The sequence below is a fragment of the Streptomyces sp. NBC_00009 genome (genome assembly GCF_045040855.1).
In the GTDB taxonomy this organism is placed as follows: Bacteria; Actinomycetota; Actinomycetes; order Streptomycetales; family Streptomycetaceae; genus Streptomyces; species Streptomyces aureus.
This window is the reverse complement of record NZ_CP108312.1, coordinates 7696000-7751823: the sequence shown is the minus strand read 5'-3', so window position 1 is coordinate 7751823 and position 55824 is coordinate 7696000. Positions and strand designations below refer to the sequence as shown.

The following is a 55824-nucleotide window of genomic DNA, read 5'->3' as shown; positions in this document are numbered from 1 at the left end:
GATGAGTTCCTCGAGTTCGGCGGTCTCGATGTGCGCCGAGGCGAGATCGGCGCCCTTCGGAGGGAAGAAGTAGAGCTTGCCGGCCGCTTTGTCGTAGAACCACTCGCCGGGGGCGTCGAGTTCCTCGAAGACGTTCTCCACCATGCGGTACGTGGTGTGCAGGCCGCTGCCGCGGTTGTTGTCGCCCACCCAGTCGAGTTGCGGGGTGCCGTCGGCCTTCAGCCCGGTGACCCGGTAGGAGTTGCCGCCCCACTCCCCCTGGTGCAGGCCTCGTACGAGCGCGGTGGTGGGGTTCTTCCAGCGGGCGGCTCGCTGCGCCGAGATGGCGTCGGCCGCGTAGCCGCCCAGGATCGCGGTCTTGGGGTCGTAGTTGGGGTAGCGGGCGAGGACCTGGCGTTCCCCGTCCAGGAAGAGACCGTCGAAGTCGAGGCCCGCGCCTATGTCGGCGACCTTGACGGTGTCGTTGTACGAGTTCCACCCGGGCCGCAGCGATCGGCCGCCGCTGATGACGACGCGTTCACCGGGTGCCGCGAAGTAGCGGACCGGGGCGCGGTCCGTGCCGGAGTCCTTCGGGCCGAACGTCAGGGTGTGGTCCAGGCGGTAGGTGCCCGCGTGCACCACGACGTCGACGGGTCGCGCCCGGTGCTCGCGCACCTCCTTGCGGGCGGCTTCCTGGGCGCGCTCCACTGTGCGGAAGGGCCTGGCCGCCGTTCCGTTGGCGTGATCGTTGCCGGTGGGCGCCACGTGGAGGGTGACGGTCTTGCCGCCACCCGCGGCCGCCGACGCGGTGGGCGCGGTGGTGGCACCCAAGCCCAGCGTGACACCCACCGCCGCGGCGAGCAGACCGGGGAGCGGGGATCTTCGGCTCTTGCGGAAACCTGGGACGGTACTCACGGGGACTCCTGAGGCCGGGCAGGTCGGGATTGACCATCGATCTACGGACCGAACATCCAACGTTTGATGGACAGTTGGCTCAATTGAGGAGCGTCTGGTCACGGAAGCTATAAATTCATCGGATGACTGTCAAGGGATGCTGCACGCATCGGCTGCCCGATGCCCCGCCGAAGGCATCCGGGCGGGAGAGGTGATCAACTACCCTGCCTGCGACCGCAGCAGCAGACCGGTCACCGCGGTACCCCCGGCTCCCCCATGCTTCCCGGCCCCACGTGGCATACCTCAAGAGATGCGGTCCGTCATGCGCGAAGGCACCCTCGTTCACGCCGCCACCGGCGTTCATCTGGTCCACGGCAGCAACACGAACTGGGTCATCCTGAGCGAGGGCGACGCCGTCACGCTCATCGACTGCGGCTACCCCGGCGACCGGCAGCAGGTCCTGGACTCACTGGCCGCGGCGGGCCACTCCCCCGAAGCGGTTACGGCGATCCTGCTCACCCACGCACACAACGACCACCTCGGGTCGGCCGAGTACCTCAGCCGCACCTTCGACGCCCCGGTGTACGCACACGAGGCCGAAGTCCCCCACGCCCGGCGCGAGTTCCTGCACCAGGTCTCACTCGGCCGGGTCCTGCGCAACAGCTGGCGCCCGGGCGTCCTGCCCTGGGCCGTGCACGCCCTGCGCTCCGGCGGGACGACGGACGCCCGCGTCGACCGGCCCCAGCCGTTTCCCGCTGAGGGTGCCCTCGACCTGCCGGGCCGCCCGGTCCCGGTCCACACCCCCGGACACACCGCGGGCCACTGCGCCTACCACCTCCCCGGCGCGGGCATCGTCATCTCCGGTGACGGCCTGGTCACCGGACACCCGGTCTCGCGCACGCGCGGGCCGCAGCTCCTGCCCACCATGTTCGACAGGGACCGCGACCGCACCCGCGACTCCCTGGACGTGTTCGAGAAGCTCTCGGGCGACATGCTGCTGCCCGGGCACGGCCCGTTGCACCACGGTTCGGTGGGCGAGGCCGCCAGGACGGCACGCGAACGTGCGACTCCGGCTCGGCAGAGGTCGTAAGCGGCGCAGCAGTGGCCGTAAGCGGCCCGCCTGGTCGTAACTGGCCTGCCTCAGTCCTGCGAGCCGGAGCGGCGCCTCGCGGCGTACACACCACCCGCGCCCACGGCGCCCGCCACCAGTGCGGTGCCCGCCAGGAGCTGCGTGACGTCGAGCTTGGAGAGGCTGCCGCCGTCTCCGGCCTCCACGCCCCTCGGCACGGTCGGCACGGTCGGCACGTTCGGCACGTTCGGCACGGTCGGCACGGTCGGCACGGTCGGCGTGGTGGGACGGGCGCCACCTGCGGAGATCTTCAGTTTGGCGGTGCCCCGCTGCCCCTTGCAGTCGAACGTCACGTCGTACTGGGCACCCGGCTTCGCGTCGGGGAAGACCTTGGCCTTCCCCGAACGGCCCGCATTGAGCGTGACGGCGTCGAAGACCGGCCCCGTGACGCGCACGGTCGGCGTCTCGCACCCGGTGGCCTTGAGGGTGACCGTCCCGCCGGGGGACACGGTCGTCGGGGACACCGTGAATCCGAACGGGGTGACATTGTGGCCGCCGCTGTCCGTGCGGCCGTCACCACCGGGGTCGGTACTACCGGAGTCGGTTCCGCTGGAGTTGGTACCACCAGATTCGGTACCGCTGGAGTCGGTACCACCAGAGTCGGTACCGCTGGAGTTGGTAACACCGGAGTCGGTAACACCAGAGTCAGTACCACCAGAGTCGGTACCACCAGAGTCAGTACCGCTGGAGTTGGTAACACCGGAGTCGGTAACACCAGAGTCAGTACCACCAGAGTCGGTACCGCTGGAGTTGGTAACACCAGAGTCGGTAACACCAGAGTCAGTACCGCCGTCGGAGCCGCCGCCACTGTCGGATTCGTTAGCAGTGGTGTTGTCGCCACCGTCGTCCGCCACGGACGCCGGTGCGGTCACGGCCAGAAGCGCGGCGGCGCCGAACAGTGCTGCGGAAGCGAAACCTATGGAACGCACAGTGGACCCTCCAGACAGAAAAACCCCCTGACTGTCGGAACGCTAGGTTCGGCGCTGGACCGCAGCGACCCGGGCGCCGCCGAACGGACCAGCCCCGCGGCGCTCGGCCTGGGTTCACATTCAGTGACCGGCGAAGAGTTCCGTCACGAAGGCGTTGCCGAACTTCCCTGCCGGGTCCAGCTCTTGCCGTAGCCGCCGGAAGTCGGGGGCTCGTTCGTAGAGCGCGGCGACGGTACTGGGAGCCGCCGCCGTCAGCTTCCCCCAGTGGGGGCGCGCCCCGAGCGGCAGCAGCCGCTCCTCGATGGCGCCGATGACCGGGAGTACGTCGTCGGGGCGGCGCACCCACGTGAAGTGAAGGGCGAGGGATGCGCGGCCGTGGCTCGGGCTGAGCCACAGGTCGTCCGCGGCGACCGTCCGGATCTCGGAGACAAGGAGCACCGGGGCGATCCGGTCTCCGAGGGCGCGCAGGGCCGCCATCGCGTCGGCCGCTGCCTCGCGCGGCAGGAGCAGCTCGGACTGGAGCTCCTCGCCGTTGCTCGGGGTGAAGTCGGGCCGGAAGTGGGGAAGCCGCTCGTGCCACGGTCCGGGGACGCCCAGCTGCTCAGTGCAGAAGGCCGGAGGCATGCCGGGGACGGGGTGGCGCGGGCCGTCCGCGAGGACCCCGCCCATCCAGCGGTCTCCCGGCGTGCCGGTCGGCAGCCGGTCGGTGCGGCGTTTCAGCCACACCGTGGCGGTGTCCGCGCGCCAGTCGGTGAACGCGCTGACGCTGTACGCGGCGCCGAACACGGCGTCGAAGTCCTCGGCGATCCGGTCGAGCGGCACGTCGTCGTACACCCACTGGGCGACGTCGAACGCGGGCTCGACGGCGAGGGTCATGGCGACGACGACACCGAGTGCGCCGAGGTTGACGACGGCGCCGGGGAAGCGGTCCGGGTCGGAGGCGCGGTTCAGCGTCGTCCGCGTGCCGTCGGGGCCGATCAGCTCGATCCCGGTCACGGCGGAGGCCAGACCGCGCAGTGCGTCTCCTGAACCGTGCGTGCCGGTGGCGCACGATCCCGCGACCGAGATGTGCGGCAGCGAGGCCAGGTTGGCGAGAGCGAGACCCTGTGCCTGGAGCGCCGAGGCCACCTCCGCGTACCGCATGCCCGCCGAGACGCTCACGGTGGCGCGGTCCTCGGACACCCGCACCCGGCGCGCGAGCCCGTCCAGGAGGACCAGGTCGCCGTCCGTGTCCGCGATGCGGTTGAACGAGTGTCCGCTGCCGAGGACCCGTACCTTCTCGGCGGAGGCGACGGTCCGGCGCAGGTCGTCCTCCGACGCCGGACGGTGGACCCGCGCCGGGCCGAAGGTGACGTTTCCCGCCCAGTTCCGCAGCGGTGTACCGGTCGCCGGCATACGCATGTCCGTTCTCAAGAGGTTCGCGTCTCAGGTCCCGAGAGGTTCGCGTCTCAGGTCCCGAGGGGTTCAGGTCCCCAGTCTCAAGGAGTTCGCGTCTCAAGGAGTTCGCGTTCAACTATTTCGACATCGATGACGCATGTTGCGAAAACTAGAAGGATCTTGCCGGTGCGTCAAGGCGCGGAGGTCCGCTGATCCCCTTGCCCCGTCTCACCCCCTAGAAGTTACGATCCGTACCGTGAACTCCTCAGCGGTGCAGAAGAAGCAGAGGCCGGCGTCCCAGGAGGCCCCCGAGGCCGGCACGGCGACGCTTGCCGAGATCGCCCGCGAAGCGGGAGTCTCCGCTCCGACTGTTTCGAAGGTCCTCAACGGCCGGGCCGATGTCGCTCCGGCCACCCGCGAGCGGGTCGAGGGACTGCTCCGCCGCCACGGCTACCAGCGCCGCAGGGCCAACACCACGGCCATCCCCCTCCTCGAACTGGTCTTCCATGAGCTGGACAGCTCCTGGTCGATGGAGGTGATCCGCGGCGTCGAGAACGTCGCCCGCGAGGAGGGGCTCAGCCTGGTCCTGTCCGAACACGCCGGGCAGCTCAGCATCGGCCAGTCCTGGGTCGACGGCGTCCTCGCCCGCCGTCCCACCGGCGTGATCCTCGTCCTGTCCGGGCTCGACGCCGCCCAGCGGGCGCAGCTCACCAGCCGCGACATCCCGTTCGTGGTGATGGACCCGGCGGGCGACCCCGGGGAAGACGTGCCCGCGATCGGTGCCACGAACTGGCAGGGCGGCCTGGCCGCCACCCGGCACCTGCTGGAACTGGGCCATCGCCGTATCGGTGTGATCGCCGGCCCGGCGGGGATGATGTGCAGCCGCGCCCGGATCGACGGCTACCGGGCGGCCCTGGAGACGGCCGGGGTGGCGTTCGATCCCGCGCTGATCCGCGAGGGAACCTTCCATCACGAGTCCGGCCACGCGGCCGGTCTCGAACTGCTCGGCCTGCCGGACCGGCCGACCGCCGTGTTCGCCGGCAACGACCTCCAGGCGCTCGGTCTCTACGAGGCGGCCCGCGAGCTGGGCCTGCGGATCCCGGACGACCTCAGCGTCGTGGGCTTCGACGATCTGCCCCTCGCCCGCTGGGTGGGTCCGCCGCTGACCACCGTCCGCCAGCCCCTGGTCGAGATGGCCGAGGCCGCCGCGCGGCTGACCCTCGACCTGGCACGGGGCAAGAAGCCCCCGACGCTGCGCATGGACCTGGCGACCCGTCTCGTCGTGCGGAGCAGCACGGCGGCGCCCGCCGAGCGCTAACCCTCGCCCCCTCGCCACGACGCTCATCACCCCTCACGTCCGGCGGCGATCTTCGAAACTGTCGGCGCGCATCGTCTGCGCCCCCTTCGGCGGCCAGAACCGGGCCGCCCCGTCGTCATGCCCTTTCGCCACAAGGACATGACCTGCGCCAGACGCTCCACCGATAACGCTTCGGAAACCCGCACTCCGAGGGTTGACCGCCCCCTCGGCGCGCCTTAGCGTCACACCGCCCAGCATATTTCGCTCCTTCGACCGACACTTTCGAGAGGCTTCAAAGATGAAGACACCCGCACGGATCTCCCGCGCCGTCGCCGCAGGTGTGGCGCTCGCCCTCGGTCTGACCCTGTCGGCCTGTGGCGGCGGCTCCTCCGACTCGGCAGGCGGCGGGGGCTCCGACAAGATCCACGTGCTGGTGTACGGGGACGCGGCCAACAAGGTCGAGAAGCAGCTCGTAGCCACCTTCAACAAGACGTCGAAGGTCAAGGCGGTCCTCGACACCATCCCGGGCGCCGACTACCAGCAGAAGCTGCAGACCATCATCAGCACCCCGCAGGCCCCCGACATCTTCTTCAACTGGGGCGGCGGCAGCATCAAGCCCTTCGTCGACGCCGACCTGCTGCTGCCGCTCGACGACTTCATCAAGAAGGACCCGGCCCTCAAGTCCAGCTTCCTGCCGTCGGTCTTCGACAGCGCGTCGGTGAACGGGAAGCCGTACGGCGTCCCGATGCGCGGCACGCAGCCGGTGCTGCTCTTCAACAACAAGAAGGTCCTGGCCGACGCCGGTGTCACGCCGCCCAAGACCTGGGAGGACCTGCTCGGCGCGGTGAAGGCGCTCAAGGCCAAGGGCGTCACCCCGATCGCGCTCGGCGGCGGCGACCAGTGGCCGACGCTGATGTGGTTCGAGTACCTCTACGACCGTGTCGCCGGCCCTGAGGTCTTCCAGAAGGCGCTCGGCGGCGACAAGAGCGCCTGGGAGAGCGCGGGCAGCAAGAAGGCCCTCGGCATGATCAGGCAGCTCGTCGACGCGGGCGCCTTCGGCACCAACTACGACTCGGTCAAGTTCACCGACCAGGGCTCGCCCACGCTGCTCGCCACCGGCAAGGCCGGCTTCGAGCTCATGGGTTCGTGGGAGTACTCGACCCAGCAGGACTCCCACCCCGCGTTCGCCAAGAAGGACCTCGGCTACTCCTCGTTCCCGACGGTCGCGGGCGGCACGGGCGACGTCGGCAACCTCGTCGGCAACACCAACAACTTCTACTCCGTGATGAAGAAGACGAAGCATCCCGAGGCCGTCGCCGCGTTCCTGAAGCTCCAGTACTCCGACGAGTTCGTGAAGGCGCAGCTGGGCATCGGCAACCTGCCGACCACGACCAACACGGAGAAGTTCCTCGGCGCCTCCGCGAGCCCGGCGTACTCGAAGTACCAGTTCGACCTCGTGAAGAAGGCCCCGTCGTTCCAGCTCTCGTGGGACCAGGCCTACCCCCAGTCCGCCTCGACGCCCATGCACCAGGCGGTCCAGCAGTTCTTCAACGGCGGGCTCGACACCGACGGCTTCATCAAGGCCATGCAGGCCTTGCCCACCGCGTGAGACTTGGTACCGAGATGACCACCACCGTCACCAAAGCCGCGGTCGTCGCCGAGCGGCGGCCCGTCAAGCGGCGCACGGGCGGCGTGGGGCGCCCGGGCTTCGCCTGGGCGCTGCCCGCCACCGCGTTCTTCGTCCTCTTCGCCGTCGTCCCGCTCGTCCTCGTCGCCGTGCTGTCGTTCACGAGCTGGAACGGTCTGGGCTCGCCCCGGTTCGCCGGGCTCGACAACTGGACCAAGCTCTTCGACGACCCGGTGATGCTCAACAGCCTCTGGCTGAGCGTGCTGATCACCGTCCTGGGTGTGCTCGTCCAGACGCCGCTGAGCATCCTGCTCGGCGTCTGGGCGGCGGGCCGCCAGCGCAACCGCGCGATCCTGTCCGCGATCTACTTCGTCCCGCTGCTGCTGTCCGCCACCGCGGTCTCCGTCCTGTGGCGCACCCTGCTCGACCCCAACTTCGGTGTGCCGTCGCAGGCCAAGTGGCTGTTCGGCGACGGCAATCTGCTCGGTATGCAGAGCGGGGCCATCGGGGTGCTCGTCTTCGTGGGCGCCTGGCAGTTCACCCCGTTCCACACCCTGATCTACCAGGGCGCGGCACGGGCCATCCCCCAGGTCCTCTACCAGGCGGCGCAGATCGACGGGGCGGGCACGGTGCGCCAGTTCTTCCACATCACGCTGCCGCAACTGCGCAACACCATGATCACGTCGATGATCCTGATGGTCGTTGGCGGCCTCACCACGTTCGACACCGTCCTGATCCTGACCCAGGGCGGCCCCGGCACGGACACCACCATCAGCGCCTACTACATGTACCAAAAGGCCTTCAAGAGCTTCGACTTCGGCGCGGGATCGGCCATCGCGCTGCTCCTGGTGGTGGTCGCGACGGTCATCTCACTCGTCGTCGTACGGGTCTCGGGCTATGACAAGATGCGCAGCTCGGTGGAGGGCCTGTGAGCAAGCAACGCCCCAACTACCTGGCCGGCCTGGGCTCCGTGGTCTGGCTGCTCGTCGTCGGCGCACCGCTCTACGTCCTGGTCTCGGCGTCCGTGCAATCGCGCGCGGGCTACGGCGAGAGCGGTCCGCTGGGCCTTCCGCGGCACCTCACGCTGCGGAACTACGTCGACGACTTCTCCACCGGCTTCGGCCGGTACTTCCTCAACACGGTGATCGTGACCGTGTGCGTGGTCGCCATCGTCCTCGTGGTGGTGCCGCCGCTGTCGTACACCATCGTCCGCAGCCGCGGCCGCGTCACGACCGCCGTCTTCCGCCTCTTCCTGCTCGGTCTCGCCATCCCCGCGCAGGCGGTGATCGTGCCGATGTTCTACGTCATCAGCAAGGCGGGACTCTACGACAACCTCATCGGCGTCATTCTGCCGACCGCCGCCTTCTCGCTCCCCATGTGCGCCCTGGTCCTGACCGGGGTGATGCGCGACATCACCCCGGATCTGTACGAGGCGATGGCCATCGACGGCGCCTCGTCCTGGCGGGTGTTCCGTCAGCTCGTGCTCCCCCTGTCGCGGGGCGGGCTCTCGACGATCGCGGTCTTCTCCGCCCTTCAGGCGTGGAACGGCTTCCTGTTCCCCCTGGTGCTCACCCAGTCCGATTCCACCAAGGTGATCACCTTGGGGCTCTACAACTTCCGCACCCAGTACGGCATCAACATCCCGGGGCTGCTGGCCGCCGTGGTCCTGTCCATGGTGCCCGTCCTGCTCGTCTACCTGTTCGCCCGGCGCACCCTGGTCCAGGGGCTCATGGGCGTGGGAGGAAAGTGACCCACAACGTGGCCGTAACGACAGACTCCACCACGCCCCTGTGGCGCGACACGAGCCTCGACCACGAGACGCGCGCCGACGCCCTCGTCGCCGAGATGACCCTCCATGAGAAGGTCGCCCAGCTGTTCGGCGTGTGGGTCGGGGCGTCCGACGAGGGCGGTGAAGTCGCCCCGTACCAGCACGAGATGGAGGAGGTGGTCGACCTCGAGGCGCTGCTGGCGCACGGGCTCGGGCAGCTCACCAGGCCCTTCGGCACCGCCCCCGTCGACCCCGCCCTCGGCGCGTTGTCGCTGCTGCGCACCCAGCGCCGCATCGCCGCGGGCAACCGCTTCGGCATCCCGGCCGTGGCCCACGAGGAGTGCCTCGCGGGCTTCGCCGCCTGGGGCGCGACCGCCTACCCCGTCCCGCTCTCGTGGGGCGCGACATTCGATCCGGCGCTGGTACGGCGCATGGCCGGGGCCATCGGGCAGGACATGCGTTCGGTGGGTGTGCACCAGGGCCTCGCCCCCGTGCTCGACGTCGTGCGCGACGCCCGGTGGGGCCGCGTCGAGGAAACCATCGGCGAGGATCCGTACCTCGTCGGGACGCTCGGCACCGCCTACGTACAGGGCCTGGAGTCCGCGGGGATCGTCGCCACCTTGAAGCACTTCGTGGGCTACTCCGCCTCCCGCGCGGGACGGAACCTCGCGCCCGTCGGCATGGGCCCCAGGGAGCGCGCCGATGTGATGTTGCTGCCGTTCGAGATGGCACTGCGGGAGGGCGGCGCCCGCTCGGTGATGCATGCCTACACCGACACGGACGGCGTCCCGTCAGCAGCCGACGAACAGCTGCTCACCGGGCTGTTGCGGGACACCTGGGGCTTCACGGGGACGGTGGTGGCGGACTACTTCGGCGTCGGGTTCCTCAAGACCCTGCACGGTGTCGCCGCCACGTGGGGCGAGGCGGCCGGCGCCGCACTGGCCGCTGGGGTGGACGTGGAACTGCCCACCGTCAAGGCGTTCGGGCAGCCGCTCCTCGACGCGGTCGCGGACGGTCGGGTGTCCGAGGCCGTCGTGGACCGCGCGCTGCGCCGCGTGCTCGTGCAGAAGGCGCAGCTGGGCCTCCTCGACACGGGATGGGACGCGGTGCCGCCGGCGCTGGCCGGTGCCGACCTCGGGGACCCGCAGTCACTGCGCGGAACCGTGGCCCTCGACACCGCGGACCGCCGCGCCCTCGCCCGGGAGGTCGCCGAACAGGCCGTCGTACTGCTCCGCAACGACGGCACACTCCCCCTGGCCCGGCCCGCCCGAATCGCGGTGGTCGGCCCGACTGCCGACACCGCGACGGCCGTCCTCGGCTGCTACGCGTTCCCGGTGCACGTGGGCGCCCGGCACCCCGAGGTACCGGCCGGGATCGAACTGCCCACCCTGGTCGAGTCGTTGAGGGCCGAGTTCTCGGACAGTGAGGTCGTCACCGCGCCCGGGTGCGGCATCGACGACACCGGCACCGACGGTTTCGCCGAGGCCGTGGAGCTGGCCCGTGGCGCCGACGTCGTCGTCCTCGCGCTCGGCGACCGCGCCGGGCTGTTCGGCCGGGGCACCAGCGGCGAGGGCTGCGACGCGGACTCGCTCGCGCTGCCGGGCGTGCAGGAGCAACTCCTCGACTCGCTCCTGGACGCCGGCACACCGGTCGTGGTGACGCTCCTGGCGGGTCGCCCGTACGCGCTCGGCCGTGCGGTACGGGAGTCGGCCGCCGTCGTCCAGTCGTTCTTCCCCGGCGAGGAGGGCACGCCCGCGATCGCCGGTGTGCTCAGCGGGCGGGTCGCCCCGTCGGGACGGCTGCCCGTCAGCATCCCGAACGGCCCGGGCGCCCAGCCGTCCACGTATCTGGCGGCGCGGCTCGGGCAGGTCAGCGGGGTGTCGAACATCGACCCGACACCGGCGTTCGGCTTCGGGCACGGACTGACGTACACGTCGTTCGACTGGTCCGGTCTCACCGTGGAGCGCGCAACGGTCGGGACGGACGGCGAGGCCGAACTCGCCTTCACCGTACGGAACTCGGGCGACCGGGACGGCACCGAGGTCGTGCAGCTCTATCTGCACGACCCGGTCGCCTCGGTCGTGCAGCCCGTCCAGCGGCTGGTCGGATTCGTGCGCCTGACACTCGCGCCGGGGCAGGCCGCGCGGGTCGGGGTGACGGTGCCCGCGGACCTCGCGTCGTTCACCGGGCGGGACGGTCGGCGGATCGTCGAACCGGGCGAACTGGAGCTGCGACTCGGCGCGTCCAGCACCGACCTCCGGCTGACCGCGAAGGTGACGCTCACCGGTCCCGTGCGGGCCGTGGACCACACCCGCAGGCTGCACGCCGGCTTCGACGTCACCGCGCCCTGAACCAGCCGTGGCCCGTACTTTCCAGGAAGGGACCTTCCTGGAAAGTACGGGCCACGCGTCACGGGCGCGCTACCAGATACGCACGCGGTCCGCCGGGTCGAGCCACAGGCCGTCGCTGTCCGACGTGCCGAACGCGTCGTGGAACTCGTCGAGGTTGCGCACGATGTTCGCGCGGAACTCCGGCGGCGAGTGCGGGTCGATCGTCAGGTACTGCTGCTCCTGCTCCTTGCGCCGCTTGGTGCGCCAGCAGTAGGCCCAGTTGAGGAACAGGCGCTGGGAACCGCTGGTGGCCCCGTGCTCCGGCGACGGGGTGTCGCCGAGCGAGATGACGTACGCCTTGTGGCCGATGGTCAGGCCGCCGAGGTCGCCGATGTTCTCGCCGACGGTGAGCGCGCCGTTGACGGACTCGCCGGGCAGGTTGCGCGGCGAGAAGCCGTCGTACTGCTCGATGAGGGCCTTCGACTTGGCCTCGAAGGACGTTTTGTCGGAGGCGGTCCACCAGTCGTTGAGGTTGCCCGCGCCGTCGTACTGGGCGCCCTGGTCGTCGAAGCCGTGGCCGATCTCGTGGCCGATCACGGAGCCGATGCCGCCGTAGTTCTCGGCCGGGTCGGCGTCGGGCGCGAAGAACGGCTTCTGCAGGATGCCCGCGGGGAAGCAGATCTCGTTGGTGCCCGGGTTGTAGTACGCGTTCACCGTCTGCGGCAGCATGAACCACTCGTCGCGGTCGACCGGCGAGCCGATCTTGGCGAGCTCGCGGTCCGTCTCGAACGCCGCGGCCGCCTGCGCGTTGGCGACCAGGTCGTCCACGGTGACCTGGAGCTTGGAGTAGTCGCGGAACTTGTCCGGGTAGCCGATCTTGGGGCGGAACGTGGCGAGCTTCTCGTATGCCCGCTCCTTCGTCTCGTCGGTCATCCAGTCGAGCTGGGCGATCGACTGGCGGTAGGCCTCCAGGAGGTTGGCGACGAGCTCGTCCATCATCGCCTTGGACGCCGGCGGGAAGTGCCGGGCCACGTACTCCTTGCCGACGGCCTCGCCCATCGCGCCCTCGACGAGCGCGACGGCGCGCTTCCAGCGGGCACGCAGCTCCGGGGTGCCGTTGAGCGTGCGCCCGTAGAAGTCGAAGTTGTTCTGGACGAAGGCGTCCGAGAGGTACGGCGCCGAGGCGCGCAGCACGCGCACCAGCACCCAGTCGCGCCACTGCTCGATCGGGAACTCGGTCAGGACCTGGGAGAGGTGGGCGAAGTACGAGGGCTGCCGGACGCAGGTCTCGGCGATGGTTGCGTCGGTGCCACCGAGCCCGGCGGCGTAGCCGTGCCAGTCGAACTCCGGTGCCAGGGCCTTGAGTTCGTCCAGGGCGGTGAGGTTGTACGTCTTCTGCACGTCACGGGTCTCGGCCCGCTCCCAGTGGCCCGCGGCCAGCTTGGTCTCGATGGCGAGGACCGTCCGCGCGGCGGCCGCGGGATCGGCGTGCTCGGCGAGCGTCAGAAGATCGGTGAGGTAGGTGACGTACTTGTCGCGGATCTCGGCGAACTTGTCGTCCCGGTAGTACGACTCGTCGGGCAGGCCGAGGCCGCCCTGCACGACGTTGACGAGATAGCGGTCGGAGTTGCGGTCGTCGGTGTCGACGTACGACCCGAAGAGGCCGGAGCCGCCGACGCGCTCGAAGCGGCCGAGGAACGTCGCGAGGCCGCGGAGGTCGGCGATGGCCGCGACCTCGTCGATCAGCGGGCGCGCCGGCGCGAGACCGAGCGCCTCGATGGCCTGCTCGTCCATGAAGGAGGCGTAGAGCGCGGCGATCTTGCGTGCCTCGCCGGTGTCGGCCGAGGTCGACTCGGCCCCCGCCGCGAGTTCCTCGATGATCGCCTTGACCTGCTCCTCGGCGGTGTCGGCGAGCTGCACGAAGGGGCCCCAGCTCGAGCGGTCCTCGGGGATCGGCTCGGTGTCCAGCCAGTGGCCGTTGACGTGGCCGAACAGGTCGTCCTGCGGCCGGATCTCGGGGTTCATACCCGGGCGGGCGTCATCAAGAATGCTCATCGAGGCAGCTTATGCGAGGCGCGGCCGGGACGTTTCGCAATCCCCCGGGCCGGGTCCACCATGGCGCAGAACGAACATGTTCGTTACAAACTTGTTCGTAACGAACATGTTCGTTACCTTCGTGAGGAGGCTCCCGGAACGGCGGGCGCCACCCCCATCCGAAGGAGCACCCCATGACCACCACGACCCACCACCCCATCGCGATCGTCGGCGCAGGCCTCGGCGGCCTCGTCCTCGCGCGCGTCCTGCACCTCGGCGGCGTCGAAGCGGCCGTCTACGACCTGGAGGCCTCCGCCGCCGCCCGCCCCCAGGGCGGCATGCTCGACATGCACGTCGAGTCCGGCCAGGCCGCACTGCGCGCCGCGGGTCTCCACGAGGAGTTCCTCGCCGCCATCCACCCGGGCGGCGAGGCCATGCGGATCCTGGACCAGCACGGCACCGTACGCATGGAGGAGAGCGACGGCGGCGGCACCGACGGCCGGCCGGAGGTCAGCCGGCACGATCTGCGCGACATGCTGCTCGCCTCGCTGCCGGAGGACACCATCCGCTGGGGCGCCAAGGTCACCGGCGCCCGCCCGCTGACCGGGGGCCGCCACGAGGTGACCCTCGCGTCCGGCGATACCTTCACGACCGACCTGCTCGTCGGCGCCGACGGCGCCTGGTCCAAGGTCCGCCCGCTGCTCTCCGGCGCCCGCCCCGCCTACTCCGGCATCTCGTTCGTCGAGGCGCACCTCGACGACGCGGACACCCTTCACCCGGAGAGTGCCGAAGTCGTCGGCGGCGGATCGCTGTTCGCGCTCGGGGACGAGAAGGGCTTCCTCGCCCACCGCGAGAGCGACGGCCGGCTGCACGTCTACTGCGCGCTGAGGGTGCCCGCCGACTGGTTCACCACCAGCGGCATCGACTTCACCGACACCGAGGCGGCCAAGGCCCGTATCCTCACGTCCTTCGACGGCTGGGACGAGGCATTGCGCGGACTCATCGGCGACGCCGACGGCGCGCTCATCCCGCGGCCCATCCACGCCCTGCCCGTCGGACACCGGTGGGACCGGGTCCCGGGTGTGACGCTGCTCGGCGACGCCGCGCACCTGATGTCGCCGTTCGCCGGGGAGGGCGCCAACCTGGCGATGCTCGACGGCGCCGAGCTGGCCGCCGCGGTCCTGGCGCACCCCGGTGAGACCGAGAAGGCCCTCACCGTCTACGAGGAGGCACTCTTCCCCCGCGGCGAGCACGCCGCGGCGGGGTCCGCCGACAACCTCGACGTCATCTTCCACCCCGACGCCCCGCAGGGCCTGCTCGACATGTTCGCGTCCTTCCGCGAGGAGGCGGAAGCCCCGGGAACGGGTTCGTGACGAACTTGTTCGTCACGAACCCGGCTCGTTACGGTGAGCACGTGTCCCCCCAGCCCGCAGCACCCCGCAGCCGCCGAGAGCGTCCGGCCAAGCCCGCCCTGACCCGGGACGGCATCGTCGCGACCGCGGTCGCGATCATGCGCGACGAAGGCCTCAAGCGCGTCACCATGCGCCGCCTGGCGCAAGAGCTCGACACGGGTCCGGCCTCGCTCTACGTGTACGTGCGCAACACCGCCGAGCTGCACGCGGCCATCCTGGACGAGCTGCTCGGCGCGGTCGACCTCTCCCCCGCCACCGCTCCGGGTGACTGGCAGGACCGCCTGGTGCGGATCCTGTCCTCGTACACCGCGGTGTTGTTCGAGCATCCGAGCCTCGCCCGGTCGGCGCTGGTGGCGATGCCCTCCGGCGAGCACTACCTCGACCTGCTCGAAGCCCTCCTCGCGCTGCTCGCCGAGGGCGGCATCCCGGACGCGCAGGCCGCATGGGGCGTGGACGCCCTTCTGCAGTACGCCACTTCGACCGCGGCCGAGCAGTCCACCCGCGACCGGGACGAGGACGCCCAGGGCGACTGGGACGCGCTGACCACCGCGCTGCGCGACGTGTCCGCGACGACCCACCCGCGCCTCGCGGCGCTCGGTGACGAGCTGCTGTCCGGGCCGGGCGAGGCCCGCCTCGGCTGGGGCCTGCGGGTACTGATCAACGGGATGCCGCACACGCCCAGGCCGTCCACCACCGACGCTCCGTGACCCCCCACCAGCTGTCGAGGCAGGTCAACGCGTCGCCCTGACATCCAGGCGCACGGTCAGCCGGCGGCCGGTCATGCCCTTCGCGGCGGTCACACCGAACGCGTAACGGTCCACGACAGCCGACGCCACGACCGTCAGACGGCGACCCTCGACAGTCACGCTCTCGACGGTGACATCGATCGGCCGGCTGACACCGAGGACGGTCAACTCCCCCGTCAGGACTGTCCCGTCGGACCCGGCCTCGATGCCGTCACCACGGAACGCGAACTCGGGATGGGTCGCCACATCGAGGTAGTCGGCCGACCGTACGTGTTCGTCGCGGCGCGCCACACCCGACTCGAACGTGTCCGCTCCGATCCTCACGTCCACCGTGGACTTCTCGACAGGTCCGGCCACGTCGATCCGTCCCCGCGTGATCCGGAAGCTCCCCCGCACCGGGAACAGCCCGAAGACCGTGCGCATACGGAAGTTCACGCTCGACGCCGCCGGATCGATCTCGTACGTGCCGCTCTCCGGCACAGGATGTTCTCCCACTCGCGATGCCACCATGACCTCCGTCGGTCTCGACGCCGCCGGCGCGGCGGCTGACCTCAGCATGTCGGGTGGCGGATGGCATGCGGCAGAGCGAGATGTCGTCGCCCGGCCGGTACAAATGTCACTGCCGACGGCCACCGAACAGGCGCCACGTCCACCCGATGCGACCAACTGCCATCCCACGCAGAGGTGTTCCCATCCGGGTTCGACACCGTCCGAAGCGGCCCGCACGGCCGTACATGGTGTCACCCCACCAACACCGGGCAGGAGCAATGCAGCGAAGAACCGTGCACAAGTGTGTGTGGTGTGAGTACCCTTCGGCACCAACACACACAGCCCCACAGCAACAGGAAGCGGGCAGTCATGTCGGACAGCAACACGCTCAAGTCCCAGTACTCCGCCCAAGTGGAGGCCGACCTCGAGCGCAACGCGAAGGAACAGGAACGCGTCGCCGCCGAGTTGGCCGCACTTCAGGAGCAGCTCCAGACGCTGGACCACGACCGCACCCTGCTGGCGGGAATGCGCGAGGCACTCTCCGGTCAAGGCACGGCGGCGGTGGCCGAGGAGGCGCCGGTAGCACCGAAGGCGGAGTCTCCCGTCGAACTCCCCAAGGCACGCAAGCCGAAGGGCGAGAGCGCGGCACCCAAGCAGCGCGCGAAGAAGGAGGCCGGCAAGAAGCCCGCCGCGAAGAAGGCACCCACCGCCGCGCAGCCCCGCACCCCCGGCTCTCCCACCCTGCGGGAACTGGTCCTGAACCTCATCACCACGAGCACCGAGCCGCGTTCGGCAGCCGAGGTCACGACGACGCTCGCCGAGTCCCACCCGGAGCGCAAGGCCGGCGGCACGGTCGTACGCAACACCCTCGAGTCCCTCGTCGCCCGCGGTCAGGCCGAGCGCACCAAGCAGAACAAGTCCGTGTTCTACACCGCCCTTCCGGCCGCGGCGGCCACCACTGAGGACGCCGACAAGAAGGACGCTCCGGCGAACGCCTGAGATATTCGGTCCCGGCACCGCACAACCACCGCTATCGTGCGCCCTCATGGAACCCGCCCCTGAGACGTACACCGCACTGGCGTCCCGCATCCGGGCGGCGGCGCCGCGGTGCGGACCGGTCAGGCTCGTCGCCGTGGACGGCCCGTCGGGGGCGGGCAAGAGCACGTTCGCCGAGCGCCTGGCCGGGGCACTCGGCAGCGCGCGGATCGTGCACACGGACGACTTCGCCTCATGGGACGACCCGTTGGGCTGGTGGCCCCGCCTCGAGGAGCAGGTGCTCCGGCCGCTGGGGAGCGGGGTGGCCGGCCGGTTCCAGCGCTACGACTGGGTACGGCGCGAACTCGCCGAGTGGCACGACGTTCCCGTCGGCCACACCCTCGTCCTCGAAGGTGTGTCGACGGCACGCCGGGCCGTCGCCGACCGTCTCACCTGCGCCGTGTGGGTCGAGACGGGACGCGCGGTGCGTCTGCGCAGAGGCCTGGTCCGCGACGGCGAGGACGCGCTGCCGCTGTGGCGTACGTGGATGGCCGCGGAGGACGAGCACTTCGCCCAGGACGGGACACGCGAGCGGGCCGACGTGGTGGTCGACGGCAACCCGCACACCGTGCCCGCCGATCCGGCGCACACCTACATGCGCCTGCGGTAGACAGCTACGTCCGTAAGGGAGTTCAGGACCGGCCGGCACGTGAGGTGCGTCGCGCCAGGATGTCCAGGACGCGCTCGCCCCACCGGAGGTTCTCCTCCTCGAAGGAGCGGCCGCGCATCAACGTCAGGTACGGGCCGATGCGTTCGGCGTCGCGCAGGTACGTGTCCTCGTCGCGCCCGTCGAGGAGCCGCTCCCGAAGGCGTTCGTAGCGGGCCAGTTTGCCGCGCGCCCACCCCATGCGCTCCTCGACGAGCGCGCGCACGGCGTCCGGGTCCGCGCTGTCCGAGGCCTGGATCTTGACCATGAGTTCGTCGCGGATGGCGGTGGGCCTCGGCGGGGCGACGGCGAAGTCGTCCAGGGCGGCGCGTCCCGCGTCGGTGAGCGTGAACATCCGCTTGTTCGGCCTGCGTTCCTGCGGCACGACCCGAGCCTCGACCAGGCCGTCCCCGGCGAGGCGCTCCAGTTCGCGGTAGAGCTGCTGGGGGGTCGCGGACCAGAAGTTGGCCACCGCCACGTCGAACACCTTGGCCAGGTCGTACCCCGACGCCTCGCCCTCCAGGAGAGCCGCGAGGACCGCGTGCTTCAGAGACATCTGGACACGCTAACACCGGCACGATTAATCTCGGCCGCACCTATTCAACAAATTGACTATGGAGCGCGCGCATGCAGGCATTCCGCAAGGCCGTGGAAGCGAACGACCCCGACGCCGTCGAGGCGCTCCTCGCCGAGAACGTCGTGTTCACCAGCCCGGTCGCCTTCCACCCGTACCCGGGCAAGGCGATCACCGCCGCGATCCTGCGGGGCGTCACACGGGTCTTCGAGGACTTCCGCTACGTACGGGAGATCAACAGCGCCGACGGCCGCGACCACGCCCTGGTCTTCGTGGCCCGCGTCGGCGACCGCGAGGTCAACGGCTGTGACTTCATCCACCTCGACGAGGACGGGCTCATCGACGACCTCACCGTCATGGTGCGCCCCCTGTCCGGCGCCGAGGCGCTCTCCGAGGCCATGGGGGCGCAGTTCGAGCGGATCCGGCAGGAGGCCGCGGGCGCGTAGCCGCCGCCACGGCATGGAGGCCGGCCGGGGTCACCAGCCCCGGCCGGCCTCCAGGAGCTGGTCACGGACGAGGGCGATGTGCGGGTTGTCCGGCGTGCCGGGGCGCTGGACGACGTAACCGGTGTTGAACGGCGGGTCCTCCGGGTCGTGGAGGAGAACGAGCGCCCCCGCGGCGAGCAGCTCGCGGCACAGATAGCGGGGCAGCACGCTGAATCCGGCCCCGGCCGCCACTGCGGACACGACACCGCGCAGATCGGGCACGGTGACGGCGGCCTTGCAGGTCAGGCGCCTGCCGAAGACGTGCTGCCAGTACCGGCGGACGATCGGGAGTTCCTCCGCGTACGTGATGAGCGGGACGGTGTGCAGCATCCCGGGCCCGTCGGCGGCGATCCGGTGCGGGCCGCCGATACGGTCCGCCCAGGCCGGGGCGGCGACCAGGACGAACTCCTCGTCTGCGAGAGGCACCGACGTCAGGTTGCGGCCGCGGGGCCGGGCGGTGGCGATGACGAGGTCGTGCCGGCCGGTGCGCAGCTCCTCCAGGAGCGGGTCGGTCAGCCCGGTGGCGACGCGCAGCCGCACCCCCTTCTCGACCAGGGGCGCCAGCGCCGGCAGGACGCAGTGGCACAGCATCTCGGCCGGTCCCGCCAGATGGACGGGCTCGGCCGCGGCGTCCGTGCCGGGACCGCCCTGTCCGGCGACGGCCGAGAGGGCGTCGAGCGGGTCGACCACGCGGGACGCGAGCTCGTCCGCAAAGGGGGCGGGAGCGACACCGCGCGGCAGCCGCTCGAACAGTTCACGGTCCAGCTGCCGCTCCAGCGCGCGGATCTGCGTGGTGACGGTCGGCTGCGACAGGCCGAGCAGTCGCGCGGCCGCGGTGAAGGAACCCGACCGGTACACCGCGAGGAAGGTACGCAGCAGATTCAGGTCCAGCGGGCCCGTGTGCGCCGTCCGGCCTATTCCCGGAGACCCATTCGAATCCCTATTTCTCATATTGGCCACCCTATTGGATTCCTATGGGAGACCCGCCCTACGGTCGGTGCCATCGCCACACACTGACGATCTGAGCACAAAGCGTCAGAGGTTCCGCGATCCGAACCCGTCCTCCGGGCCCGCGGGCCCGCACCCTCGGAGCACTCACCATGTCGAAGATCCTTTTCGTAGTCACCGGCGCCACCCACTGGACGCTGGCCGACGGCACCCTGCACCCCACCGGCTTCTGGGCCGAGGAGGCCGTCGCCCCGTACGAAGCCTTCAAGGCCGCGGGCCACGACATCGTCGTGGCCACGCCCGGCGGCGTCGTCCCGACCGTGGACAAGGGCTCCCTCGCACCCGAGTTCAACGGCGGGCAGGCGGGCGCGGACCAGGTGGCGGCGGCCCTCGCCTCCTTCGGCGAACTACAGCACCCGGTCAAGCTGGAAGAGGTGAACCTCGACGACTACGCGGCGGTGTTCTACCCCGGCGGCCACGGCCCCATGGAGGACCTCTCCGCCGACGCCGACTCGGGCAGGCTCCTCACCCTCGCCCTGGAGACGGGCAAGCCGCTCGGCATCGTCTGCCACGCCCCGGCCGCCATGCTCGCCGCGATCAAGAGTGACGGCACCAACGCCTTCGCCGGGTACAGGGTGACCGGCTTCACCAACACCGAGGAGACCCAGGCCGGCTTCGCCGACAAGGCGAAGTGGCTGCTCCAGGACCGCCTCCTCAACGCGGGCGTGGACTTCCAGGAGGGCGAGCCGTGGGCCCCGAAGACCGTCGTCGACCGCAACCTGGTCACCGGCCAGAACCCGTCCTCCGCCGCCCCGCTCGCGGCCGAGCTGCTCAAGAAGCTGGCCTGACGATGGGCGCCGACCGGCTCGACGAGGTCCTCGACGCCGCCTACGACTGCCTGACCAGGTACGGCGTTCGGCGCACCACGATGGACGACATCGCTTCCACGATGGGCGTGTCCCGGTCCGCGGTCTACCAGTACGTACGCAACAAGGACGACGCCTTCCGCCGGCTCGCGGAGCGTCTGCACACGCAGGCGCTGGAGCGGGCGCGGCGGGCGGCGGCCGTCGAGGACACCCCCGTAGCCGAGCGCGTCCGGGGTGTCCTGGCCGCCAAGCTCGAGCTGGTGCTTCGCCTCGCCGGGGACTCGCCGCACTCCGCCCAGCTGCTCGACGCCAAGGCCCGGCTGTTCGGCGACATCTGCCACACGTTCACCGCCGATCTGCGCCGGCTGCTGACCGGCCTGTTCACGGAGGCGGGCACCCCCGCCGCCGTGGCACCCGCCGAGGCCGCGGACATCTGCATCGCCCTGGTGGTCGGCCTGGAGTCGGTGTCCGACGCGCGGCAGTTGTTCACCCCGGCCACGGACGCGCTGCTCGCAGGGCTCCTCACCAGCCCCATATCCGAGTGCACCTCGCGGGTGACAACGCCCGGCGGGGCGCCGCCCGGATCCGCGACGCCCCCCACCTGACCGGCCACACTGTGCCGACCGCAGGCCACCGCCGCGCTCTCCCCACCCCTGACCTCCCGCTCGACACCCGCCGGGCACCCCCTCGCAGGAGACCCCTCGTGACCGACATCGAAGACCTTGTCGCCCGCCTCCGCACCACCTTCGCCGGTGGCCGCACCAAGCCGCTCGCCCGGCGCAAGGAGCAGCTCACCCGGCTGCGCGCCCTGTTCACCGAGCACCGCGGTGACATCGCGGACGCCCTGTACGCCGATCTGCACAAGCCGCGCGCCGACGCCTTCGCCACCGAAATCGACTTCCCCGTACGGGAGATCGACCACACCCTGAACCATCTCGACGAGTGGCTTCGCCCCCGGCCCGTGGCGTCCGGCGCCCTCGCGGGCCTGCCCGACGGTTCGGCGGCCGGAACGCAGTACGACCCGCTCGGCACCGTCCTGATCATCGCGCCCTGGAACTACCCGGTGCAGCTGCTGCTCGTGCCGCTCGTGGGCGCGCTCGCGGCCGGCAACACCGTCGTCCTCAAGCCGAGCGAGGTCACCCCGGCGACGTCCGCGCTGATCGCCCGTCTGGTGCCCGAGTACCTCGACAAGGAGGCCGTCGCCGTCGTCGAGGGCGGCATCCCGGAGACGACCGAGCTGCTCGCCCAGCGCTGGGACCACATCTTCTACACCGGCAACGGCATGGTCGGCCGCATCGTCATGCGGGCAGCCGCCGAGCACCTCACCCCGGTCACCCTCGAACTGGGCGGAAAGTCCCCGGTGTTCGTGGACCGCGACGTCAATCTGAACCGCGTCGCCGAGCGTCTCGCGGGCGCCAAGTTCCGCAACGCCGGGCAGACGTGTGTCGCCCCCGACTATGTGCTCACCGACCCCGAGACCGCCCCCGCGCTCGCCGCCGCGCTCGCCAAGGCGGTCGAGGTGATGTTCGGCACCGACCCGCAGGCCTCGGACGCGTACGGCCGCATCGTCAACGAGCGGCACTTCGACCGGGTGTCCGCGCTGCTCGACTCCGGGACGACGGCCTTCGGCGGGCAGACCGACCGCGACGACACCTACATCGCGCCGACCGTCCTCACCGGCGTGAAGCCCGACGAGCCGGTCATGCGCGAGGAGATCTTCGGCCCCGTCCTGCCCATCGTCGAGGTCGCCGGGCTCGACGAGGCCATCGAGTTCATCAACGACCGCGACAAGCCGCTCGCCCTCTACGGCTTCACCGAGAGCGAGGACACCCGGCGCCGCCTCGCCGACGAGACGTCCTCCGGCGGCATTGGATTCGGGCTGCCGATGGCCCATCTCCGCGTCCCCGAGCTGCCGTTCGGCGGAGTCGGCGAGAGCGGTCTCGGCAGCTACCACGGCCCGCACTCCATCGCGACGTTCAGCCACCGCAAGGCCCGGCTCGACGTACCGCTGGGCTGAGTCCGGCAGGGTGGGGCGGGTCCCGGCGGCCCGCCCCTCCCGCAGCCGCGAGCCGTGGGTCTCAACTGCCTCGCATACGCGAGTGTGTGGCAGTCATGTGGAGCTTGCCCGCACCGTGTGCCCCGCCCGCCTCCCGCGCCCTAGGCTCCCCGGTTGATCAACTCAATCCGTGCGCCGGGAGGCACCCCATGGCAGAACAGGGCCGTTCGCCACGCGACCCCGTGGAAGAAGCCGCACAAGCCGCACAACCCGCACAATCTGAACGTCCCGATGGTCCCGGCGGTCCCGGACGGCGCAGGGTCCTCGCGTATCTGCTCGCCGCTCCGACGCTCGCCGTCGGCGCGCGCCTCGGCCTGGACGCCGTGGGCGGCGAGTCCGCCGAGGCCGCGGTGCCTTCGCTGCCGCAGCCGGAGGAGCTCTTCGACCTCGGTGACATGCAGACCCTGGCGGCGGCGCCCACGTCCGGTCTCATCTCCGTCCAGGTGCACTCGGACGGGACGGCGTCGTTCGCGGTCCCGCGCGCCGAGGTGGGACAGGGCATGACCACGGCGGTCGCCATGATGATCGCCGAGGAGATGGACCTGCCCCTGGCGAAGGTACGGGTGTCCCTGGCCGACGCCCGCCCGGAACTCCTGATGAACCAGCTGACCGGCGGCTCCAACTCGATGCGCAGCATCTACCTCCCGGTCCGCTCCGCCGCGGCCGTGGCCAGACAGCGGCTCGTCGCCACGGCCGCGCAGCAGTGGGGTGTGCCGGAGTCCGAACTGACCACGCGGGAAGGCGTGATCACGGACGGCGCCGCGAAGAGCGCGACGTACGGCTCGCTCGCCGAGGCCGCCGCCAGCGCGCGGACCGTCACCGCCTCCGCGCACCTCAAGTCCACGTCGGACTTCACGATCCTGGGCACGCCGCAGAACCGTGTCGACGCACGCGACATCGTGACCGGCGCCAAGAAGTTCGGCATGGACCTTCACGTGCCCGACGCGAAGCCGACGATGGTGCGCAGGCCGCCCACGGTCAACGGCACCGTGGTCTCCGTCGCGAACGCCGACGCCGTCAGGAACATGCCGGGCATCACCGATGTCGCCACCGTCAAGCACGGTGTCGCGGTACGCGGCGAGACGTTCGGCCAGTGCATCGACGCACTGCGCGCGCTCGAAGTGACCTGGGGCCCCGGCACCGTGGACAAGGAGTCGGACGACACCGTCCTCGCCAGGCTCAGGGCCGCGGCGCTGCCCATGGTCGTTCCGCCGCTCCTCACGAAGAAGATCGACGCCGAGTTCACCTTCGCGTTCGCCAGCAACAGCCCGCTGGAGCCGGACAACGCGATAGCCGACGTGCGCTCCGACCGCGCCGAGATCTGGGCGAGCCTCAAGGTTCCGATCGTGGCGCAGCGCGACATCGCCGACCGGCTCGGGCTGCCGCAGACGGCCGTCACGGTGCATGTGGTGGAGGGCGGCGGTTCGTTCGGGCGGCATCTGTTCCACGACGTGGCTGCCGAGGCCGCGGAGATCTCGCAGAAGATGGGCAAGCCGGTCAAGCTGTCGTGGTCGCGGACCGACAACTTCCGGCAGGGCAGGACCCATCCGATGTGCATCTCGCGGGTGCGCGCCACCTACGCGCTCGGCAACGTCGTCAGCTACGAGCAGCGCCACACCAGTTCGCAGACCGACTTCGGGCACGGGCTCGGCGAGATGATCACGTCGACGGCGGCGAAGCTGCCCGTGGCCGGCAACCTCACGTTCGCCGAGACCATCTTCCAGCTGACCCAGTCCACGCCGTACAACTTCGGTGTCACCACGCAGCTCCTCAACGAGGTGCCGCTGAAGTTCAACACCGGCAGCATGCGCAACATCTACTCGCCCAATGTGGCGTGTGCGCGCGAACTCGTCGTCGACCAACTGGCCGCGAAGATGGGCAAGGACCCCGTCGCGTTCCGCCGCGAGTTCCTCAAGGAGGAGCGCCTGCGCGCCGTCCTGGACAAGGCGGCCGAGGCCGGGGAGTGGGGCAGGGCGCTGCCCGCCGGTGTCGCGCAGGGGATCGCCCTGCACACGGAGTACCGCGGCGCGGTCGCCTCGCTCGTCGAGATCGACTGCCGGCCCGAGACGGTGAACCGCAAGGTCAGGGACGGGGTGACCGGCCCGCGCGTGACCCGCGCCCTGATGGTCGTCGACGCCGGATTCGCCATCAACCCCCGTGGTCTGGAAGCCCAGATGATGGGCGGGATGAACGACGCGCTCGCGATGGCCCTCACGTCCAGCCTGCACATCAAGGACGGCATCCCGCTGGAGGGCAGCTGGGATCACTACTTCTACACGCGGCAGTGGAACACCCCGCCCGACCTGCGGGTCATCGTCATGCCGTCCACCGGTGACAAGCCTTCAGGGGCCGGCGAGCTCGGTGTCGCGCCCGCGTTCGCCGCCATCGCCTGCGCCTACGCCCGTGCCACGGGCACGCTGCCGACGAGCTTCCCGATCAACCACGGCACCCTCTCCTTCGACCCACTGCCGCTCGAACCGTCCACACCCCAGTCCCCCACCGACGGTCTCGACCGCGCGTTCTGAGGAGCCCCGCCATGCCCAGTCACACCTTCAAGCTCAACGGCGAGCAGATCACGGTCGAGGCCGAGGACGACGTACGGCTGCTGTGGGTCCTGCGCGACCTGCTCGGCGTCACCGGACCCAAGTACGGCTGCGGCCTCGGCGTCTGCCAGGCCTGTACGTCGCACATCAACGGCAAGGCGTTCAACCCGTGCTCGGTGCCGGTGTCGAAGATCGGCCCCGACGACGAGGTCACCACCATCGAGGGTCTGCCCGCCACCGTGGGCAAGGACCTCCACCCGATGCAGGAGGCCTGGCTCGACCTCGACGTCGCGCAGTGCGGGTACTGCCAGCCGGGCCAGATCATGACGGCGGTCGCCAAGGTCCGCCGCGCGGCGGAGGACGGCCGCGACATCACCGACGCGGACCTCGACGAGATCCGCAACATCTGCCGCTGCGGCACGTACACCCGCATCCGCGAGGCCATCAGGGCGGGCGCCAAGAACATGTGAGGAGCCGCAACGCCGGCGGCCGGCTACGTCAGCGGCCGCGGCGGCGCGGGTCCCCTGCCGACGTCGCGTACGAGGTCCAGGCCGAGCACCCGGTCCACGTACGCGAAGGTCTCGAAGAGCGCTCCGGCCGGGGCGTCCCCGGAGTGCTCCAGGAGGTGCAGCGTGCGCAGCACCCCGGGCAGGTCGAGGTCGTCCTCCAGGCAGTCGCGGATGCTGTCGCGGGCAGGTCCCGGCATGGGCCGCGAAGGGCTGTCCGCCCAGGTGGCCACCGCGTGCCGCCAGCGCAGGAGCGTGTGATGGGCGGCGGACACCGTCGCGGGAGCGAGGCGCAGCGGCTCGGTGCGCGGCTCGGTCAGCAGGGCGAGGCGCAGGGCCAGCGGGTCGTCGGCCCTGTCCGCGACACCGTCAGCGGCGTGGGCGTCGGCGACAGCAAGCCGGATGACGTCCCCGTCCGCCTCGTCCGGTGCTTCCTCGCTCCGGCTCAAACGGACGGCGAACGGCCCGCCCAGCTCACCCTCCACGCCCCGCTCGTCGCCGTGGGCGGCGGCCGGGTGCATGCCGAGTTCGGCGGCCCGCACCTGGAGCGCCGCGCGTCGCGTGTCGGCCCCGTCCGGGCAGATCAGCCCCGTGTACGCGATGGTTCCCGACAGTTCCAGTACGCGGGTCAGGACGTCGGCGACGAGCATCGCCCGTACGTCGGAGAGCGCCTCGCCGCCCTCGGGAAGGGCCACGGGTACGCCGATGCGCACCACGCTCCGGTGCATCACCGGAGCGACAGGAAGGCCCGAACAGGCATCGACGAGGCGCAGCATGGCGCGAAGCCTATGCGCAACTCCCTCCGCCCGCCGAGACGTGCGGCCGAATCCGGACCTCGCGCGTCGCGGATCGGGGGTCCACGACCGGCGTTCAGGCTCAACTGACGGAGATCACGGGTGCGTTGGCCGGGCTGTCACTTGTGGCGGACCCTGAAGCCGGTGACGGCCAGCAGGAGTACGGCCGTGGCCTGGATCGCGGCCACCACGGCGATCAGCACAGGGATCGAGGTGTCGTAGAGCACCCCGGTCAGTGCTCCTCCGGCGAACGCGGCCAAACCCACGACCGCGGCGAAGACGCCGTAGGCCGTCGCCCTGCGGCCAGGCGCGACGAGATCGGCCACGACCGCGCGCAGGGTGGACTCCTGCACACCGGTCGCCGCACCCCATACCAGGGCGCCGAGCACGACCGGCGCGAGCGAGTCCGTGAACGCGAGCGCGGGCACGGCCGCCGACAGGACCGGCAGGACGATCAGCACACGTGGCCCGACCCGGTCGTACACCCACCCGGTCGCCAGCGCGGCCAGCGCGTCGACGCCCATGGCGGCCGCGTAGAGCAGGGGGACGGCGGCGGTCGGGACGAGCCCGCGCGCGACGAGGTGGAAGGAGAGCACACCGAACGTCGCGAAGCCCGTCATCGTCGCGGCGGTGAAGGACGCGTACACCCAGAAGTCGCGCGGCAGTCGGGCGCCGGGTTGCGGCTGCTCGCTCTTGGGTGTGACCGCGCGTTCGTAGGCCGCCGGGTCGGGGACCTGGCGCCGCAGCCGTACGAGCAGGGCGAGTACGGCGACGCCGGGCACCGCGAGGACCGCGAGCGCGGGCCCGTAGTCGTCGCCCGTCAGAGCCAGCATCCCCGCCACCGTCAGCGGGCCGAGCAACGCGCCCACCTGGTCCAGCGCCTCGTGCACCGCGAACCCCTTGCCGAGCCCGGTGGCCGCCGCCGCGTACGAGAGCAGCGTGTCCTTGGCGGGTGAGCGCACCGCCTTGCCGACCCGTTCGGCGATGACGAGCGCGCAGGCCGCCCACAGCACTCCGGTCGAGCCGAGCGGGGGGACGCTGGCGACGGTCAGCGTGTAACCGGCGATCGCCCACCCCCAGAACCGGCCGCTGCGGTCGGCCAGCGGTCCCGAGCCGAGGCGCAGCAGGAGCGCCGCCGCCTCGCCCGCTCCCGTCACCGCGCCGACGACGGCCGCGGATGCGCCGAGCGAGGCGAGGAGCGGGCCGGTCACCGAGCGGGCGCCCTCGTAGACGAAGTCGGCGAGGAGGCTGACCGTGCCGAACCAGACCACGAACCGCCAGGGCCTCATCGCTGTCGCGTCTTGGCTCATCCGGCCTCCTCCCCGCCGTCTTTCGGGTGCGTCGGCGGCGCCCCGCCCGATGATTCGGCGCCGCGTGGGGAGTCTCCCCTTCGACCGCACACTCGGGAAGGTGGATCGATGACCAGCTTGCAGGACATTTTCGCGCCGCACGTCCGTGACGGCTCGCTGCCGGGGGCGGTGGCGCTGGTGGCCCGTGGGGACCGGGTAGTAGAGGTGGAGACCGCCGGCTCGGCCGCTCTCGGCGGCGGCTCGCCGATGGCCCGGGACTCGATCTTCCGGATCGCCTCGATCACCAAGCCCATCACGGCCGCCGCGGTGATGATGCTGGTCGACGAGGGACGGATCGCGCTGGACGACGCGGTCGACCGGTGGCTTCCCGAGATCGCGAAACCGGTCGTGGTCCGCACGCCGGACGCTCCCGTCGACGACGTGGTCCCCGCGGCCCGGCCGATCACGGTGGCCGATCTCCTGACGTTCCGCGCGGGGTGGGGCTTCCCGTCCGACTTCTCGCTGCCGGCGGTCCAGTCGCTCTTCGGCCTCCAGAAGCACGGCCTCTCCCCCCAGCTCGTCCCGCCGCCCGACGAGTGGATGGCGCGTCTCGCCCGTATCCCGCTGCTCAACCAGCCGGGTGAGGCATGGCTGTACAACACGTGTTCCGACATCCAGGGGGTGCTGATCTCCCGGGTGTCGGGGAGCGCGCTGCCGGACTTCCTCGCCGAGCGTGTCTTCGAGCCGCTCGGGATGACCGACACCGGATTCGAGGTACCGGCCGGCAAGCTCGACCGGTTCACCACGTCCTACCGCCCGCGCACGGAGGGCGGCCTCGAACTGGCGGACGCGCCGGACGGACAGTGGAGCAGCCTGCCCGAGTTCCCGTCCGGCGCGGGCGGGCTCGTCTCGACCGCCGACGACTGGTACGCCTTCGCCAGGATGCTGCTCGCGGAGGGGGTCGCAGGCGGCAGGCGGCTCCTGTCGTCCGATGCGGTACGGCAGATGACGACGGATCATCTGACGCCCGCCCAGCGCGAAGCCAGCGGCCTGTTCACGGAGGGCCAGGGCTGGGGCTTCGGCGGCTCGGTCGACGTGGCACCCGTCGATCCGTGGAACGTCATGGGCCGCTACGGCTGGGTCGGCGGCACCGGGACCGCGGCGCACCTCGTCCCGTCCACGGGCGCGGTCGGCATCCTGCTCACACAGGTGGAAATGACCGCTCCGACCCCGCCCGCGCTGATGCGCGACTTCTGGCGGTACGCGGCCGCCGAGACCGCCTGACCGTCAGGCGCCCGCCTTCGAGACGACCTTCGACACGCGCCCCACACCGCTCGGCGAGACCCGGGACCGCACCCTCGCGTGGTACGGCGAGTGGCTCGCCTCGCAGTGACGGGCCGGGTGTTCAGTGCGCGATCGAGTCGATCAGCTCACGCGCCCCCTGGCGCAGCAGGGCCACGGCGACCGAGGTGCCGAGGGTGGCGGGGTCGAGGGGGCCGGCCCACTCGTGCGCGTTGAGTACCGTCTTGCCGTCGGGGGTGAACACGCAGGCCCGCAGCGACAGATCACCGCTGCGCTCCGCCCTGGCGAACCCTGCGATGGGGCTGTTGCAGTGCCCCTGGAGTACGTGGAGGAACATGCGCTCCGCGCTCGCCTCGCGGTGGGCGTCGGGGTCACCGAGCCCCGAGATCGTGTCGATCAGGTCGCTGTCGCCCTCACGGCACTGAAGAGCCAGGATCCCGGCGCCGATCGGCGGGCACATGACCTCGGCCGGCAGGATCTCCGTGATCACATCCGTACGACCGATGCGTTCGAGGCCGGCAGCGGCAAGGAGGAGCGCATCGGCGTCGCCCGCCGCGAGCTTCTCCAGGCGCCGGTTCGCGTTGCCGCGCATCGGCACGCACTCGAGGTGCGGGTACGCGGCGGCGAGCTGGGCGATGCGGCGCACGGACGAGGTGCCGATCCGTGTGCCGGACGGGAGTTGATCCAGCGTCAGACCGCCCGGGTGGATGAGGGCGTCCCTGATGTCGTCCCGCTTGAGGAACGCGGCGAACACCGTTCCGGCGGGCAGGGGCCGGTCGGCGGGCACGTCCTTGACGCAGTGCACCGCGAGGTCGGCCTCTCCGGCGAGCAGCGCGGCGTCGACCTCCTTGGTGAACGCCCCCTTCCCTTCGACGAGGGACAGGTCGCCCATCCACTTGTCGCCGGTCGTCTTGACGGGGACGACCGTGGTGCGGATTCCCGGGTGCAGGGCGGCCAGTTCGGCGCGTACGCGCTCCACCTGGGCCAGCGCCATGGGCGAGTCGCGGGAGACGATACGGATCAGTTCAGGGGCGGACATGGCCCCAGGATAGGGGGTCATGTCCGCCCCGCCCGCGTGACGTGTTCAGCCGGCGGGCGTGAACTTGTCACCCGTCACCGTGACCTGGCGCCCGTCCGGTGTGTCGGTCGACGTGCTGCTCAGGCAGCTGCCGGACGCGGGGTCGGTGACGGTCGGGAGGCTTCCCGTGTACGTGTTGCCTCCCTCCGTCCCTACGGGCTTTCCGTAGGTGACGGTGACCTGCTGCGAGCAGCCCGCCGTCAGATACGGCTCGATGAACCCCTGGTCGGCGGCCTTGAACCGGCCGGACGCCACCGGGAGCCTGAAGCTGCCGATGTGCGCGACATCGGCGCCGGTCTCGGTGTTGACGACCTCACCGTTCATCAGCTGCGTCGTACCGTCGTCGCTCACCCGCGAGAGCTCGACGGCGTACATCGTGCCCTTCGTGTAGGGGAATTGGACTGCGCAGCTGACGCCCGCGCCTCCGTCGGCGCCGTACTTGCAGTGGCTGTCCGTGGTAGTGGCGCTGGCGTTGAAGGAGCTGAAGATGGCCTGGAGAGTGGGCTTTCCGTCGACGGCCGGCTTGGGCTGGAAGCCCGCGTACGGCCGGGTCCCGCTCTCCAGGGTGGTGTAGTACGCGAAGTAGATGCCGGACGCGTCGGGTGCCGACTCGAACGACATCGGCAGGGTCAGCTCGGTGACGGGCGTCGGCGCGCCCGTCGTCCAGCGGACGGTGGGCGTCGAGGCCCAGCTCTCGCCCGCCGCACCCAACGTGAGCAGTACGGCGGCTCCGGCGGCTGTGGCCAGACGTAGCGGCTTCATCGTCTCTCCTCGGACTCGGTGGTGTGCGGGCTGCGCGACAGCATGTAAGCGTTTGCTATCCACTCGCAAGAGGGCTCGGAATGTTTCTGTCTTTTACTATGGCGGCGGCGATTTGACGGGTAGTAACCGCTCACATCGAATCGGCGGGCCCGCATGCCCCGCACCGGCACACGAGAGGCGAGAAGTCCGTGGACACGAGCCAGGCCCGGCACACCGACGGCGACATCACGGTCCGTAAGGGAGGGGCCGAGTTCATCGACCGCCTCGCGCCCCTGTGGCTCGCGCTGCACGCCCATCACCAGTCCGTGCAGCCCGGGTTCACCTACTTCCCCGACGAGAACTCCTGGGAGCTGCGCCGCGACTCCTACCGCCGCTGGATCCTCGACGAGGGCTCGTTCGTCCTGCTCGCCGAACGGGACGGGCAGCCCGTCGGCTACGCCTTCGTACAGATCGAGGAAGGCCCCGACGACACCTGGGTGACCGGCACCCGCATCGCCGAGCTCCAGACGCTGTCCGTCCTTCCGGCCGAGCGCGGCCACGGCATCGGCACACTCCTGCTCGACCTGGTCGACGCCGAACTGGACCGCATGGGCATCGCCGACCTCCTCATCGGCACACTGGCCGCGAACACCGGGGCGCAGCGCCTCTACGAACGCCGCGGTCTGCGCCCGGTGTTGGTGTACTACGCCCGGTTCGGCGCCGACGACGCGAAGCCCGCGTAGGAGCTCATCCCTCGCTCGGCCGTGCCCGCACGTGGAGCCGTTCGCCCTGGGGGCCGAACAGGGAGAGGAACTCGACAGGGTACGTACCGGCGTTGGCGAAGCCGTGCGGGGTGCGCGTGTCGAATTCGGCGGCCTCGCCGGCCGTCAGGACGAGGTCGTGCTCACCGAGGGCCAGGTGCAGGCGGCCGGTGAGCACGTAGAGCCACTCGTAGCCCTCGTGCGTCTTCTGCTCGGGCCGCACGCCCTTGCCGAGTTCGCGCACCGGCATGATCTGTTTGTAGGCGTGCAGGCCGCCGAGGTGCCGGGTCAGCGGGATGAAGGTGTGGCCGTGGCGGGTGATGGGGCGCGGGTGGATCCGGGGGTCGCCCGTGTCGGGGGCGCCGACCAGCTCGTCGAGCGCCACATGGTGGGCCTTGGCCAGCGGCAGCAGCAGTTCCAGCGTGGGCTTGCGCTGCCCGGACTCCAGGCGCGAGAGGGTGCTCAGCGAGATCCCGGTCTCCTCGCTCAGCTGGGCCAGGGTCGTCCCGCGCTCGTGCCGCAGGGCGCGCAGCCGCGGCCCCACGCCGGCCAGGACCGGGGTGAACTCGTCGTCGCTCATGCCTCGATTTTGCTCTTACGGCAAAGAACTTTGTCAATCGGGACAGGAGCAGCGCAGTCTCGGTGACGAATGGAGGCAATCCCCATGAGTAATCACCTGAGCGAGCAAGTCAGCCGGCAGACGAGGCAGCAGATGGAGCCGACGATGAGCGTTCACCCTTCGCAGGACGAGCAGCGCTACGACGTCGTGGTGATCGGCGGTGGAGCCGCCGGGCTGAGCGGGGCCCTGACCCTGGGGCGGGCGCGCCGCTCGGTCCTCGTGATCGACGCGGGCGAGCCGCGCAACGCCCCGGCCGACGGCGTGCACAACTACCTGGGCCGCGAGGGCACACCCCCCGGCGAGCTACTGGCCACCGGCCGCGGGGAGGTGCGCCGGTACGGCGGGGAGATCGTGGCGGGCCGCGTCGTCACGGCCGGGCGCGACGGCGACGGATTCCGGGTCGTGCTCGACGACGGCGCCGAGGTGCGGGCCTCCCGCCTCCTGGTCACGACGGGCCTGGTGGACGAGCTGCCGGAGGTGCCCGGCCTGGCAGGACTGTGGGGCTCGGACGTCCTGCACTGCCCGTACTGCCACGGCTGGGAGGTCCGCGACCAGGCGGTCGGCGTCCTCGGGACGGGACCGGCCGCGGTGCACCAGGCCCTGATGTGGCGGCAGTGGACCAAGAGCGTCACCCTCTTCCTGCACACGGCGCCCGAGCCCACCGACGAGGAGTACGAGCAGCTCGCCGCCCGCGGCATCAGCGTGGTCGACGGAACGGTGAGCACGCTGGAGAGCGAGAACGGCCGACTGGCCAGGGCGCGCCTGGAGCGCGGGACGCTCGTGCCGGTCCAGGCGCTGGTGGTCGCGCCCCGGTTCACCGCGCGCGCCGGCTTCCTCGGCTCCTTGGGGCTCGAAGCGTCCGAGCAGGAGATGAACGGCATGGTGATCGGCACGCGCATCCCCGCCGGCCCCACCGGTCAGACTGCGGTACCGGGCGTGTGGGCGGCGGGCAACGTCACCGAGCTCACCGAGCAGGTCATCGGCTCGGCCGCCGCGGGGCTGCGGGCGGCCGCGGCCATCAACGCGGATCTGATGGCGGAGGAGACCCGGGCCGCCGTCGAGGCGCGGCGCGCCGACTTCTCCGATGTCTCAGACGTCTCCGATGTCTCTGATGTCTCCGGCTTCTCCCCGGAGGCCGAACGCCGGGTGTCCGAGCGGGTTCTCGGGAGCCGGCGTCACGGCCTGTGACGCGGGGAGGCCTCCTCAGGCCGCACAACTTGGGCCGCACGTCGGCGCAGTGCGGCGCGCGTCCCGTCGTCCATGAATCCGGCCTCGACGGCGGCCAGGTCGAGGGCCTTGAGCGCGGGTGCGTCGAAGCCGAGGTCGCGCGCGAGGAGCCGGTACTCGTCGCTCAGGAGCGAGCGGGTCTGCATGGGGTTGTCGTCGCCGAGGACGACGGGGATACCGGCCCGGCGGAAGTGGGGCGCGGGGTGGTCGTGGAGTGAACTCGCCGCGCCCGTATACCAGTTGGAGGTGGGGCAGACCTCGACGGTGAGGCCGGTGTCCGCGGCCCACGCCATCGTCTCGGCGTCGTCCGCGATGTGGGTTCCGTGACCGATGCGGGTGACGCCGAGTTGCTCGACCGCCTGCCGCGCGGCGGAGGCCGGGCCCGCCTCGGCGGCGTGGCAGGTCAGCCCGAGACCGGCCGCGCCCGCCAGGGCGAACGCTCCCGCGTGGACGCGGACGTCGGGGTGGAGCGCCTCGTCCCCGGCCAGGTCGAAGCCGACGACACCGTCGCCGGCCCGGCGGGCCGCGCCGCGGGCCACGTCCTCGTTGAGCTCTGCCCCGTGGTGGCGCAGGGCCGCGACGACGATCCCGGCGGGCATCCCGGTGGTGGCGACGCCCTCGCGCAGCCCCTGGCAGGCGGCCGCGATCACGTCGTCCAGGCCGAAGCCGGGCCGGACGTGGGTGGCGGGCCCGAAGCGCAGTTCCAGGTAGTCCTGGCCGTCGGCCGCCGCGTCCTCGACGGCCTCGCGGGTGATACGGGCCAGGGTCTCGCCGGTGTCGAAGAAGGGGTACGTCGCCGCCACCTTGGCGAGGTAGACGGTGAGGTCGGCGGGGCCGTCGAGCCGGATGGCCGTCTCCCAGCCCTGTCCGGGTTCCGCGAGGCCGGCGCGCCGGGCGAGCTCGGCCGCGGTGGACGGGCGGACCCGCCCCTCCAGGTGCGTGTGCAGGTTGATCAGCATGACGTACCCCGTTGTGGTCAGAGGGCGAGCATGCGCTCGGTCAGATGGGCTGCCACGTCGGCGTCCGTGGCGAGGACGACGCGGCAGCGGGCGCCGGGCTGGTCCGGGAAGCCGTGGTGGGCGCCGCGCAGGTCGCAGATGGTCTGGCCGCGGCCGGGGCCGTCGGTGTCGTCCACCGTCACGTGCACGCGGGGGGCGAGGCTCGCCGCGACTCCGCCGGTGGCGACGGCGGCGGCCAGCGGGTCGTGCGCGGCGCAGCACGGGCGGCCGAACGTCTGGACGTAGAAGGCGAAGTAGACGTCGAGCATCTCGCCGAGTGCGCGCGCCAGGGGGCGTTCCGACGCCAGGAGTTGCGTGCGGTGCGACTCCTCGAGGGTGTGCGAGAGGGTCACGTCGAGGGGGACGAGGGTGATGTCCCACGGCGCGTCGAGGACGGCGTTGGCCGCTTCGGGGTCGTTGTAGATGTTCGCCTCGGCGACGGGCGTGACGTTCCCGGAGACGAGTCCGGCGCCGCCCATGATGGTGATGTCCTGGACCAGGGAAGGGAGTTCGGGGTCGAGCTTGAGGGCGGCCGCGATGTTGGTGAGGGGGCCGGTGGTCAGGAGCCGCAGGCGGCCGCCGTGGGCGCGGGCGAGGCGGACGATCATCTCGGGGCCGCTCTCGGCCTCGGGGGCGGCCTGGGCGTCGGCCACTTCGATGTCGCCGATGCCGTTCACGCCGTGGATGTGGGGGACGCCGCCGGGGAAGGTGCCGGCGAGCGGGTCGTGTTCGCCGACGGCCACGGGTATCTCGGGCCGTCCCGCCAGTTCGAGGAGCGCAAGGGTGTTGCGGGCGGCCTGCGTCGAGTCGACGTTGCCGCTGACCGTGCCGATGCCGACGAGGGAGATCTCGGGCGAGGCCAGGAGGTAGGCCAGGGCCATCGAGTCGTCGATGCCGGTGTCGCAGTCGAAGTAGAGCGGCTGGGGTGCGTTGTTCATGGGGTTCTCGGCTTCCTTGTGTACGTGGGGAGTTCGGCGGGGTGAGGATGTCAGGCGTGGTCGGTGCGGGGCGCCGCGATGAACAGGCTGGTCCCGAGGGCGAGCACGGTGATGGCGACCGAGATCCACAGGGCGGTGGCATAGCCGCCCGCCGTGGCGCGGGCCGCGTACGGGGCGACGATGCCGATGCCGAGGCCCGCGCCGATGCCGAACGCGGCGCCGTTCAGACCCGGGAGCGCCGCGGGCGCGTCCTTCGGCGAGAGGAGGACGCCGAGCCCGTTGAGCGTCGTGAGGACCAGGCCGTTGTACGTGATGCCGAGGAACGCGACCGCCGCGATGACGAGCCACTTGTCGAGCGGGAAGGCCGCGACGACGCAGAGGGCCACGATGCTCAGGACGAGGCCGGCGCGCAGCGTGGTGAGCCAGCCCCGCTTGCCCGCGAACCACCCGGCCATCGGCGCGGCCCCGAGGCCGATGAGCGCAGCAGGGGTGAGGAAGAGCAGCGCGGAGTCGGTCGCGGAGAGGCCGAAGCCGGTGTCGGGGTTCTGGCTGATGATGACGACGGTGAAGTTGATGACGGCAAAGACGCCGGACAGGACGAGCACCGTCGTCGTGACGAGGGGCCACATGCGGCGCGACTTGAGGTGGGTCAGAGAGACCAGCGGGGTGGCCCGGCCGCGCTCGACGAGGCCGAACGCGAGGGCTGAGACGAGGGTTCCCGCGAGGTAGCCGAGGGTGCTCGGGCTCGTCCATCCGTCGGACGAGCCGTGCGAGACGAAGTACGTGACGCAGTACAGCGCGACGGACAGTGCGCCCGCGCCCCACCAGTCCATGCGGCCCGCGGTGACCGACGGCCGGTCCTTGGGGATGAACAGCGCGACGCAGACGGCGGCGAGGACACCCACCACCAGGATGACGGCGAAGATCGCGCGGAATCCGTAGCGGTCCGAGAGTGCGCCGCCGAAGAAACCGTCGACTCCGCCGACGCCGCCGTTGATGGCGGTGAGGACTCCGAGTGCGGTGCCGAAGACCTTCGCGCTCAGGCGTTCGTTGAGGATCACGTACGCGATCTGGAAGGCGGCGCTCGACGCGCCCTGGAGGACCCGGCCGATGAGCAGGACCGGCAGGCTGGGCGCCAGGAAGCAGATCAGGGTGCCGACGGCCGTCACGGTGAGCACGGCGACGAGGACCTTGCGCCGTCCCACGAAGTCGCTGATCCGGCTGAGGATGACACCGCCGATGGCGCCGGCCAGGAAGAACAGCGAGGACACCTGGGCTATGTCGTCCACGCTGCCGCCGAGCCGCTCGGCCATGTCGGGCAGCGCGGGCGTGACCATGCTCGCGTTGAGCTGGAACGAGATCACGCCGAGCAGCAGTGTGGCGACCAGGCCCACGACCTGCGCGCCGCGCAGGGGCGGCGCGTCGGACGCGGCCGCGGGGCCGGCGCTCTCTCTGTTCTGCACACCGTGAGTAACCATGTTGGACACCTGTATTTCGTAGCGTCGCCGCGGTTGATGTGTGATGTTATACCTCTCGGTCCGACATGCGTCCAGAGCCATATTCCTGGGGCTACGCTGGTGCCCCATCCAGCCAGCACGGCCTAGTGAGGTGCAGTGGTCGCGACCGTCGACAACTTCGGCGACTTCTTCGATCAGCCCCTGACGGTTCCCCTCGGGCAGCCGCGACGCGTGGCGGTCTACTCACGCCTCGCCGCCGGCATCCGGGCGCAGGTCTTCCCGCTCGGCTCGCTCCTGCCGAAGGAGAGCGACCTCGGCACCCGCCTCGGCGTCAGCCGTACGGTCGTCAGGGAGGCCCTGATGCTCCTGGAGGAGGACGGGCTCATCCACACACGGCGCGGTGTCGGCCGTTTCGTGGCACCCGAGTTGCCCCGCGCGGGCCTCGAACGGCTGCGGCCCTTCGAAGAGGTGCTCGCCTCCCAGGGCCAGACGGTCGGGGTGGAGAACCTTCAGGCGACCATCCAGCACGCGACGGACTTCGTGGCGGGCGGCCTCAAGCTGGACCCCGATGCGAACACGTGGTTCTGGGAGACCCGGCTCACGCGCGACGGCGAGCCGGTGGCGCTCGTCCAGGAACACATCCCCGCCGGGCGCGACCTGCGCGACATCAGCCCCTTGCTCGCCGAGCGCCTGCGGGATCCGCAGGATCCGGGCCGCACCCTCTTCGCCGTGATGACGGACGTGCTGGGCCCCGTCTTCGGCCCGGGCGAGTGCGCGATGACGGCGGGCGTCGCGGGGGCCACTCGCGGACGCCTGCTGTCCCTGGCCCCGTCCGCCCCGCTGCTGATCCTCACCCAGACCGCCCAGCACGGCGGCCGGGCGGCCTATCTCGCGAAGTACATCGTCCGCGCCGGGGAACGGCTCTCGATCAACCAGCCGCCCCAGTCGTAGGACGCCCGACGGGCTCCGATCCGTGGGCCGCCCGGCGTTGCGGGTCAGCCGCCGCCCAGCCCACCCTGCGCGGCCACCATCGTCATGCCGAGGCCGCCGACCGCCTTGCCCAGGCCGGGGGCCACGGCGTCGAGGCGTCCCGTCAGTTCCTCGATGCGTTCCTTGCGGGCGTGGGCGTCCGCGCGGGAGACGACCGCCCGGATGCCGCCGGCGGCGGCCAGGGCCACCAGCGCGGCGTCGGCGGGCGCGATCCGCGCGGCGGGCCCGGTGCCGTGCAGGAGTCCGGCCGCCGTGGCCTGGAGCGAAGTGACGGCGGACGCGTCCCGCACCGTCACCTCGCGCCGGGACCGGCCGAAGGACCTCTTCTCCTCGACGGCAAGGACCCCCTGGGCGACGAGCCGGTCCTCGACCGCGTGCAGCGTCTCCTTGCGGTCGTGCCTGATCCAGGACTTCCAGCCGCGCCGGTCGCGCGCGACATGGTCGAGCGTCAGGTCGAGGACCGGGTCCCCGGTCGGTCCCGGCTTCGCGATGGACACATCGCCGTCGGAGTCGACGAGGTTCCCCCGGATCGCCAGCTCGGCCAGGACGGCGGCCCGCAGCAGGAACCCGGTCCTCGTACGGTCGTAGAGGTCGTGGGCGGGGGTGTCGTAGGCCGTGAGGTAGATCCGGCCGTACAGGGTCTGCGTCATGACATCGACGCTACGACGATCACGACCGGGAGTGATCCGCCCAGCGGGTGGAACGGCGCTGGGCACAACGGATGAGTGGGCCGGGCGCTCGTCCTGAAGGATGAGTCACGCCACCGGGGTCGCCGGAGGGCGTCAGGCGCTCTCCTTGACGTAGGCCTCCAGCTGGTCGGCGAGCTCCATCGGGTGGCTCAGCGCCGCCAGATGCCCGCCCGGTACCTCGTCCGGAATGATGCCGAGCCGGTCCTCCGCCACCCGGCGCTGGAAGTCGGCGGGGAAAAAGCGGTCGTCGCGGCCGGTCACCACCCGGGTCTCCACCGCCGGCCACACGTCGAGGGTGAACGGTGTGGCGAAGGCCGCCTCGGACTCGTCCTGGTTGTGCTCCGCCGACGCGTCGATCTGTGCCTGCGACAGGTCGTGCAGGAAGTACGTCTCCAGGTCGGTCTCCGCGTCGGGGTCGCGGCCCTCGCGCAGGTCGTTCGCACGGCGGGCCGCGTCCTGACCGGTGTGGGCCCACCACTCCCCCGGTGTCTCGCCCGGCCGCGGGATCATCCCGTTGACCAGTACGAGGAGCGACACGGGCAGGCGAGGGCAGACCAGCGGGGCGGTGAACCCGCCGAGGGACTGCCCCACGACCACCAGGTCGGTCCGGTCACCGACCGCTTCGACGACCGTGTCCACGTACTCCGGGAGACCTGCCCGGGCATCGTCCCCGGGGAGGTCCACGGAGACGACGTCCCGCCCCCGGCGGCTCAGTTCGTCACTGACCCCGTGCCAGTACCAGGCCGAGCCGCCGGCTCCGGGGATCAACACGTACGTGGTCATGGTGCACCTCCGCGATGTGGACCGTCCGTCTTGTGCGGGTCGTCGTCCGCACGACCGTCTTCTCATTGACTGTCGGTCCCCGCGGAAGTCACCGCATGTCGGCGGGCCGCTCCTTGGACTCGAACGGGAAGCGGCGGCGGAAGTCGTCGGCAGCGTCCTCCAGGGTGCAGAAGGAGACACCCTCGTGGCCCGAGACGTAGGCGATGAAGCGCTCCAGCATCAGCAGTACCTGGGGACGGCCCGAGACGTCCGGGTGCAGGGTCACCGGGACGACCGCGTAGTCGAGCTCGCGGTGGACCCAGTCGAACTGGTCCTTCCAGTCCTGTTCGAGCGCGCGCGGGGACACGTAGCCGTGGCTGTTGTGGGAGTGCTTGTTGAACATCATGGGCGGGAGGTCGTCCACGTACCAGTTGCCGCAGAACTCGACGAGGTCGACCTCGTGTCCGTGGATGAGGGGCTTCATCCAGTCCTTCGCCTCACCGGAGTAGTCGATCTTCGTCCAGGAGTCGCCGACGCGGGCGTAGAAGGGGGTGAAGTCGCGGTAGTTCTGGGAGTGGTCGTAGGAGAAGCCGTACTTGTGGAGCAGTGCGGCGGTGGACTCGGACATCTCCCACCAGGGGGCGACGTAGCCCTTGGGCCTGCGGCCGGTGAACGTCTCGATCAGTTCGACGGACTTCGCGAGGACGTCCTCCTCCTGCTGGGGGGACATCGCGATGGGGTTCTCGTGCGAGTAGCCGTGCGCGCCGATCTCGTGGCCCGCCTCGACGACCATGCGGGTCTGCTCGGGGAACGTCTCGATCGAGTGCCCGGGGATGAACCACGACGTGCGGATGCCGTGGCGTTCGAACAGCTTGAGCAGGCGCGGGGTGCCGACCTCGCCGGCGAAGACGCCGCGCTGGATGTCGTTCGGGGAGTCCTCGCCGCCGTAGCTGCCGAGCCAGCCGGCGACGGCGTCGACGTCGACTCCGAGGGCGATCTTTATGTCCTTCATGGGGGCAGCTCCTAGCTCACAGGGCGGTACGGATGCGGGTGACGGCGTCGTCGAGGGCGGCGGTGTCGGAGGGCGACCAGTCGCGTTCGGCCAGGCTGTGGACGGAGATCCAGCCGGTCATGGCTCCGCCGGTCTCTACGGGGGCGAGCATCTGGGCCTGCACCCCGTACACGTCGATGAGGGCCTGCGGCGGGTGGGGGTCCGCGTGGAAGTGGGGCTGGATCAGGGGCTTCCGGTGCTGTTCGAGCCACACGACGGTGTTCAGGTTGCGCTGATCGAGTGAGGCGTCGCGGCGGATCGGGCGGACGCCGGGGCGCAGCGCCTCTCCGGCGGTGAGGTCGACGTGCAGGCCGAGCTCGGGCAGGTCGACGCGGAACGTGGTGCGGTCGGCGCCGGTCGCGGCGAGGAGGGCGGTGAGGGTGTCCTGGATCAGGGCCCGCAGGCTGCCCGAGCGCAGCAGGTCGCCGTGGCCGGTGAGCCGGGGTGCGGCGCCCGCGAGGTCGAGGGCCTTCCAGAGGGTGACGGTGACCGAGTCCAACACCGGTATGCGCAGGGCCTGTTCGAGGCGTTCGGCCTCGGAGGCGCCGTGCACGTTCGTGCAGAGGACGGCCACCGCATGTGTGTCGCCCTCGGCGGCCTGCTCGATCTGGCGGGCGACGTCGACGGTGGGGATCCGGGCGAAGGCCTCGTTGTCGTCCTCGCCGAACGGCTCCGCGAGGGAGCAGGTGATCCCCTCCTTCGCGTACGTGTCGACGATCCGCTCGCACACGTCCCGGGTGTAGGGCAGTGCGAGTCCGAGCCGGGTGACGCCGTACGCCGCGCAGGCGTCGAGGAGGGCGAGCGTGGAGGTAGTGGCGGGGATGCCGGTCTCGGCGGTGATCGCGGCGGCGAGTGCGCGGTCGCGTTCGATACCGAGCCAGGAGCCCGAGGTGCCGTTCCACGCGATGACATCGACCTTGGCGTCGGCGAGCTGTCTGGCCGCGGCCAGCATCGGGCCGGGGTCGAACTGGGCGTCGCTGTCCCCGTCCAGGGCGATCCGGGTGACCGGGACGCGCGCGAAGTGGGCGGTCGCGGCGTCCGTGCCGTGCAGGAGGGCGTAGGTCTCCGGCTCCAGGGCGGTGTTGGACGACGGGGTCAGCATCCCGAGGCGGGGTGGCGTGTGACTGGTCATCGGGTGGCGAGCCTCCTGGAGTAGTCGATGACGAGGGACGAGACGGTGAACAGGACGCCGGCACCGACGAAGTAGAGCAGCGCCCAGGTGTAGGAGCCGGTGCCGCCGACGATGAATCCGACAGCGATGGGCGTGACGATTCCGGCGATGTTGCCGGAGAGGTTCATGGCGGCGCCGACGACGCCCGCGTTGGCCCGGCCGCCGAGGATCGAGGGCAGGGACCAGTAGAGGCCGGCCCATCGCAGGAAGAAGAGCACGACGGAGAGCAGCGCGACCGCGGTCAGGGCGTCGGGGACGAGGACGACGCCGAGGAGCCCGGCGACGACGGCGGTGCCGGCGATGCCCATCAGGGTGCGCATCACGCGGTTGGCTCCGGCGCCGGTGGCCTGCCAGCGGTCGGAGATCCAGCCGCCCGTCAGCTCGCCCACGAAGCCCGCGCCGAAGATGGCGAGGGTGGACCAGCCGATGGTCTTGATGTCGAAGCCCTTGGTCTCCGAGAGGTAGAGCGGGCCCCAGGTGAGGATGCCGTAGAAGACGCCGTTGAAGCCCATCCAGCCCAGGCACATGCCCCAGAACGAGCGGTACTTGAGGTAGGCGCGGAGACGGGCGCGCCGGTCGGTGCCGGCGGCGGCGTCCTCTGCGGCGTGGGCGCGGTCGATGTAGTCGGCCTCCGCCGCGTTGACGCCGCGGTGGGCGCGCGGGGTGTCGCGCAGGAACCACAGGGCGAAGAAGCCGATGGCCGCGGTGAGGACGCCGGCGACGACGAAGCTGATGCGCCAGCTGCCGGTCCAGGCGATGAGTCCGGAGATGGCGATGCCGCCGAGTGCGGAGCCGAGCGGTGCGCCGCCGTCCATGAGGACGGCGCCGCGGCCGCGTTCCTTCGCGGGCAGCCAGTTGGCGTTGAGCTTGCCGCCGGCGGGCATGACCGGCGCCTCTACCGCACCGAGGAGCAGGCGGAACCCGAGGAGGGAGCCGACGCCGGTGGCCGCGCCGGTGAGTCCCGTCGCGACGCCCCATCCGACGCAGGCGCCACCGGCCATGTAGCGGGGCCCGAAGCGGTCGATGAGCCAGCCGCTGGGGATCTGCATCAGGGCGTACGTCCAGAAGAACGCGCTGAGGACGAAGCCGGTGACCTCCTTGGAGAGGTGGAGGTCCTCGGTGATGAGGGGCAGCGCCACGGAGACGGAGCCGCGGTCGATGTAGTTGAGGGCCACGACGGCCAGGAGAAGGACGAACACTTTCCAGCGGGTGCGGGTGGGCCGGGCGGCGGGGGCGGGCCCCGCGTCGGCCCCGGTTCTTGCATCTGTGCTGTGTACGGGGTTGACCTGAGACATGGCGGACCCTCGATTCGGCAGACTTCGGGTACGTGCTGACGTGCAACTTCCGCGCTATGGCATACCAAACAATGAAGGGAACCCCAGGGCCGCGTCAAGCGTTTGGTATACCGTAAGAGCAACTTTTCGGGGAGGACACATGACACAGGGCCAGACCCGGGACACCACGTCCCCGACCGGGACGGGGTGGCTGCGCGACCAGGTCTGCGAGGGGATCCGCGACCAGATCATCGGCGGCCGGCTCAAGCCGGGCGACCGCCTCGTCGAGCGGGACGTGGCCGAGGAGTTCGGCGTCTCGCGCATCCCGGTGCGCGAAGCCATCCGCATCCTGATGAGCGAGGGGTTCCTCGAGGCGCTGTCTCCGCGACGCATCGTCGTCAAGGAGCTGTCACGCCAGGACGTGGCGAACCTCTTCGACCTGCGCGAGGCGCTCGAGGTCCTCGCGGCGCGCCGCGCGGCGGAGAACGCGGACGAGGTTCAACTCCGCCAAATGCAGCGCCTGTTGGAGAGCGCCCGCAAGGCAACGCTCGCCGGGCGCCCCGAGCGCGTGTCTCGCGCCAACACCGCGTTCCACCACCACATCGTCGAGATGGCGGGCAACGAACTCCTCGCCGCGACCCTCGAACCCCTGGAGGGCCGGCTGCGCTGGCTGTTCCATCAGATCGACGACCCCACGTCGGTGTGGGAGGAGCACCGCCGCCTCTACGAGACGATCGCCGCGGCCGACCCCGAGGCGGCGGCCGCGTGCGCGCTCCGGCATGTGCGCCACTACAGGGAGGTGGCGCTGCGCCTCTTGTTCGACGCGCCCGACACTTACTGAGCCCCGTAGGCCGGCCACCGGCCGGCCCACGGCGCCACCCGCTCGAACGCGGCGGCGGCGCACAGGAGTTGGGCGTCGCGCCACTCGGAAGGACTCAGAGGGCGCGGGCGGTCAGTGTCCCGCGAGGAGCTTCACCCCCACCACGCCGACCCCGATCACCGCGTCGACCACGGCCGCCAGGCTCGACGCGAGCAGCCCGCCGCCCATCCGGCGGCCACCCTCGAAGCCCCAGGCGGCGAGGCCGGCGACGCCCACGCCGGCCGCGATCCACAGAGCGGTGTCGAGGTCGAGGGCTCCTGCCGCGGACAGAGCGTCCATCACCAGCGGGCCGGCCGCGGACGACAGGAGAGGGCTGCTGACGTACAGCATGTGCCGTGCCTCGGCGCGCGCCGGGAACCGCTTGTGCACGACGCGGTGCGACTGTACGTCCGCCACCAGCGTGGCCAGCCACAGACCGACCGCGGTGCCCGTCACATAGGCGGCGGCGGTCCAGTGCCCGGTGTTCGGGTTCTGCGCGAGGCCCACGACCACCGCGAGCATCGTGATCGCGGCGTAGATCCGCTCCTTCAGCCGCTCGCGCAGGGTGTTGAGCAACTCCCCTTTTTTCTCCACATTCACAGCCATGCGCGAACAATAAATGCAGCGCCCGCCGGGAGATCACTCCCGCCGGACACTGCACCGGTGTCCGCCGTGATTCGCCTACGGCTTGCGCGCCACCACGGCGTAGATTCCGCCGTCCTCCGCGCGCGGGGCGACCGTGCCCCGGAACCACTCCGTCGCCGTCACCAGGCCCGGCTCCACGAGTTCGAGCCCCTCGAAGAAGCGGCCGACCCCGTCGCGCGAACGGAACCCGAGCTCGATCCCACCCTTCGCGTACTCGGCCGTCACCTGCGCGGAAAGCTCCGGGAAGATGTCGGACGACGCGTGCGACAGCACGAGATAACTGCCGGAGGGCAGCGCTTCCACCAGGGTGGAGACGATGTCGTACGGCTCCTGCTCCCCGGGCAAGAAGTGCATGAGCGCGATGAGCGAGAGCGCGATCGGCCGGTCGAAGTCGAGCAGCTTGCGGGCGTGGTTGAGGATCTCCCGGGGCGCGCGCACATCCCCCTGGACGTAGTCGGTCATGCCCTCGGGGCTGCTGACCAGCAGGGCCTCGGCGTGCCGCAGCACGATGGGGTCGTTGTCCGTGTAGACGACGCGCGACTCGGGGCGGATCCCCTGGACGATCTGGTGCAGGTTCGGCGCGGTCGGGATCCCGGTGCCGATGTCGAGGAACTGGTCGACGCCGGTGCCCGCCAGCCACGCGACGGCGCGGTGCATGAACTCACGGTTCTGGCGCGCCGCGTCCCGCGCCTGGGGAGGCAGTTGCTCCCCCACCTCCTCGTCGACGGGATAGTTGTCCTTGCCGCCGAGGAGATAGTCATAGACACGGGCCGGGTGGGGCTTGCTGGTGTCTATTCGGGGGGTGGGTGGTGTCTCTGCCGTCATGGCCACGCAGTCTGCCACAGCAACTCGCTTGTCAGTACGGATGGTTGGCGGGCGACCTGCGGTCGGTCAGCTCACACTGACCGATGTGTCGTCGACGACGAACGATGTCTGGAGGGTGGACCCTTCCGTGCCCGTCAGTTTCACGGTCACCGACTGCCCGGCGTAGGCGCCCAGGTTGAACGTCTTGAGCGCGTAGCCCGAGGCCGCGTCGAGGTTGGAGTACGTGCCGAGCGTCGACAGGACCGTGCCGCCGCTGTTGAGGACCTGCACCTTGAGCGTGTCGTACGCCGTAGTGGTGGTGGTCTCGGCCGTGTCGATGTGGAGGTAGAGGCCGAGGGTGGCCGCGCAGCCGGTCGGGATGTTCACCGTCTGCGACAGGGTGTCGGTGTGGGCGGAGCCGTAACCGTTCATCCAGGCCTTGTAGGTGCCGGTGCGCGCGGGTTCGCCGGTGTCGTTGGTGATGACGCCGCTGGAGGCGGTCCAGGTGGTGCTGCCCGACTCGAAGCCCGGGTTGCCGAGGAGTTGGGCGGCGGTGCAGGTGCCGCCGCCTCCCCCGCTGCTGCCGGTGGCTCCGGAGAGCCACTCGGTGGCGTTCAGGGCGAGGGGCGCGTTCGTGCCCGCCGGGTCGTTCCAGCCGTCGTAGAGCGTGTTGCCGGACTGGCCCGTGCCGTCGTCGATCGGGGAGCTGTCGCCCCAGAACGCGACGCGGCCGCTGCCGAACGTGCTGGTGGCGAAGAAGGCGCCCGTGTTGCCGGAGGAACCGGTGCGGTAGACGAGGCCCTTGACCGATGAGTTGTCGGCCGGCTTGAGCGTGGCCGTGGTGCCGCTGCGGATGATGCTGCCGCCGACCTTGCCGAACGACCCGTTGATGACGGGGTCGGTGGTGGAGGTGATGGCCTTCGGGTTGTCGGTGCTGATGCTCAGCGTGTCGACGGAGAAGCCGAACGGGTCCGTGGAGTCGACGGAGTTGTTGGTCATGAGGTCGTTGATGACCTCGACCGCGTCGATGCCGTCGTTGTTGCGGTCCGCGCCGGTGTGGTCGGAGATGAGGAAGAGGCCGCCGCCGTTCTGGACGAACTTCATGACGGCGGTCTTCTCCGCCGCACTGAGCAGCACGTTCGGCTCGGGCAGCACGAACGTGTCGAAGTTCTGGAGGTCCAGGGCCGACGAGGTCCCGTACGTGATGGTGTTGCCGGACGGCAGTGTCTTGAGCGCGTAGTCGCCGGTCCTCTGGAGCCCGACACCCCAGGCCGACAGGGCGCCGGTCCAGTCGGTCTCGGCCGACGGGGTCGCGTCCTGGCCGAGCGGGTCGGGCTGGCTGGTGCCGATGATCCAGTCGGCGTTGCCGGCGGTCTCGGCCTTGGTGTTGTCGAAGAGCACGCGGTGGGGCGTCGCGGCGGCGGCCGGGGCGGCGGCGGTGGCTGCCTGACCTGCCGTCACACCGGCGAGGAGCATTCCGAGGACGGCGGCCGCACAGGCGACGCGGCGGCGGGGACGTCTGGATCCGAGCATCCGTCATACCTCCGTGAGGGGTGGGGAGAAGGCGGTGCGGGCGTCGAGTCTGCGCGCGTAGAACACCGACCGTGGGGAGGGAGGGCCACGCGTGATTGAACAGTACATGGCAATTCGGTGCCCCGACAGGGTGTCGGACGCCGGCAGTCCGGGTCACCGCGCGCCGACGCCCCGCATCACTGCAGGCCGATACGCCGCGCGATCTCCTCGGTGTGCCGCAGGCGCGCCGGCGCGTCGTCGCCGAGGGCCGCGACGACTCCGGCGACGACAGTCTCGACCACGGCGAGGGTGGGCACGAAGCTGTCGTAGGGCGACGGCGTCGTGACCAGGCTGGGCAGCACTACCTCGGCGTGCGCGGAGACCGGGGACAGCCATCTGTCGGTGAACAGGATGACCTTCGCGCCCTGTTCCAGGGCGAGTTGGGCCATGGTGACCTTGTCCTGCTCGTAACGGCGGTAGTCGAAGACGATCAGGACGTCGCGGCGGGTGAGCGCGCCGAGCACCGCGGTCCGCTCGACGTCGCCCGCGGGCAGGAGCCGGATGTCACCGCGCAACTGCATGAGGTGCAGCCCGAGGTACTGGGCGAGGAGATGGGTGAAGCGGCCGCCGGCCAGCGTGATGCGCCGCTTGCCGTCGGCCAGGAGCGAGACGGCGTGTTCCAGGTCGTGCGACGGGAGTTCGGTGAGGGTCTGGGCGACGGCGGAGCTGAACAGCCGGCTGCTCTGCCCGAGAAGGGACGCGTCGCCGCCCGCCGCCTCGTCGGTGCGGGCGCGGTCGGCGGATTCGTACAGGGACAGGGGCGACGCGTTGCGTTCGTCGAGTTCCTCGCGCAGGGCGGTCTGGAAGTCGGGGAAGCCGCGGTAGCCGAGCCGGTTGACGAAGCGGATGACGGTCGGGGCGCTGACGCCCGCCCGCTCGGCGAGGACGGCGACGGTCTCGAAGCCGGCGGAGGGGTAATTGGCCAGGAGGACGCGGGCGACCTTGCGCTCGGCAGGACTGAGGTCGCCCAGCTTGTGCCGGATCACGTCGGCGAGTGCGCCGGAGGCCATCGCGGGTTCCTTTCTCGGTCGTCGGCGGGGGTGGGCCCGCGGGCCGAGCCTAATGCCGATCTTCGGAGCTGTGGTCCCGACCGTCGCCGCGCACCGGGGCCACGACGGGTGCTCCCGCACCGGGCAACGGCGCGATGAACCGGTGCGGGAGCGTCGGGGGGCAGCGTCAGTCGCTGCGGCTGTCACCCAGGTCGGCGATGAGAGAGGCGAGCAGGGCGACCCGGACCGGGACCGTACTGACGTCGAGCCACTCCTCGGGGGTGTGGTCGGCGCCGCCGACCGGTCCCAGGCCGTCCAGTGTCGGGACCCCTGTGCCGGCGACGGTGTTGGCGTCCCCCACGCCGCCCGTCGCCGTGGCCCCGAAGGACAGGCCCAGGCGTACGCCGATGTCCTTGGCCCGGTCGAACATCCGGCGGGAGGCTTCAGTAGCCTCCATCGGCGGGCAGGATTCGAGTTCCTCGACGGTGACGCGGGTACCGGGGACGACGGGCCGCGCGGCGGCCTCCTGGATGGCGGCGGTGGCGTCGCGCATGCCGCTGTCCGTGGCCGAGCGGATCTCGACGAGGAGTTCCGCGTCGGGGCAGACGATGTTGAAGCGGCTGCCCGCGCGGACGACGCCGACGTTGAGGGTGACGCCCTCCCACATGCCGTTCAGCGCCTGGATCGCGATGACGAGGTGGGCGGCGGCCAGAGCCGCGTTCGCTCCGCGTTCGGGTTCGATGCCCGCGTGTGCGGCACGGCCGGTGACGGTGAGCCTGAAGTCGGCCACGCCCTTGCGGGCGAGGACCAGGTCGCCGTTCTCCCGGGCGCATTCGAGGGCGAGGGCGTAGTGCGCACCCTCGGCGGCCCGCCGGGTGACCGGTCTGCTGGCGGGTGAGCCGATCTCCTCGTCCGGCGTGGCGAGGAAGACGAGTTCCGCGTAGTCCTCGACGCCGGCCCGGGCGAGGATCTCGAGGGCGGCAAGGCCTGCGACCATGCCTCCCTTGTCGTCGCTGACGCCGGGGCCGTGGGCGAGGGATCCGCTGAGGGAGAAGGGGCGTTCGGCGGCGGCCCCGTCGTCGAAGACGGTGTCCATGTGCGCGGCGAGCAGGAGTCTGCGGCCTCCGTCGGCCACGGCGAGGCGACCTTGTCTGCGCCCGATGAGCACATCTCCGGTGCGGTGTCCGTGGGTCGGCGGCAGCGGGACGCGTTCCACGGAGAAGTCCAGACGCCACAGGCGGGCCCGGACCAGGTCGGCGACCCGGTTGACGCCGTCGGAGCTGTACGAGCCGGAGTCGATCGCGACGAGTTCGGCCAGGTCTTCGAGGTAGCGCGGCCGGTGTGCGTGGGACAGGGCCAGCAGCGCCTCGTCGAGGGGCTGCTGACGGGGCGGGGCGCTCACAGGACCTTCGACAGGAAGGCGCGGGTGCGCTCCTGCTCGGGTGCGCTCAGGACCCGTCGGGGGTCACCGGATTCGACGACGACGCCTTCGTCCATGAAGACGGCCAGGTCACCGACTTCGCGGGCGAAGCCGATCTCGTGCGTGACGACGACCATGGTCATGCCGTCGTCCGCGAGCCGGCGCATGACGTCGAGGACGTCGCCGACGAGTTCGGGATCGAGCGCCGACGTCGGTTCGTCGAACAGCATCAGCTTCGGTTTCATGGCGAGGGCGCGGGCGATGGCGACGCGCTGCTGCTGGCCGCCCGAGAGCTCGGCCGGGTAGTGGCCCTCCCGGTCGGCGAGCCCCACCTGGTCCAGCAGGGCCCTCGCCTCGTCGCGGACCTGGTCCCTGGCGGCGCCGGCGACCTTGACGGGGGCTTCCATGACGTTCTCCAGGGCCGTCATGTGCGGGAAGAGGTTGAACCGCTGGAACACCATGCCGATGTCGCGCCGCCGGGCGGCGACCTCGCGCTCACGCAACTCGTGGAGGCGGGTGCCCTGCGGCCGGTGGCCGACCGGTTCGCCGTCGACGGAGAGGCGGCCCCCGTCGATCTTCTCCAGATGGTTGATGCACCGCAGGAACGTGGACTTGCCGGACCCCGAGGGCCCCAACAGGCAGCACACCTGGCCGCGTTCGACCGTCAGGTCGATGCCCTTGAGGACCTGGAGCTTGCCGAAGTGTTTGCGCACGCCCTCGGCGTGCACCATGGGCGCGTTCAACGGCCCTCCTCCTTCTGTGTGCGGCTGCGCAGGGCGGTGAGGGATCCGGCACAGAGGCGCCGCAGCGGGGAGACCGCCGCGCCGCGGGCCGTGCCGCGCCCGTAACGGCGTTCGAGCCACGCCTGCGGGACGCTCAGGACGCTGACCAGAGCCAGGTACCAGAGGGACGCCACCACGAGCATGGGGATGACCTGGTAGTTCTGCCCGTACACGTCCTGGATGTTGGACATGAGGTCGTGCGCCGCGATCACCGACACGAGGGCGGTCATCTTGAGCATGTTGATCGCCTCGTTGCCCAGCGGCGGGATGATCACCCGCATCGCCTGGGGCAGCACGATCCGCCGCATGGTGAGCGCCGGGCGCATGCCGAGCGAGTGGGCCGCCTCGGTCTGTCCGGCGTCCACTGACCGGATCCCTGCGCGGACGATCTCGGAGGCGTACGCGGCCTCGTTCAGGCCGAGCGCGAGCAGGGCGGCGACGGCCGGGGTGAGCAGGGTGTTGGTGTCGGCCTGGAAGAAGGTGACGCCGGTGAACGGGATGCCGACCATCACGTGCTGGTAGAGGGCTCCGGCGTATCCCCAGAAGATGATCTGTACGAGCAGCGGGGTGCCGCGGAAGATCCAGACGAACAGCGACGAAAGGCCGTACAGGACCGGGTCGTCGGAGAGCCGCATGACGGCAACGAGGGTGCCGAGGACGAGGCCGAGCGTCATCGCGGCGACGGTCAGCCACAACGTGGTGGCCAGACCGTCGAAGATCAGCCCGGCGAACAGGTAGTGGCCGACGACGTCCCAGTGCAGGTTGCCGTTCTTCGCGAGCGAGCCGATGAGGCCGGCCAGCGCGGCGACCGCGGCAACCGCGGAGATCCAGCGGCCCCAGTGGCGGACGGGGACGATCTCGAAGGCGTCGGATGCGGGGGTCTCGCCCGTGCGCGGCGTCCCCATGGGGGTGGTGGTGGCCATCTCTAGTCCACCGCCGCGTTCTTGGTGGCTTCCTTCACGGCGATGGAGGCGACGCCGTACTTGTCGCAGATCTTGGTGAGGGTGCCGTCGTCGATCAGGGCCTGGAGCGCCCGCCGGATCGCGTCGGTCAGTTGCGGAAGTTGCCTGGAGACCGCGATGCCGTTGGGTGAGGCGCGGTAGCCTGCCGGCGCCTTGGGGTCCTCGGCCAGGTCGAAGGCCTTGCCGCCGTCGGCGGTCTTGGCCGACCAGCCGGCGGCGGGTTTGGTGACGACCTCGGCCGTCACCTTGCCCGAGCGCAGGGCGAGTTGGGCGTCCGAGTCCTTGGGGAAGGTCTGGATGTCGGCCGTCTTCCGGCCGGCCGCCCGGCACGCGGCCTGGTGGGCCTCGAGCAGCTTGTACTGGTTGGTCGCCGCCTGGACGCCGACCTTCCTGCCGCAGAGGTCGTCCAGCGTGCTGATCTTCGCCGGGTTGCCCTCGGTCACCAGGATGCCCGAGCCGGAACGCGAGTAGTCGACGAAGTCGACGACCTTCTGGCGCTCCTTGTTGTCGGTCAGGGCCGACATCGCGGCGTCGAACTTGCCGGCCTGGAGGGCGGGCACGATGCCGTCGAACTTCGTCGGGGTGAAGGCGAACCTGACGCCGAGCTTCGCGCCCAGGGCCTGGCCGAGGTCGTAGTCCAGGCCGGTCAGTTCGCTCTTCCCCTCGGTGACGAACATCGCGAACGGCGGGTAGGGGACGTCCGTGGCCACGCGCACGGTGCCCGCCTTCTTGATCCGCTCGGGCAGGGCCTCGTGCAGTGCCGCGTCCCGCGTGACCGTGACCCCGGCGATCTTGCCCCGGGACGCCGGATCGGCTCCGCCGGAGCCGCTCGCGCCGCAGCCGGAGACCACCGCCAGAGCCGTGCAGGCCAGCACGGCAGTCGCCCCGCGGCGGGGCACAGAGATGTACATCAACGTCGTTCCCTCTCGGACGTCCGAAGCGCGCGGAATCACCTCCGCCGACGTCCCAGAAGTTACACATCAATGTTCGTGATGGCTAGATGTAACGCACGTTACATACCTGGCTCGCGCTCGGGCAGGTCTCTGTTCCGTGTCTCATCGGCAGGCGTGCAGGTCTGACGGTGCTCTACGCGGCCACGGAGGCCGGCACCGGAGCGGGCGGGCGGACGTCCGCCATGCGGCGCTCCGGTCCGCGCCGCCGCAGCACCAGATGACCGACGAACGCGGCGGGCCCGAAGAAGATCTGCGCGGGCACGATCTCGGGGAGATGCCCGGTGAGCGCCTCGACCGTGACCGGTGTGAGGGTCGGGACCAGCGCGCCGAACACGGCGACGAGACCGAGCGCGGTGGCGAGACCGGACCGCCCGTAGGCCTTGTAGGCGACGGTGCTGTAGAGGGCGTACACGAGGAGGTCACCCATGCCGAGCACCGCGCCGAGGCCGCCGATGCGCAGGCCCGCGGAGGGCGCGAAGGCGTAGCCCTGCACGGCGTCGAAGAGCCGCTGCGTGATGGGCACGGCGGTGGCGAAGAACAGGTCGTACGCGGCGAGGGCGAGCGCGAACCGGGCGACGTGCCGCAGGCGGAGACCGCCCTGGGCGTTGAGGTTGGCGGCGCCGACCGCCATCAGCATGATGACGGTGCTGTTGATCAGCCAGTACGGGAGCGCATGGGTCGGGTCGTGTTCGGCGGTCCGCGCGGCGAACCAGTCGGCCGCGAGGAGCGCGGCGATGAGGAGCCACCGGAGCCGGGCGCTTCGGACCACGGGGCCGTAGGCGACGGCGAGGCCACCCGCCAGGGTGAGGCCGAGGACGGGCGGCAGGAGCGCGCCGGGCAGGGCCAGGTAGAGGAACGGCAGGGCGATGACGAAGCCCATCATGATGACCATGTCGTTGCCGTTGAAGGCTCCGACTGCCGGCCGCGGCAGGGTGACGAGCCGGAAGTACGCGACGCCCGCGAGCGAGACGCCCAGGGCGATGCCCAGCGTGACGAGGGTGAAGAACACGGACTGTGCGGCGCTCACGAGGCCCTCCCGGCAAAGCTGTGCTCGACCAAGTCGCAGCGGTACCGCCGCAGTTGGTGTCCCTCGGCGTCGGTGAGGGCGACGGTCGCGTCGATGCCGGCCTCGGCCAGGCGGCCGGCGATGTCGGCCGGACTGTTGTCCGCGGCGCACGCGGCGGCGAGTTCGAGCCGTAGCCGGCCGTCGGTGACGTCGGTCCGGTAGCGCATGGGCCACCGGGCGCCCGGCAGCGCGTCGAGGACCTCGATGATGTCGCGCGGCATCACGGCCCCGGCGCGGGTGCTCAGCACATGGTCGGCCTTGCCGAGGATGTGCGAGGTGGCCGGGACGTTCGTCATCTCGCAGGTGAGGGGCACGTCGGACAGGCGCCGCACGAGATCGCGGGTGTCGTAGCGGAAGAGCGGCATGCACTCCCGGTACGGGAAGAACGGGGTGGCGACGATGGTGCCGAGCGCACCGGGCTCGGCCGGCTCCCCGGTCTCCAGGTCGCACACCTCGACGAGGCCGATCCCGGCGTCGATGTGCAGATGCCGCTGCGCGCAGATCGCGCCCGCGACCGGAGTCACCTCGGTCATGCCGTAACCGTCGTGGACCTGGGCGCCGAAGGTCTCCTCGGCGGCCGAGGCCAGGGCCGGCGACAGGACTTCGCTTCCCACGTTGATGCGCCGCAGCCGGAAGTCGGCGGGGCCGAGGCCCCGTTCACGCGCGAGGACGACCAACTGGCCCAAATAGCTCGGGTAGGTGACCATCAGGGTCGGGGCGGGGGCGTCGGTGCCGACGGTCAGGTCGAGGGTCTCGGCGGGGGGCACCAGGCCGACCATGCGGATCGCGGCCCCGGCCATGCGGGCCACCTGCATCTCCGCGTACGCGGTGCCGGTGGCGCGGGAGCTGACGTTGAACTGGACGAGGTCCGTGGTGCGTACATTGCCGCGCAGGACCTGCGAGAGAGCGACCAGAGCGGGCCACAACCGCTCCTCGTAACGGGAGTACCAGACCTCGGCGGGGCGGCCCGTCGTGCCGGTGGTGCGCGAGGCGAGGAACGGCTCACCGCACAGAAAGTCGCGAGACCGCTTGACGAGGTCCGTCTTCGTGGTGACGGGGACGCGGCCCATGGTCTCGATGGTCAGCGTGGCGGGATCGACGCCCGCGGCCTCGAAGTGCTCGGCATAGAAAGGTGACTTGTCGGCCAGTCGCCCGGCAGTGCGGCGCAGGGCCTTGTTCGTCAGGTCGGCGCGCAGTTGCGGGTCGGCGGCCGCACCCCGCAGGAGTTGCTCGACATCCTCTCCCGGCGAGCCGAACTCGGCGATCGTCGCCAGGGCGTCCTCGACCAGCCGCTCGGCGGACCGTACGTCGATGGGACGGCCGAGCACCATCGCCAGCGCCATTCGGAACTGCCGGATTCCCGCGTCGAACATGGTTCCTCCCCCGCCTCCGACACATCGCGCACCGTGAACCGTCACCCCTGAAACGCCGCAAAGAGACGGGGCGGGCGGCCGTCGCCGCCCGCCCCGTCGCCGCGTCAGCTGGGACAGTTGGTGAAGAGCACCGCCGCCAGCGAACCCATGACGTACTTGGTGTGCTTGAGCGTGGAAACGATCGCGGACATTCGTAAACCCCCTCCATCGTTCGGATGACCTTCACCGGTTGGTGAAAGCACAACGATGCTCATTGCGGCAAACTCTCCTGTCAAGAACGCATCCAGCGATCCATCGTCCGCACCGAAACATGCAATCGGACGAGATCGTCCCGCGTCCGGCCGCTTCCGCGTTCACGCGATGAGTTCCGGCGCCGCTCACGGTCATACACGGAGCAGCACCCCCGACCGAGGAGAGCTCCCGATGAACAACCCCCGCATCGGCTTCAGCCTGCCGAGCTTCGGACCGTACGTAGGGCCCGAGGCCATCGCCGACGTGGCGCAGGCCGCCGAGCGTTTCGGCTTCGACAGCGTGTCCCTGTCCGAGCGACTGCTGCTCCCCGCCGGACCCGACTGGCACAACGAGGCACGGCTGCCCGAGTCGTACGTGTGGGACCCGCTGGAGACGCTCACCTGGGCCGCGGCGCACACGAACCGCATCAGGCTGGCGACGGGCATCGTCAACGCGCTGTTCCAGCCGCCGCTGATCCTGGCCCGGCGGCTGGCCACCCTCGACCGGCTCTCCGGCGGACGGCTCGACGTCGGGATCGGGCAGGGCTGGCTGCCGGAGGAGTTCACGGCCACCGGGGTGCCGGCCGGCCGTCGGGGCGCGGGCTTCGAGGAACACATCGCCGCGATGCGGGCCTGCTGGGGTCCGGACCCGGTGGAGTACGAGGGGAAGTTCTACCGGATCCCGCTGTCGACCGTCGGGCCGAAGCCGGTGAACGGCCCGCTCCCCCTGGTGATCGGGGCGGGCGCGCGTTCCGCGGTGGAGCGGGCGGCCCGGCTCGGCGCGGGGTTCGTCACCGTGGTGTTCCCGCAGGACTGGGACACCGCCCGTACACAGATCGGCTGGTACCGGGAAGCCGGCGGCGCCGGTCCGGTGGTGATCCGGATCCTCGCGGTCTCCCAGGACACTCCCGACCCGGTGGCCACGCTGATCGACGGCGCACGTGAGCAACGGAAGCGGTGCGTGGAGCTGGGCGCGGACGAGATCCAGTGGGGCGACCTCAATCTGGCGGAGGTACCCGTCGAGGACCAAGTGGTGGCGATGGAGGAGATGGCGGCGGCCCTGGACCTCGACGCCTCCTGAGGGCCACTGCGCCCGACCGGCCCCGGCGTGCTCCCTCTACGATGGCGGTATACCGCCGCTCATGTGCCGGCGGGCCGCCGGTCGGGAGGGGCCACCAATGATCATTTTCGGTACGCGGGGATATCTGTACCAGCTCGCGATGCTCACGTTCGTCTGTGGCAACTGCGGCAATCCCGCGGCGCACGCGCTGCGCAAGTACGTCACGAAGTTCACGCTGTTCTTCGTGCCGCTGTTCCCCATCTCCACCAAGTACCGCTCGCAGTGCACGTTCTGCGGG

The 55824-nt window shown here is 70.8% G+C and carries 54 protein-coding genes (2 of these 54 cut by a window edge); 23 read left to right on the top strand and 31 right to left on the bottom strand.

Translation table 11 applies throughout. The annotated features are described in order from the left end of the window. Positions 1 to 894, bottom strand: the beginning of a protein-coding gene (locus OHA58_RS35130) for a right-handed parallel beta-helix repeat-containing protein (protein ID WP_405483746.1). Its footprint begins 1941 nt before the window's first position; only the first 894 of its 2835 coding nucleotides appear in the window; its start codon is at positions 892 to 894; the stop codon falls past the left edge of the window. A 301-nt stretch (positions 895 to 1195) separates the two neighbouring features. Here OHA58_RS35130 and OHA58_RS35125 point away from each other — a divergent pair, with 301 nt between their 5' ends. Further along, entirely contained in the window at positions 1196 to 1963 is a 768-nt protein-coding gene (locus OHA58_RS35125) for an MBL fold metallo-hydrolase (RefSeq protein ID WP_405483745.1), read from the top strand. Between the two features lie 50 nt (positions 1964 to 2013). Here the strand turns inward: OHA58_RS35125 and OHA58_RS35120 are convergent, their stop codons facing one another. Together OHA58_RS35120 and OHA58_RS35115 are read right to left on the bottom strand one after the other, a co-directional pair. Then, a complete protein-coding gene (locus OHA58_RS35120) occupies positions 2014 to 2466 on the bottom strand; it encodes a hypothetical protein (protein ID WP_405483744.1) in 453 nt (150 codons plus the stop codon). 585 nt (positions 2467 to 3051) lie between these two features. Further along, entirely contained in the window at positions 3052 to 4326 is a 1275-nt protein-coding gene (locus OHA58_RS35115) for an FAD-binding protein (protein WP_405483743.1), read from the bottom strand. Between the two features lie 253 nt (positions 4327 to 4579). Here OHA58_RS35115 and OHA58_RS35110 point away from each other — a divergent pair, with 253 nt between their 5' ends. The 5 genes from OHA58_RS35110 to OHA58_RS35090 all read left to right on the top strand — a co-directional run bounded on the left by OHA58_RS35110 (position 4580) and on the right by OHA58_RS35090 (position 11351). Continuing rightward, on the top strand, positions 4580 to 5626 hold the full coding sequence (locus tag OHA58_RS35110; protein ID WP_405485335.1) for a LacI family DNA-binding transcriptional regulator: 1047 nt from the start codon (positions 4580 to 4582) through the stop codon (positions 5624 to 5626). 277 nt (positions 5627 to 5903) lie between these two features. Beyond that, positions 5904 to 7214 carry an ABC transporter substrate-binding protein gene (locus OHA58_RS35105; protein ID WP_405483742.1) on the top strand — a complete coding sequence of 437 codons (1311 nt, stop codon included), beginning with the start codon at positions 5904 to 5906 and terminating at the stop codon, positions 7212 to 7214. Between the two features lie 14 nt (positions 7215 to 7228). After that, on the top strand, positions 7229 to 8164 hold the full coding sequence (locus tag OHA58_RS35100; RefSeq protein ID WP_405483741.1) for a carbohydrate ABC transporter permease: 936 nt from the start codon (positions 7229 to 7231) through the stop codon (positions 8162 to 8164). Continuing rightward, positions 8161 to 8982: a carbohydrate ABC transporter permease gene (locus tag OHA58_RS35095; protein ID WP_405483740.1), complete on the top strand. Its 822-nt coding sequence runs from the start codon at positions 8161 to 8163 to the stop codon at positions 8980 to 8982. The genes OHA58_RS35100 and OHA58_RS35095 overlap by 4 nt, the downstream gene beginning before the upstream one ends. Beyond that, complete coding sequence (locus OHA58_RS35090; RefSeq protein ID WP_405483739.1) at positions 8979 to 11351, top strand: beta-glucosidase; 2373 nt, start codon at positions 8979 to 8981, stop codon at positions 11349 to 11351. Before OHA58_RS35095 ends, OHA58_RS35090 begins: the two co-directional genes overlap by 4 nt. Positions 11352 to 11420: 69 nt before the next feature. On the opposite strand, the gene OHA58_RS35085 is transcribed toward OHA58_RS35090, so the two are convergent. After that, positions 11421 to 13385 (bottom strand): M13 family metallopeptidase, encoded by a 1965-nt coding sequence (locus OHA58_RS35085; protein WP_405483738.1) that lies wholly within the window; start codon positions 13383 to 13385, stop codon positions 11421 to 11423. A 173-nt stretch (positions 13386 to 13558) separates the two neighbouring features. Here OHA58_RS35085 and OHA58_RS35080 point away from each other — a divergent pair, with 173 nt between their 5' ends. Both OHA58_RS35080 and OHA58_RS35075 read left to right on the top strand, forming a co-directional pair. Continuing rightward, complete coding sequence (locus OHA58_RS35080; protein WP_405483737.1) at positions 13559 to 14737, top strand: FAD-dependent oxidoreductase; 1179 nt, start codon at positions 13559 to 13561, stop codon at positions 14735 to 14737. Positions 14738 to 14778: 41 nt separating this feature from the next. After that, entirely contained in the window at positions 14779 to 15483 is a 705-nt protein-coding gene (locus tag OHA58_RS35075; protein WP_405483736.1) for a TetR/AcrR family transcriptional regulator, read from the top strand. 24 nt (positions 15484 to 15507) lie between these two features. Here OHA58_RS35075 and OHA58_RS35070 read toward each other — a convergent pair whose 3' ends face one another. Further along, the gene (locus OHA58_RS35070) at positions 15508 to 16017 is read right to left on the bottom strand and encodes a YceI family protein (RefSeq protein ID WP_405483735.1); all 510 of its coding nucleotides are present in this window, start codon (positions 16015 to 16017) and stop codon (positions 15508 to 15510) included. A gap of 363 nt (positions 16018 to 16380) precedes the next feature. Here OHA58_RS35070 and OHA58_RS35065 point away from each other — a divergent pair, with 363 nt between their 5' ends. Together OHA58_RS35065 and OHA58_RS35060 are read left to right on the top strand one after the other, a co-directional pair. Further along, on the top strand, positions 16381 to 17010 hold the full coding sequence (locus tag OHA58_RS35065; RefSeq protein ID WP_405483734.1) for a hypothetical protein: 630 nt from the start codon (positions 16381 to 16383) through the stop codon (positions 17008 to 17010). 46 nt (positions 17011 to 17056) lie between these two features. Next, entirely contained in the window at positions 17057 to 17656 is a 600-nt protein-coding gene (locus OHA58_RS35060; RefSeq protein WP_405483733.1) for a uridine kinase, read from the top strand. Between the two features lie 22 nt (positions 17657 to 17678). Here the strand turns inward: OHA58_RS35060 and OHA58_RS35055 are convergent, their stop codons facing one another. Beyond that, positions 17679 to 18248, bottom strand: a complete 570-nt coding sequence (locus OHA58_RS35055) for a PadR family transcriptional regulator (RefSeq protein WP_405483732.1) — start codon at positions 18246 to 18248, stop codon at positions 17679 to 17681. 71 nt (positions 18249 to 18319) lie between these two features. Between OHA58_RS35055 and OHA58_RS35050 the strand changes: the two genes are divergently transcribed. Further along, complete coding sequence (locus OHA58_RS35050; protein ID WP_116500671.1) at positions 18320 to 18712, top strand: nuclear transport factor 2 family protein; 393 nt, start codon at positions 18320 to 18322, stop codon at positions 18710 to 18712. A gap of 30 nt (positions 18713 to 18742) precedes the next feature. Here OHA58_RS35050 and OHA58_RS35045 read toward each other — a convergent pair whose 3' ends face one another. After that, entirely contained in the window at positions 18743 to 19702 is a 960-nt protein-coding gene (locus OHA58_RS35045) for a LysR family transcriptional regulator (RefSeq protein ID WP_405483731.1), read from the bottom strand. Between the two features lie 149 nt (positions 19703 to 19851). Here OHA58_RS35045 and OHA58_RS35040 point away from each other — a divergent pair, with 149 nt between their 5' ends. The 5 genes from OHA58_RS35040 to OHA58_RS35020 all read left to right on the top strand — a co-directional run bounded on the left by OHA58_RS35040 (position 19852) and on the right by OHA58_RS35020 (position 25634). Beyond that, positions 19852 to 20547, top strand: a complete 696-nt coding sequence (locus OHA58_RS35040) for a type 1 glutamine amidotransferase domain-containing protein (protein WP_405483730.1) — start codon at positions 19852 to 19854, stop codon at positions 20545 to 20547. A 2-nt stretch (positions 20548 to 20549) separates the two neighbouring features. After that, the gene (locus OHA58_RS35035) at positions 20550 to 21170 is read left to right on the top strand and encodes a TetR/AcrR family transcriptional regulator (protein WP_405483729.1); all 621 of its coding nucleotides are present in this window, start codon (positions 20550 to 20552) and stop codon (positions 21168 to 21170) included. Between the two features lie 98 nt (positions 21171 to 21268). Next, complete coding sequence (locus OHA58_RS35030) at positions 21269 to 22582, top strand: aldehyde dehydrogenase family protein (protein WP_405483728.1); 1314 nt, start codon at positions 21269 to 21271, stop codon at positions 22580 to 22582. A gap of 188 nt (positions 22583 to 22770) precedes the next feature. Next, positions 22771 to 25146 (top strand): molybdopterin cofactor-binding domain-containing protein, encoded by a 2376-nt coding sequence (locus OHA58_RS35025; protein WP_405483727.1) that lies wholly within the window; start codon positions 22771 to 22773, stop codon positions 25144 to 25146. A gap of 11 nt (positions 25147 to 25157) precedes the next feature. After that, a complete protein-coding gene (locus OHA58_RS35020) occupies positions 25158 to 25634 on the top strand; it encodes a (2Fe-2S)-binding protein (protein WP_405483726.1) in 477 nt (158 codons plus the stop codon). 23 nt (positions 25635 to 25657) lie between these two features. On the opposite strand, the gene OHA58_RS35015 is transcribed toward OHA58_RS35020, so the two are convergent. Continuing rightward, positions 25658 to 26446 (bottom strand): hypothetical protein, encoded by a 789-nt coding sequence (locus tag OHA58_RS35015; RefSeq protein ID WP_405483725.1) that lies wholly within the window; start codon positions 26444 to 26446, stop codon positions 25658 to 25660. Between the two features lie 137 nt (positions 26447 to 26583). Then, a complete protein-coding gene (locus OHA58_RS35010) occupies positions 26584 to 27774 on the bottom strand; it encodes an MFS transporter (protein WP_405483724.1) in 1191 nt (396 codons plus the stop codon). Between the two features lie 108 nt (positions 27775 to 27882). Here OHA58_RS35010 and OHA58_RS35005 point away from each other — a divergent pair, with 108 nt between their 5' ends. Beyond that, on the top strand, positions 27883 to 29037 hold the full coding sequence (locus OHA58_RS35005; protein WP_405483723.1) for a serine hydrolase domain-containing protein: 1155 nt from the start codon (positions 27883 to 27885) through the stop codon (positions 29035 to 29037). A gap of 121 nt (positions 29038 to 29158) precedes the next feature. Here the strand turns inward: OHA58_RS35005 and hemC are convergent, their stop codons facing one another. After that, the gene (hemC, locus tag OHA58_RS35000) at positions 29159 to 30094 is read right to left on the bottom strand and encodes a hydroxymethylbilane synthase (RefSeq protein ID WP_405483722.1); all 936 of its coding nucleotides are present in this window, start codon (positions 30092 to 30094) and stop codon (positions 29159 to 29161) included. A gap of 45 nt (positions 30095 to 30139) precedes the next feature. Then, positions 30140 to 30895: a hypothetical protein gene (locus tag OHA58_RS34995; protein WP_405483721.1), complete on the bottom strand. Its 756-nt coding sequence runs from the start codon at positions 30893 to 30895 to the stop codon at positions 30140 to 30142. A 188-nt stretch (positions 30896 to 31083) separates the two neighbouring features. Here OHA58_RS34995 and OHA58_RS34990 point away from each other — a divergent pair, with 188 nt between their 5' ends. Next, on the top strand, positions 31084 to 31617 hold the full coding sequence (locus tag OHA58_RS34990; RefSeq protein WP_405483720.1) for a GNAT family N-acetyltransferase: 534 nt from the start codon (positions 31084 to 31086) through the stop codon (positions 31615 to 31617). Positions 31618 to 31621: 4 nt separating this feature from the next. On the opposite strand, the gene OHA58_RS34985 is transcribed toward OHA58_RS34990, so the two are convergent. Further along, entirely contained in the window at positions 31622 to 32215 is a 594-nt protein-coding gene (locus OHA58_RS34985; RefSeq protein ID WP_405483719.1) for a helix-turn-helix domain-containing protein, read from the bottom strand. Between the two features lie 144 nt (positions 32216 to 32359). Between OHA58_RS34985 and OHA58_RS34980 the strand changes: the two genes are divergently transcribed. Beyond that, on the top strand, positions 32360 to 33442 hold the full coding sequence (locus OHA58_RS34980; RefSeq protein ID WP_405483718.1) for an NAD(P)/FAD-dependent oxidoreductase: 1083 nt from the start codon (positions 32360 to 32362) through the stop codon (positions 33440 to 33442). Here the strand turns inward: OHA58_RS34980 and add are convergent. The 3 genes from add to OHA58_RS34965 are packed head-to-tail and all read right to left on the bottom strand — an operon-like array spanning position 33430 to position 36895. Beyond that, entirely contained in the window at positions 33430 to 34440 is a 1011-nt protein-coding gene (gene add / locus OHA58_RS34975; protein ID WP_405483717.1) for an adenosine deaminase, read from the bottom strand. The two genes, OHA58_RS34980 and add, sit on opposite strands and share 13 nt — an antisense overlap. Positions 34441 to 34457: 17 nt before the next feature. Then, positions 34458 to 35417, bottom strand: a complete 960-nt coding sequence (locus OHA58_RS34970; RefSeq protein WP_405483716.1) for a nucleoside hydrolase — start codon at positions 35415 to 35417, stop codon at positions 34458 to 34460. 50 nt (positions 35418 to 35467) lie between these two features. After that, positions 35468 to 36895, bottom strand: a complete 1428-nt coding sequence (locus OHA58_RS34965) for an MFS transporter (protein ID WP_405483715.1) — start codon at positions 36893 to 36895, stop codon at positions 35468 to 35470. 135 nt (positions 36896 to 37030) lie between these two features. On the opposite strand from OHA58_RS34965, the gene OHA58_RS34960 reads away from it, so the two are divergent. Further along, complete coding sequence (locus OHA58_RS34960; RefSeq protein ID WP_227293086.1) at positions 37031 to 37825, top strand: GntR family transcriptional regulator; 795 nt, start codon at positions 37031 to 37033, stop codon at positions 37823 to 37825. Between the two features lie 44 nt (positions 37826 to 37869). On the opposite strand, the gene OHA58_RS34955 is transcribed toward OHA58_RS34960, so the two are convergent. From OHA58_RS34955 to OHA58_RS34935, 5 genes are all read right to left on the bottom strand, one after another. Then, on the bottom strand, positions 37870 to 38514 hold the full coding sequence (locus OHA58_RS34955) for a GPP34 family phosphoprotein (RefSeq protein ID WP_405483714.1): 645 nt from the start codon (positions 38512 to 38514) through the stop codon (positions 37870 to 37872). A 132-nt stretch (positions 38515 to 38646) separates the two neighbouring features. Then, positions 38647 to 39336, bottom strand: coding sequence for an alpha/beta fold hydrolase (locus OHA58_RS34950; RefSeq protein ID WP_405483713.1), 690 nt, complete (start codon positions 39334 to 39336; stop codon positions 38647 to 38649). 88 nt (positions 39337 to 39424) lie between these two features. After that, a complete protein-coding gene (locus OHA58_RS34945) occupies positions 39425 to 40327 on the bottom strand; it encodes a polysaccharide deacetylase (protein WP_405483712.1) in 903 nt (300 codons plus the stop codon). 16 nt (positions 40328 to 40343) lie between these two features. Beyond that, complete coding sequence (locus OHA58_RS34940; RefSeq protein WP_405483711.1) at positions 40344 to 41498, bottom strand: GAF domain-containing protein; 1155 nt, start codon at positions 41496 to 41498, stop codon at positions 40344 to 40346. Then, on the bottom strand, positions 41495 to 42832 hold the full coding sequence (locus OHA58_RS34935; protein WP_405483710.1) for an MFS transporter: 1338 nt from the start codon (positions 42830 to 42832) through the stop codon (positions 41495 to 41497). The genes OHA58_RS34940 and OHA58_RS34935 overlap by 4 nt, the downstream gene beginning before the upstream one ends. Positions 42833 to 42971: 139 nt before the next feature. Between OHA58_RS34935 and OHA58_RS34930 the strand changes: the two genes are divergently transcribed. Further along, positions 42972 to 43652 (top strand): GntR family transcriptional regulator, encoded by a 681-nt coding sequence (locus tag OHA58_RS34930; protein WP_405483709.1) that lies wholly within the window; start codon positions 42972 to 42974, stop codon positions 43650 to 43652. Between the two features lie 111 nt (positions 43653 to 43763). Here OHA58_RS34930 and OHA58_RS34925 read toward each other — a convergent pair whose 3' ends face one another. The 11 genes from OHA58_RS34925 to OHA58_RS34875 all read right to left on the bottom strand — a co-directional run bounded on the left by OHA58_RS34925 (position 43764) and on the right by OHA58_RS34875 (position 54490). Beyond that, the gene (locus tag OHA58_RS34925) at positions 43764 to 44276 is read right to left on the bottom strand and encodes a hypothetical protein (RefSeq protein WP_405483708.1); all 513 of its coding nucleotides are present in this window, start codon (positions 44274 to 44276) and stop codon (positions 43764 to 43766) included. A 75-nt stretch (positions 44277 to 44351) separates the two neighbouring features. Beyond that, positions 44352 to 45140: an SAM-dependent methyltransferase gene (locus OHA58_RS34920; protein WP_405483707.1), complete on the bottom strand. Its 789-nt coding sequence runs from the start codon at positions 45138 to 45140 to the stop codon at positions 44352 to 44354. Positions 45141 to 45206: 66 nt separating this feature from the next. After that, positions 45207 to 46652, bottom strand: coding sequence for a hydrolase (locus OHA58_RS34915; RefSeq protein WP_405483706.1), 1446 nt, complete (start codon positions 46650 to 46652; stop codon positions 45207 to 45209). 176 nt (positions 46653 to 46828) lie between these two features. Beyond that, positions 46829 to 47701 carry a MurR/RpiR family transcriptional regulator gene (locus OHA58_RS34910; protein ID WP_405483705.1) on the bottom strand — a complete coding sequence of 291 codons (873 nt, stop codon included), beginning with the start codon at positions 47699 to 47701 and terminating at the stop codon, positions 46829 to 46831. Between the two features lie 166 nt (positions 47702 to 47867). Beyond that, entirely contained in the window at positions 47868 to 49082 is a 1215-nt protein-coding gene (locus OHA58_RS34905; RefSeq protein ID WP_405483704.1) for a M20 family metallopeptidase, read from the bottom strand. Beyond that, on the bottom strand, positions 49079 to 49831 hold the full coding sequence (locus OHA58_RS34900) for an amino acid ABC transporter ATP-binding protein (RefSeq protein WP_405485333.1): 753 nt from the start codon (positions 49829 to 49831) through the stop codon (positions 49079 to 49081). Before OHA58_RS34900 ends, OHA58_RS34905 begins: the two co-directional genes overlap by 4 nt. Positions 49832 to 49839: 8 nt before the next feature. Beyond that, positions 49840 to 50805 (bottom strand): amino acid ABC transporter permease, encoded by a 966-nt coding sequence (locus OHA58_RS34895; RefSeq protein WP_405483703.1) that lies wholly within the window; start codon positions 50803 to 50805, stop codon positions 49840 to 49842. 2 nt (positions 50806 to 50807) lie between these two features. After that, on the bottom strand, positions 50808 to 51755 hold the full coding sequence (locus tag OHA58_RS34890) for an ABC transporter substrate-binding protein (protein WP_405483702.1): 948 nt from the start codon (positions 51753 to 51755) through the stop codon (positions 50808 to 50810). A 175-nt stretch (positions 51756 to 51930) separates the two neighbouring features. Beyond that, complete coding sequence (locus tag OHA58_RS34885) at positions 51931 to 52824, bottom strand: hypothetical protein (RefSeq protein ID WP_405483701.1); 894 nt, start codon at positions 52822 to 52824, stop codon at positions 51931 to 51933. Further along, positions 52821 to 54236 carry a phenylacetate--CoA ligase family protein gene (locus OHA58_RS34880; protein WP_405483700.1) on the bottom strand — a complete coding sequence of 472 codons (1416 nt, stop codon included), beginning with the start codon at positions 54234 to 54236 and terminating at the stop codon, positions 52821 to 52823. Before OHA58_RS34880 ends, OHA58_RS34885 begins: the two co-directional genes overlap by 4 nt. Positions 54237 to 54340: 104 nt before the next feature. Beyond that, complete coding sequence (locus OHA58_RS34875; RefSeq protein ID WP_362902822.1) at positions 54341 to 54490, bottom strand: hypothetical protein; 150 nt, start codon at positions 54488 to 54490, stop codon at positions 54341 to 54343. A gap of 169 nt (positions 54491 to 54659) precedes the next feature. Between OHA58_RS34875 and OHA58_RS34870 the strand changes: the two genes are divergently transcribed. Together OHA58_RS34870 and OHA58_RS34865 are read left to right on the top strand one after the other, a co-directional pair. Next, complete coding sequence (locus OHA58_RS34870; RefSeq protein ID WP_405483699.1) at positions 54660 to 55547, top strand: TIGR03619 family F420-dependent LLM class oxidoreductase; 888 nt, start codon at positions 54660 to 54662, stop codon at positions 55545 to 55547. A 97-nt stretch (positions 55548 to 55644) separates the two neighbouring features. Further along, a protein-coding gene (locus tag OHA58_RS34865) for a zinc-ribbon domain-containing protein (protein ID WP_266568386.1) crosses the window boundary here: on the top strand, positions 55645 to 55824 show its 5' portion. Its footprint extends 129 nt past the window's final position; 180 of the gene's 309 nt are visible here — the first part of the coding sequence; the start codon lies at positions 55645 to 55647; the stop codon falls past the right edge of the window.

What these genes read in the sequence shown, in the direction of transcription:
- OHA58_RS35125 (WP_405483745.1), top strand. Translation starts at nt 1,196, where the DNA reads ATGCGCGAAGGCACCCTCGTTCACGCCGCCACCGGCGTTCATCTGGTC.
- OHA58_RS35115 (WP_405483743.1), bottom strand. Translation starts at nt 4,326, where the DNA reads ATGCCGGCGACCGGTACACCGCTGCGGAACTGGGCGGGAAACGTCACC.
- OHA58_RS35105 (WP_405483742.1), top strand. Translation starts at nt 5,904, where the DNA reads ATGAAGACACCCGCACGGATCTCCCGCGCCGTCGCCGCAGGTGTGGCG.
- OHA58_RS35100 (WP_405483741.1), top strand. Translation starts at nt 7,229, where the DNA reads ATGACCACCACCGTCACCAAAGCCGCGGTCGTCGCCGAGCGGCGGCCC.
- OHA58_RS35085 (WP_405483738.1), bottom strand. Translation starts at nt 13,385, where the DNA reads ATGAGCATTCTTGATGACGCCCGCCCGGGTATGAACCCCGAGATCCGG.
- OHA58_RS35080 (WP_405483737.1), top strand. Translation starts at nt 13,559, where the DNA reads ATGACCACCACGACCCACCACCCCATCGCGATCGTCGGCGCAGGCCTC.
- OHA58_RS35065 (WP_405483734.1), top strand. Translation starts at nt 16,381, where the DNA reads ATGTCGGACAGCAACACGCTCAAGTCCCAGTACTCCGCCCAAGTGGAG.
- OHA58_RS35060 (WP_405483733.1), top strand. Translation starts at nt 17,057, where the DNA reads ATGGAACCCGCCCCTGAGACGTACACCGCACTGGCGTCCCGCATCCGG.
- OHA58_RS35055 (WP_405483732.1), bottom strand. Translation starts at nt 18,248, where the DNA reads ATGTCTCTGAAGCACGCGGTCCTCGCGGCTCTCCTGGAGGGCGAGGCG.
- OHA58_RS35050 (WP_116500671.1), top strand. Translation starts at nt 18,320, where the DNA reads ATGCAGGCATTCCGCAAGGCCGTGGAAGCGAACGACCCCGACGCCGTC.
- OHA58_RS35045 (WP_405483731.1), bottom strand. Translation starts at nt 19,702, where the DNA reads ATGAGAAATAGGGATTCGAATGGGTCTCCGGGAATAGGCCGGACGGCG.
- OHA58_RS35040 (WP_405483730.1), top strand. Translation starts at nt 19,852, where the DNA reads ATGTCGAAGATCCTTTTCGTAGTCACCGGCGCCACCCACTGGACGCTG.
- OHA58_RS35035 (WP_405483729.1), top strand. Translation starts at nt 20,550, where the DNA reads ATGGGCGCCGACCGGCTCGACGAGGTCCTCGACGCCGCCTACGACTGC.
- OHA58_RS35025 (WP_405483727.1), top strand. Translation starts at nt 22,771, where the DNA reads ATGGCAGAACAGGGCCGTTCGCCACGCGACCCCGTGGAAGAAGCCGCA.
- OHA58_RS35020 (WP_405483726.1), top strand. Translation starts at nt 25,158, where the DNA reads ATGCCCAGTCACACCTTCAAGCTCAACGGCGAGCAGATCACGGTCGAG.
- OHA58_RS35015 (WP_405483725.1), bottom strand. Translation starts at nt 26,446, where the DNA reads ATGCTGCGCCTCGTCGATGCCTGTTCGGGCCTTCCTGTCGCTCCGGTG.
- OHA58_RS35010 (WP_405483724.1), bottom strand. Translation starts at nt 27,774, where the DNA reads ATGAGCCAAGACGCGACAGCGATGAGGCCCTGGCGGTTCGTGGTCTGG.
- OHA58_RS35005 (WP_405483723.1), top strand. Translation starts at nt 27,883, where the DNA reads ATGACCAGCTTGCAGGACATTTTCGCGCCGCACGTCCGTGACGGCTCG.
- hemC (WP_405483722.1), bottom strand. Translation starts at nt 30,094, where the DNA reads ATGTCCGCCCCTGAACTGATCCGTATCGTCTCCCGCGACTCGCCCATG.
- OHA58_RS34995 (WP_405483721.1), bottom strand. Translation starts at nt 30,895, where the DNA reads ATGAAGCCGCTACGTCTGGCCACAGCCGCCGGAGCCGCCGTACTGCTC.
- OHA58_RS34985 (WP_405483719.1), bottom strand. Translation starts at nt 32,215, where the DNA reads ATGAGCGACGACGAGTTCACCCCGGTCCTGGCCGGCGTGGGGCCGCGG.
- OHA58_RS34980 (WP_405483718.1), top strand. Translation starts at nt 32,360, where the DNA reads ATGAGCGTTCACCCTTCGCAGGACGAGCAGCGCTACGACGTCGTGGTG.
- add (WP_405483717.1), bottom strand. Translation starts at nt 34,440, where the DNA reads ATGCTGATCAACCTGCACACGCACCTGGAGGGGCGGGTCCGCCCGTCC.
- OHA58_RS34970 (WP_405483716.1), bottom strand. Translation starts at nt 35,417, where the DNA reads ATGAACAACGCACCCCAGCCGCTCTACTTCGACTGCGACACCGGCATC.
- OHA58_RS34965 (WP_405483715.1), bottom strand. Translation starts at nt 36,895, where the DNA reads ATGGTTACTCACGGTGTGCAGAACAGAGAGAGCGCCGGCCCCGCGGCC.
- OHA58_RS34955 (WP_405483714.1), bottom strand. Translation starts at nt 38,514, where the DNA reads ATGACGCAGACCCTGTACGGCCGGATCTACCTCACGGCCTACGACACC.
- OHA58_RS34950 (WP_405483713.1), bottom strand. Translation starts at nt 39,336, where the DNA reads ATGACCACGTACGTGTTGATCCCCGGAGCCGGCGGCTCGGCCTGGTAC.
- OHA58_RS34945 (WP_405483712.1), bottom strand. Translation starts at nt 40,327, where the DNA reads ATGAAGGACATAAAGATCGCCCTCGGAGTCGACGTCGACGCCGTCGCC.
- OHA58_RS34940 (WP_405483711.1), bottom strand. Translation starts at nt 41,498, where the DNA reads ATGACCAGTCACACGCCACCCCGCCTCGGGATGCTGACCCCGTCGTCC.
- OHA58_RS34935 (WP_405483710.1), bottom strand. Translation starts at nt 42,832, where the DNA reads ATGTCTCAGGTCAACCCCGTACACAGCACAGATGCAAGAACCGGGGCC.
- OHA58_RS34930 (WP_405483709.1), top strand. Translation starts at nt 42,972, where the DNA reads ATGACACAGGGCCAGACCCGGGACACCACGTCCCCGACCGGGACGGGG.
- OHA58_RS34925 (WP_405483708.1), bottom strand. Translation starts at nt 44,276, where the DNA reads ATGGCTGTGAATGTGGAGAAAAAAGGGGAGTTGCTCAACACCCTGCGC.
- OHA58_RS34920 (WP_405483707.1), bottom strand. Translation starts at nt 45,140, where the DNA reads ATGACGGCAGAGACACCACCCACCCCCCGAATAGACACCAGCAAGCCC.
- OHA58_RS34915 (WP_405483706.1), bottom strand. Translation starts at nt 46,652, where the DNA reads ATGCTCGGATCCAGACGTCCCCGCCGCCGCGTCGCCTGTGCGGCCGCC.
- OHA58_RS34910 (WP_405483705.1), bottom strand. Translation starts at nt 47,701, where the DNA reads ATGGCCTCCGGCGCACTCGCCGACGTGATCCGGCACAAGCTGGGCGAC.
- OHA58_RS34900 (WP_405485333.1), bottom strand. Translation starts at nt 49,831, where the DNA reads ATGGTGCACGCCGAGGGCGTGCGCAAACACTTCGGCAAGCTCCAGGTC.
- OHA58_RS34895 (WP_405483703.1), bottom strand. Translation starts at nt 50,805, where the DNA reads ATGGCCACCACCACCCCCATGGGGACGCCGCGCACGGGCGAGACCCCC.
- OHA58_RS34890 (WP_405483702.1), bottom strand. Translation starts at nt 51,755, where the DNA reads ATGTACATCTCTGTGCCCCGCCGCGGGGCGACTGCCGTGCTGGCCTGC.
- OHA58_RS34880 (WP_405483700.1), bottom strand. Translation starts at nt 54,236, where the DNA reads ATGTTCGACGCGGGAATCCGGCAGTTCCGAATGGCGCTGGCGATGGTG.
- OHA58_RS34875 (WP_362902822.1), bottom strand. Translation starts at nt 54,490, where the DNA reads ATGAGCATCGTTGTGCTTTCACCAACCGGTGAAGGTCATCCGAACGAT.
- OHA58_RS34870 (WP_405483699.1), top strand. Translation starts at nt 54,660, where the DNA reads ATGAACAACCCCCGCATCGGCTTCAGCCTGCCGAGCTTCGGACCGTAC.